A 57671-nucleotide genomic window follows, 5' to 3' on the forward strand; every position below is an offset into this window, starting at 1 on the left:
GTTGCGGGGTGGCCTATGTTGCGCGTTACAATTCCACTTTAAAAAATTATAACAGCGGCGCGATTAAATCATTTGTGCGCAGGACTGGTCAATCCACTCAACCGTTGTATTAACGATGGTTCTGATAGCTATTTACTATCGAATAATGCAATACCCATATTTCAAGCGGGTACAATTCCGAAAGAGAGCACACTTTCATGTCAGAGAAATTGCAGGAGTGTGACAACAACGCTAGATTTAGCGCTCAGATATTTTTGAGTACCGCTTTGCGCCAGTGTGCGCGTTAATTTCGAGGGTTTGGCGTTGTCGGAAATGCTTTCAATTGTGTTGTTTGTCGCAGCCATTGCCGTGTACGCCGTGAAAGCTGGCCGCAACGTCTGGTGGTTTAGCGCCATCCTGCTTATTTTGGGTCTGTATATTGTCCTGAACGTGACGTTTGTCGCCAGTAACTACTTTACCGGCGAAGGCATTAACGATGCTGTGCTTTACACCCTGACCAGCAGCCTTACTGGGGCAGGAATTGGAAAGTACATTCTGCCAGGTATAGGGATTTTTGTTGCACTGGTTGCGGTATTCGGCGGCTTAACCTGGATTTTACGCCGCCGTAAAAACCACCCCCATCATTTTGGTTATAGCCTGTTGGCGCTGGTTTTTGCTGTGGGTTCTGTAGATGCCTCACCGGCATTTCGCCAGGTGACGGAACTGGTCAAATCGCAAACACGTTCCGGTGATTCGGATTTCGACGTTTATTACAAAGTCCCGCAAGGCACTATTAAAGACCCTAAATTAAACCTGGTTTATATTTATGGTGAAAGTCTGGAGCGTACTTATTTACAGCCAGAATACTTTCCTGACTTAGCGCCGGAATTAACCGGGCTTAAAGATGAAGCAATAGATTTCAGCCATACGGTGCAATTACCCGGCACCGATTACACCATTGCCGGAATGGTCGCCTCGCAATGTGGTATTCCTTTATTTGCACCATTTGAGGGGAATTCATCGGCTTCAATGTCGAGTTTCTTCCCAAAAAATATCTGCCTTGGCGATATTCTAAAAGCCTCCGGCTATGAAAACTATTTTATGCAGGGCGCAGATTTACGCTTTGCCGGTAAAGACATCTTTTTACAGTCGCACGGCTTCGAGCATATGTACGGCGCGCAAGAGCTGAAAAGCATGGTTGCTGACCCAGAATACCGTAATAACTGGGGCTTCTACGACGATACCGTGCTGGATGAAGTCTACGAAAAATATATTGAGCTGTCGAAAAAGAACCAACGTTTCTCGCTATTTACGTTGACCGTCGACACGCACCACCCGGATGGTTTTATTTCGAAAACCTGTAAGCGCCGCAGTTATAAATTTGATGGTAAAGAAAACCAGTCATTCAGCGCGGTTGCCTGTAGCCAGGAACATGTCGCCGCACTTATCGAAAAAATAAAAGCCTCGCCGTATTTTAAAAATACCGTCATTGTCGTGAGTTCCGATCATCTGGCGATGAACAACACTGCTTACAAATATCTCAATCAGCACGAGCGAAATAACCTGTTCTTTATTATTCGCGGCGATAAACCGCAGGCGGATTTAGTACCGGTAAAACGCAGTACGCTCGATAACGGGGCAACGGTTTTAGATGTGCTGGGCGGTGATAATTATCTTGGCTTAGGGCGCAGTAGTTTATCCGGGCAGTCGATTGCCTCGGTATTTCTTAACGTCAAAGAAAAGGTGATGGAGTGGAAACCAGACGTTATCGATCTGTGGAACTTCCCGAAAACCATTAGCCAGTATGAAATTGACCAGAAGAAAAATACCTTCAGCTATTCCGGTGCGCATTTCAAAATGCCGTTATTGCTGCGCATTCTGGATAAGAAAATAGAACCATTGCCTGAAAGCGAATATTCCGCACCGCTGCGTTATCAGCTGGCTGACTTTAAAGAAAATGATAAGTTTATTTGGGCCGATCGCTGTTTCAAAATGGCGCGTTTATGGGAGCCAAAACTGGCACTCTCGACCGGGCTATGCGTGGCTCAAGGGCAGGTTGGTGGCCAGCCGACGGTACGTTTAATTGAACAACAGCAAGAGCAACATGCTGTTCAATTTGCCCCGCAGGATATCGACAAAGCGCGTTTTAAAAACAATGTCGCCTTGCTGAAAGTCGATGAAAATGCCATTCGGTACCAGGCCGATAGCTTTATCTTCAACGTCCCGGGTGCGCCGCAAACCGTGAAAGAATTCACCGGCATTTCACGCCCGGAAGAGTGGGGGCGTTGGTCAAATGCGAATCTGGCACCGGAAGTGAAAATTGAATATGCCGAGCCGCTACCGGAGAAATTTGACCTGGTGATCACCGCCAAAGCCTTTGGCCCGAATATTGGCCAACCGGTGCCGGTAAAAGTGGGAAGCCAACAGCAAACATTAACGCTTGGAGAAGAGTTGAGTACCACGACGCTGCATTTCGATAACCCTGAGCGTAGTCATGTGCTGGAAATTATTCCACCACAACCGCAGTTATCTAATGAAGGCAATATTCTTGGCCACGAACCGCGCAAGATTGGGATTGGGATGGAGGATATTAAGGTAGTACCAGCCATATAGTTATTGAATGACGCTGCGCTTATCCGACCTACGCAAAGAAACGTAGGGTGGATAAGTGCAGCGTCATCCACCATTTACATTAAATGCTTACAGAACGCCTTGCCCAAACATGGCATCCGCAACTTTAACGAAACCGGCAATATTGGCACCGCGAACATAATGCGTTTGCTTATCTTCACCACCGTAATTCACACAGGCTTCGTGAATATCCAGCATGATGTGATGCAGGCGAACATCCACTTTTTCAGCCTTCCATCCCATACGAGCGGCGTTTTGTGCCATCTCCAGACCTGAAGTTGCCACACCGCCTGCATTTGCCGCTTTACCTGGAGCGAACAGCACGCCCGCGTCCACGAACAGATTGGTTGCTTCAATGGTGGTTGGCATATTCGCACCTTCAGCAATGGCCTTCACACCATTGGCAATCAGCACACGAGCCGCTTCGGTATCCAGTTCATTCTGTGTTGCGCACGGCAGGGCGATATCCACCGGTACGCTCCACGGTTGCTGGCCTTCGAGATACTTCAGGCCGAACTCTTTCGCGTAATCGGCAACTCGACCATCGCGGCTGGATTTAATTTCAGCCAGACGCGCCAGTTTTTCGGTAGTGAAGCCAGTTTCGTCGACTACGGTGCCGTTGGAGTCAGAAGCCGTAACCACGCGCGCACCCAGCGATAATGCTTTTTCAATGGCGTATTGCGCCACGTTACCTGAACCAGAAACGGCAACGCGCATTCCTTCAAAGCCCAGGCCATGACGCTTGAGCATCGCATCGGTGAAGTAGATAAGACCGTAACCGGTCGCTTCCGGGCGAATCAGGCTTCCACCGAACGACAACCCTTTGCCGGTAAACACGCAGGCCGTATTGTTGGAGAGTTTTTTCATCATCCCTGCCATAAAGCCAACTTCACGCCCACCAACGCCAATATCACCTGCAGGAACATCGGTATCCGGCCCGAGATGGCGATACAGTTCCATCATCAGCGCCTGGCAAAAACGCATGATCTCACCTTCACTTTTGCCTTTCGGGTTAAAGTCGCTACCGCCTTTACCACCGCCCATTGGCAGTGTGGTCAGCGCATTTTTGAAGGTTTGTTCAAAGCCTAAGAATTTCAGAATCGAGAGATTCACCGAGGGGTGGAAACGCATCCCACCTTTAAATGGGCCGATCGCCGAGCTAAATTGCACGCGCCAGGCGCGGTTAACCTGCACCTGATTTTTGTCATCAACCCAGGTGACGCGGAACTGAATCACACGCTCTGGCTCAACCAGTCTCTCCAGTAAGGCTGAACGGCGGTACTGCGGATTTTGCTCCAGGAACGGCCACAGCGTGGTCATGACTTCGCGTACTGCCTGTGCAAATTCAGGTTGGTTTGGATCACGTTGTTGAACAGAGGTCAGGAATGATTCAAGGGAAAGCGAGTTTTCCATAGATTAATAAGTCCTTGTTATAAGCAATGTTATAGATGTGTTGTGTTACTTCGAATATAACATTCACTTATTACCGAGCCGCAAGCGATTTCTTTTTATTACCACCCAAGCCGTATTAGCGTTATTAATTTCTCTGCGTCACCATTCCATATCGCCATGAATGTATTGCCTTTTTTGTATGGTCCGAGCGAATGATTTAGGGTCAGAGTTAATCGCGTTTCATCTATTTTACTTATTGATGCATAAGAAAAATCAAAGTAACGACCCACATGGCGGAACAAGGCTTTGAATAAGCTTTCTTTTGCACAAAAGGCTATCGTTAACGCGTAGTGGAAAGGCCAGCGAGACTGGCGCAACAGCTCTTTTTCAGCGCAATCTATAATCCCACCATGAATTTCTTCGGCGATGTGCGGGGCAATAATTTCTTCATAGTCGATACCGATTCCCTCGCGCATATCCGCAGAATCAGTAATCACGGTCGATAATGCCACATTGCCGCTGTGCGTGACGCTGCCGGTGAATCCCGGTGGCCAGCAGGGTTCACGGTGCAGTCCGATTCCCGGCACATAATCATTTACGCCATGAAAACGCAGCGCTTCACAGGCCGCTATTCTTCCTGCGAGATGTTCGGCTTTGCGTTTAACAACAGAATTGGATAAGCGCTGGTGATGGGGTAGCCATAACAAATCGTTGGGCTGAAAGGTTGTGGCGTCAAAATCCACGCGGTAAACGCGTAAATGGGGGAGAAAGTCGAAATGGGAAAGTTGATATTGCATCGCTATCGCTTAAAAACGGTGGATGTCGCTCACGCTAATCCACCCAGGAACAGCTTTCTCGTAGGGCGGATAAACGCATGCGTCATCCGCCGAAAAGCCAAAACTTAGAAGTGGGTATTCACACTCACATAGTAAGTACGACCGGACTCGTTATAGGTCTCGGCACCTGCCCCGTACATATAACCGACAGCACCACCTGTTGTCTGGGCATTACCCGCGCGCCAGTGGCGTTTATCGAACAGGTTATCAATCCCCGTCGTCAGGCTGACGTTTTTGGTCGCGTCCCAGGTTCCGCTCAGTCCAACAATGCTATACGGGCTAACCTCGTTGGTTTCGGGACCTGTTGCCGGTTCACCTTTATAGTTGTACTTCTTCGGCTGTTGTTTGCCGTACCACGTAAAGGTTGATTGCACAGAGATGTCCTGGCGAACCTGCCAACTCAGAGTGGAGTTTAGCGTATATTCCGGAATAACGGACAGGCGCTCGCCGGTCTCTTTATTCTTGCTTTCCAACATATAAGTGATGTTATTCGTCCAGTTCACCGTGTTGGAAACCGGTACGTTTAACGTGCCTTCCAGCCCTTCTACCAGCGCCTTAGGAATGTTTTCCCACTGGTAAATATCGGTTTTTGTTTTGCCAGAAGAAGTCTGGCCGATTGGCGCGTATCCCGCTTCGATTTTGTCTTTATAATCATTGCGGAACCAGGTGACACCAGCGAGCCAGCCGTCACGTTTGAACTCAAGGCCGATCTCTTTGTTGACGCTGGTTTCAGCTTTAAGGTCTTCGTTACCCATCATGTAGCAGCCCACGCCGGTGCCGCTTGCGTAGCAGCCCTGGCCTTTGCTGTAGAGGATGTAGTTCGGGTTAGTCTGATACAGGCTTGGCGCTTTATAGGCCTGAGCAATACCCATTTTCAGGGTGAAGTCATCACCCAAACCTTGAGACAGGTTCAGAGATGGGCTCCAGTTATTACCCACGATGCTGTGATGATCAAAGCGCAGACCCGGTGTCAACATGGTGCTGTCGGTCAGCTCCATATTGTCTTCAGCAAACAGTGAGAAGATCTCTGCCTGAGAATATGGGCTACGATTGGTGCTGTTCGAACCCGGAATTGGGCCGCCCATAAAGGTTTGACCGTTCGATGACAAATCTTTCATCTTTTGCTGGTTCCATTCGGTACCCAGCGTCAGGTTTTGGTTAAACACGAAATCAATCGGGATATTCACTTCGCTATGCAATAACACATCGCTCAGATCGATATCGCTGAATTTATCGCTGGAGAAAATCCCTTCGGTGCCACCGGCCAGGCCTTCCTGCATACGCGAGTTGCGCGTGTGCTCGTACTGCACGTAGTTGCTGGTGGTCAGGCCGCTGTCCCAACCGCCGTTCCAGGTCAAAGAATAGTTCTGGCGATACAGACGGTTAGTCTCATTGCCGTAGTTATCTTTCACAATCTGGTTGGTATTGGTGTTCTGGGTATCGCCGGAATAGAGGTTGCCCTGGCGGCTGTAACCCGCTTCCAGTTCCAGTGATTGCATTGGCGCAAAGTCCCAACGCACGACGCCGTTAATATCTTTGTTAATTACGCCTTCACGCCCGGCTGGCAGGGTGTCGGCATAAATACCGGTACGTTCAGACTGATGGCCCTGGTTGATGTCCCAGGCATCGGCCTGAGTTTTATCGAGGTTGCCGTACAAACGGAAGCTGAAATCCCCACCCAGTGGGCCGTTCAGGCTGAAGTTGGTGCGCTTAGTGGAACCTTCGTCTTTGTGCTCAGGGGCGTTGAGATAGGTGTTCCAGGTACCGTGCCATTCACCGTTGCCTTTTTTGGTGATGATATTGACTACACCACCTGCCGCACCGTTACCATAACGCGCCGCTGCCGGGCCACGAATCACTTCAATACGTTCGACCATTTCTGGTGGCACCCAGCTTGCATCACCACGTGTATCACGTTCGCCACGCCAGCCAAGTCTTACTGAGTTGCGACTGCTCACCGGTTTGCCATCAATCAGAATCAGGGTGTTTTCCGGGCCCATGCCGCGAATATCAATCTGACGCCCGTTACCGCGCTGGCCACTGGTGGAGTTACCGGTCAGGTTAACGCCGGGCATCGTGCGGACGATTTCGGAAATATCACGCGCTGGTGGGCGTTTTTTCAGCTCTTCAGCGGTGATGGTTGAAACGCCTGGTGCCTGTAAATTTTGTGCGGCGGCGGTGACAACCAGAGTGTCTTCATCAGCGTGATTTTGTGTGTCGTCATTGTTAGCAGCAGCGGTCTGAGCCGGTGCTGGTGCTGCTTGTTCTGCCGCAAAGGCAGGTGAAGCGACACCGTATATTCCCAGATTGATCAGCACAGCGAGGGAATAGTTAATTTTCTTATTCATTATGGCGGCCTGCTTTTCCGCTGGGCCCGGTGTCATTCCATTCCCTAAAGGGATCGGGCGCAGCATGGATGTTACGAAGCGATACCGAAACTGTCTGCAACAGCCCCGAAATGAGGGAATCGTGCGTTCAAGTCCGGCAATTAATTGTTTTTGCACCAGGAAGCTGGTAGCCCAAAGCGCGGAAATACGCTATTGCAAATGCAAATAATTATCAATAGTATTATCAATATATTTCAGGCTTGTTGATCGTTATCAATAATTTCAGAAGGTTATGTTTGAGTGACACATTTGCTGACAGGAAGTGAGAGCTGGTGGCAGGAAAAACAGGCACAAGGGATCCCCGCCGTCACTTTTGAAAGTGACGGTCTGTGCGAGGTGACTTTTCTGTGGCGTGACCCCGAGGGCTGCGAGCAAACCTCTCCGACAAAGCGAGTCTGGATTTACATCACTGGCGTGACCGATCACCACCAGAGCTCACGCCCGCAATCGCTCGAACGTATTGCTGGCACTAACGTCTGGCAATGGCAAACGCAGCTAACTGCTACATGGCGCGGCAGTTATTGCCTCATTCCAACAGACAGCGAAGATGATTTCCCTGCAGAGGCTTTTGACGGCATCGTGCCGGAGCGCATGGCGCTGCGTGAAGGCTGGCGAAAACTGCTGCCACGTGCGATTGCCGACCCGCTAAATCCTGAAAGCTGGCTCGGTGGGCGAGGGCACCCGATGTCAGCACTCCATCTTCCTGATGCACCAAAACAGTCTGGTTGGGATAAACCATTCACACCGTATAACGCACCCCGGCATATTTCCTGGCTGAGTGTCCGCCTGCAAAACCAACGTAATGTATGGATTTTTGCAACCGGTGACGCGCAGCCTGAGCAGCGCCCATTGGCAATATTGCTCGACGGCCAATTCTGGGCTGAAGGGATGCCAGTGTGGTCTGCACTCCAGGCTCAAACTGATGCCGGAGTATTACCTCCCGCCGTTTATATGTTGATTGATGTTATCGACAATGCCACTCGCAGTGGTGAACTGCCCTGTAATGCGCAGTTTTGGCTGGCAGTACAAGAAGAATTACTACCGCATCTGCGCACGGTTACCCGCTGGAATGAAAATCCAGAAACCACGGTGGTCGCCGGGCAAAGCTTTGGTGGGCTTTCCTCGCTTTATGCCGCACTTCACTGGCCTGAACAATTTGGCTGTGTGCTGAGCCAGTCAGGTTCTTACTGGTGGCCACGTCGCGAAAATAACCAGCAAGGCGGGCAGTTGATACGGCAGCTAGAAGACGGGCTTGCGTGTGAAAAACCGCTGCGTATCTATCTTGAGGCAGGGGTCAGAGAGCCTCTCATTCATCAAGTTAATCAACGAATTTACCCCTTACTACAACAAACACAGCGAGCTGTTTTCTACCGTCAGGTTGATGGTGGGCACGATGCGCTTTGCTGGCGAGGCGGTTTAATTGACGGTCTCACCTGGCTTTGGAAAGCGCCTTAAAGATTGGAGTGAACTATGGAATTCAGTAACCCTTTCGACTCGTTGCAGGGCCATTTTTTTATCCTTAAAAATGCGCAGCAACAGTTCAGTTTATGGCCGGAGCATTGTGCTTTACCCGATGGCTGGCAGGTGGTTTGTGAACCCGCATCAAGCGATGAATGTAACCGCTGGCTGCTTGCCAACTGGGGCAGTCTTCAACCCGCTTCCTTTGCAAAAGAAGAGGTGAGTGGTGAGTGAATTAATGATGACTCCAGCACGGGAACAACAGATCAAAACCATGCCGCTTGTGGCAGCACAGCCCGGAATCTGGATGGCGGATCAGCTGTCACAACACTCCAACATGTGGAGCGTGGCACACTATGTTGAGCTAAATGGAGAACTCAACGAAGCGCTATTGTGCCAGGCTATAGTGGCAGGAATGAAAGAGGCCGATACCCTTTGCATGCGCTTTAGCGAAGTGGACGGCGAAGCGCGCCAGTGGGTCGATCCTGATGCCTCGTTTGTTGCGCCTCTTTGTGTTGATCTGCGCAATCAAATCGATCCGATCGCCGCCGCACAAGCGATAATGCGCGACGATCTCGAAGGGGATTTGCGCATTGCCAGCGGCAAGCCGCTTTACCATCATCAAATGCTGCGTATCTCAGATACACGCTGGTTCTGGTATCAACGTTTTCATCATTTAGTGGTCGATGGCTTTAGTTTCACCGCTATTACCCGCCGTATTGCCAATATTTATAGCGACTTGTGCCAAAACCAGGTGCCTGAACCCACGCCCTTTACTCCGTTTAGCGAAGTGGTTGAAGAATACGAGCATTACCGCAAAACGGATGCCTGGCAGCGTGATTCTGCCTTCTGGATAAGCAAAGCTAAACAGTTGCCACCACCCGCCACTTTGTCAACCAAACCGCTTACCGGGCAAGGAGTTACCACAAAACTGATTCGCCAGACGCTACGTTTTGAGTCTGCTGATTTTCACGCACTGGCTGAAAACGCTCGCCTGCAAAACCTGACAGCCGCCGATATGGCGTTAGGGCTGGTGGCGTTGTGGCTCGGGCGTTTAAGTGGTCGCAATGAGTATTCCGCCGGTTTTATCTTTATGCGCCGCATGGGTTCCGCCGCACTTTGTGCCACCGGCCCGGTGCTGAATGTATTGCCGTTTGGTGTGCGTATTGAATCCGACTACACCCTTACCAGCCTTGCGACAAACCTTGCCAAAGAACTGAAAGGTTTACGCCGTTACCAGCGTTACGATGCTGAACAAATCCAGCGCGATTTAGGGCTGATCGCAAATGGCGAACCGCTATATGGCCCAGTAATAAACCTGAAAATGTTCGATTACCGCCTCGATTTCAATGGTATTGAAGGCATCACGCACCAACTGGCTTCCGGCCCGGTGCGCGACCTGGAAATTGCGCTATACATTAGCGAACAAGGTGACTTCTCCCTTGAAATGCTGGCGAATGCCGAGCGTTACAATGCGCAAACTTTGCAGCAGCATATTGCGCGTTTGCCGCTTCTATTGCGCCAGTTTGCGACCAATCCTGCATTACGATGCGTGGATGCCCAATTGCTGCATCAGTCTGAAATTGAACTGCTGGAAAGCGTAAATGCCACGCAAACTCCTGTCACAGTGACAACATTAAGCCAGCTGATTGCGAAGCAAGCGCTGCGCACACCAGATGCTCCGGCACTGGCGGACGAAAACCACCAGTTCAGTTATCGCGAGATGCGTGAACAGGTTCAGGCATTGGCGAGTGAGCTTCTGTTATGCGGCGTAAAACCGGGTGATGTGGTTGCCGTGGCACTTCCTCGTTCGGTGTTTTTATCACTGGCGCTGCAAGCGATTGTTGAAGTGGGCGCAGCCTGGCTGCCGCTGGATACCGGCTATCCCGATGAGCGCCTCCATATGATGCTCGAAGATGCCGCGCCGCGTTTATTGCTCACTTCTCAAGAGCAGTTACCACGTTTTAGTGCTGTTAATGGCCTGAAAACCTTCTGCTATCAAAGCGTATTGGCTGCGGAGAATAAGCCAGAAACCGATAATCTTTCGCGCCCGGAACATACCGCGTATGTGATTTTCACATCCGGTTCCACAGGCCGCCCGAAAGGGGTGATGGTAGGGCAGCAGGCCATCGTTAACCGTCTGTTGTGGATGCAAAACCACTATCCGTTAAGCGGTGACGACGTGGTGTTGCAGAAAACGCCATGCAGTTTTGATGTATCGGTTTGGGAGTTTTTCTGGCCCTATATTGTGGGCGCACAACTGGTGATGGCCCCACCAGAGGCACATCGCGATCCGGAAGCATTACAGAATTTATTTTCCCGTTACCGTGTGACCACTACACACTTTGTTCCGTCGATGCTGGCGGCATTTGTTGCGGCGCTAACTGATGCCGAAGCGGTGACGAAATGCGCGACGTTGAAACGCGTATTCTGTAGCGGCGAAGCATTGCCAACAGAGCTTTGCCGCCAGTGGGAACAGCTTACCCACGCACCGTTGCACAACCTTTATGGTCCAACCGAGGCCGCCGTTGACGTGAGTTGGTATCCGGCATTTGGTGAGGAATTAGCACAGGTTTCCGGCAGTAGCGTGCCGATTGGCTGGCCGGTGTGGAACACCGGGCTGCGGATTCTTGACTCAGCAATGCGCCCGGTTCCTGTCGGGATCGCAGGCGATCTTTACCTTACCGGGATCCAGTTGGCGCAGGGCTATTTATCCCGCCCGGATCTTACTGCCAGCCGCTTTGTTGCCGATCCTTTTGCTACTGGCGAGCGAATGTATCGCACTGGCGACGTGGCGCGTTGGCTCGAAAACGGTGCAGTGGAATATCTTGGACGCAGTGACGATCAGCTAAAAATTCGTGGCCAACGCATTGAATTGGGCGACATTGACCGCGCTTTGCAGGCGCTGCCGGGTGTTGCGCAGGCAGTGACGCACGCCTGCGTGCTCAATAAAGACGCCGCAAGCGGTGGTGATGCCCGTCAGCTGGTGGGCTATCTGGTCTCGGCTTCGGGCGAGGTTTTGCCCGTCGACACGCTACATGAACAATTGAGCGACGTGCTCCCGGCGCACATGGTGCCGGTCGCGCTCATTCAGCTTGATGATTTCCCATTGAGCGCGAACGGCAAGCTGGACAGAAAAGCACTGCCGTTGCCGGAACTGGCGTTACGTGGCACAGGACGCGCACCGGAATCTTCATTAGAAATCACTATTGCTGATGCTTTTGCCCATTTGCTGGGCTGCGAAATTCGCTCGATAGAAGACGATTTCTTTGCTCTCGGTGGCCATTCATTACTGGCGATGCGTCTCGCTGCCCAATTACGCCGCGCGCTTGAAAGGCCTGTTACCGTCGGCCAAATAATGGTGGCGTCGACGGTCGGCCAGCTCGCTGAAACTCTGGCGCAAGAATTCGGTGAAGAAGAAGCGAATCGTGCAGGGTTTGAAGCCGTGCTGCCGCTGCGTAAAAGCACTGGACCAACGCTTTATTGCTTCCACCCGGCGTCTGGCTTTGCCTGGCAATTTAGTGTGTTGCAGCGCTATCTCGACCCACGTTGGTCGATAACCGGCATTCAGTCTCCGCGCCCGAACGGCCCGATGCAGGAGGCTGAAAACCTGGCGCAGGTTAGTGATACGCACCTGCAAACCCTGCGTCAACTTCAACCGCATGGCCCGTATTATCTGATGGGATATTCGTTAGGCGGTACGCTGGCGCAAGGTATTGCGGCGCGTCTTGAAGCCGCAGGTGAAAAGGTAGCGTTCTTAGGGTTGTTAGATACCTGGCCGCCAGAAACGCAAAACTGGGCGCAAAAGGGTGCTAACGAACTCGATCCGGCTGTGCTTGATGAAATCAACCGCGAACGTGCGGCTTTTGTCGCCGCACAGCAGGGGCAAACGTCGGATGCTTTATTCCAGGCTATCGAAGGCAACTACGGCGATGCGGTGCGCCTGCTCACCACGGCGCAAAGCGTGCCATTTGCGGGTAAAGCCACGCTATTTGTTGCCGAGCGAACGTTACCTGCGGGGATGGATCCGCAACAAACCTGGGCTCCGTGGATTGGCGAACTTGAGGTATTCCGCCTGGACTGCGCCCACGTCGATATTATTTCCCCAAATGCTTTTGTGGAAATAGGGCCTGTTTTGCAGCGGGTTTTGGCGTAAGTGTCGGATGGCGCTGCGCTTATCCGACCTACACAGTGCTTTCGTAGGGGGGATAAGCGCAGCGCCATCCACTGTTTCTTTGAGGTTTTACCCTCGCCCGAGCGGCACCACCAGCGGTGTATGCGCCACCGGGTCTTCAATAATCATGCAACGCAGGCCATAAATCGCTTCGATAAGTTCGGAGGTGACAATCTCGGTTGGCGCGCCTTCGGCCACAATCTTCCCATCACGCAAGGCGATTAAATGCGTGGCGTAACGGCAGGCCTGGTTCAAATCGTGCAGCACTGCGGCAAGGGTGAAACCTTGCTTTTGATTGAGATCGCGCAGTAATTCCAGCAAATCAATTTGATGGCTGATATCAAGCCAGGTGGTCGGCTCATCAAGTAGCAAAATTGATGTTTCCTGCGCCAGTACCATTGCAATCCATGCGCGCTGCCGCTGGCCACCAGAAAGCGTATCCACTGGCTGATCGGCTAAATCTTCAATATTTGTCGCTTTTAATGCCCGTTCGACCGCCTGGCTGTCCTCTTCCCGCCAGCGTGAAAACATCGGTTGGTGCGGGTAGCGACCGCGCGCCACCAGTTCCGCCACACTAATATCTCCCGGTGCCGTGGAATTTTGCGCCAGTAAACCCACACGCCGTGCCACTTCTTTGGTCGCAAAACGGTGGATTTCATTGCCATCCAGCCAGACCTGGCCTTGCATCGGTTTCATCAGGCGGCTTAGCGTGCGCAGCAAAGTGGATTTCCCACAGCCGTTGGGGCCGATAATCGCGGTAAATTTCCCGTCAGGAATGGCAACGGTCAGGCCGTCGGCCACCACATGATTACCATATCCAAGCCGTAGCTGTTCGCCGTGCAGGCGCGATGGAGTGGAAATCTGGCTCATTTCTTACGGGACTCCTGAATCAACAACGCAATAAGATAAATACCGCCGAGGCTTACCGTGACCACGCCGACCGGTAATTGATATGGCATAAACAGATGTTGGGCGCACAGGTCTGCTGCGAGCAATAGCGTGGCGCCGCATAATGCAGATTGCAGCAAACCCCAGCGTGAGGTGCCGCTTAAACGGCGAGCGATATGTGGTGCGACGAGTGCGATAAATGAAATCGGCCCGGCTAATGCGGTGGCTGCGGCAGTCAGTATCACGCCGGTTAGCATTAACAACAGGCGCGAGCGTTCAACCGAAACGCCAAGCGCGCAGGCACTGTCATCGCCCATCTCCAGCAACCGCATGCGGCGTACTAACAATGTTCCAGCAACCAGTGCCAGTAACATTAAAGGAGCCGCCGGGAAGATTTTCCCCCAGGTTAAACCGTTCAGGGAACCGGCGTTCCAGAGTCCAGCAGAAATGGCAGTTTCAAGCGAGGCATGTAGCAGCAGCCAGGTATTGAACGCCACCAGCATAGCCCGCACGCCAATGCCGATGATTATTAAGCGGAAAGTTTCGATCCCGTTGCGCCAGGCGAGCAACCAGACCACCAGCGCAGTCAAAATACCGCCAACCATGGCAGAGGTGGCAATCGCGGTTTGATGCTGACCGAACAGCACCATAGCCACCAATACGCCACTCCACGCACCGGTGTTAAAGCCCATCACATCCGGGCTGCCGAGCGGGTTGCGCATCAGCGACTGGAAGATGGCACCACTCACGCCCAAAGCCGCGCCAATCAGTAGTGCCATGACAACGCGTGGCAAGCGCCATTCGACCACCACCAGTGAGATATTACGCGGTGCGGAACCAAGTAGAGCGTCAACCACCTGGCTTACCGAAAGCGGTAATACGCCACTTCCCAGGCTCCATATCCCCAGAGTGATACTGAGTAGCAATAAAATCAGGCTGATGGTGACCAGGCGAGGAGAAAGGCGGTTCATAATCCTGCTCCTTTACGGCTGCGGCGCACTAAGTAGATAAGCATCGGTGCGCCAATAAACGCGCTCACCACTGAAACGCGCAGCTCGCCAGGAACCAGCATGCGGCCAATAATATCTGCAAAAAGCAATAGAGTTGGAGTGGCAATGAGAGTCACAGGGAGCGACCAACGGTGATCGGCTCCCACCAGCCAACGTGCCAGATGCGGCATCATCAACCCAATAAAAGCGATAGGGCCAACGGCGGCTGTAGCACTCCCGCAAAGTAGCGTTATAGCGACCAGACCCAGCAACTGAGTGCGTGCCACTTTACTGCCGAGTGCGGTTGCGGTGTCAGTACCCATGCTCAGACTATTAAGAGAGCGGCTGATAAACAGGGCAATCGCACAGCCTGCAAGCACCGGCAGCACAATCACTTTCAAGGTTGATAGTGTACGTATATCAAGCGTTCCGGCCTGCCAGAAACGCAACTGGTCATAAACCACCGGGTTGAGTAGCGCGATGCCGTTGCTTAGACCCTCGAGCACCGCGCCGAGCGCGACACCCGCAAGTGTTAACCGCACCGGGCTGAGCTGCCCACCGCCCTGGCTTCCGGTAAATGCCACCAGAAGGGCTGCGAACAGTGCGCCTGAAAAGGCAAGCCCAAGGAGTGCCAGAGGAGAGGTAAGACTCCAGAGCGCAGCGCCTAATACAATGGTAAAACTGGCTCCGGCATTAACCCCAAGCAGGCCTGGGTCCGCGAGGGGATTTCGAGTCAGCGTTTGCATCAATGCGCCGGCAAGGCCCAGCGCGCCACCCGCAAGAATACCGGCTAGTGTGCGGGGGAGGCGGGCGTCGAGCACGATAGTGCAATCTGCACTTTGGCATTGACCGCTGAGTGCATTGATAACGACTTCAGCGGGGAGGGATTTGGCACCTAATAACAAACTGAGTATTGCCATTAAAACGAGTAAAAACAATAAACTCAGCAGGATGAACCAGCGTGACATACGTTGTATATCCTTCACTTCGTAGCCCTACAAAAATCGCGTAAAATTAAATGATAGTTATTATCATTATCACTCTTATTTGTTTATGTTAGCATGAGCCGCCTCGCACCCGGAAAGAAAAATTCGCTTTAAGGCCATGTAATGAACCGCAATTCTTTGCTGCTTAATCTCAGTTTACTCAAGACTCATCCCGCTTTTCGTGCCGTCTTCCTCGCCCGTTTTATCTCCATTGTGTCGTTGGGGTTGTTGGGTGTCGCGGTGCCGGTACAAATCCAGATGCTGACAGGCTCCTCCTTGCAAGTGGGGCTCGCAGTGACGCTGACCGGTTCGGCGATGTTTATCGGCCTGATGATGGGTGGCGTGCTGGCAGATCGCCACGAGCGTCGCCGCCTGATTTTGCTGGCTCGTTCTACCTGTGGCGTGGGCTTTATTGGCCTGACGATTAACGCCGCGTTACCCGAACCGTCGCTTGCGGCAATTTATCTGCTTGGCGTGTGGGATGGGTTCTTTGGCGCACTAGGCGTGACTGCACTTTTAGCCGCAACACCTGCGCTGGTGGGGCGTGAAAATCTGATGCAGGCCAGTGCGATTACCATGCTCACCGTGCGCCTGGGTTCGGTGATTTCACCGATGATTGGCGGGCTGTTACTGGCATCAGGCGGCGTGGTCTGGAACTATGCGCTGGCGTCTGTCGGCACCTTTATCACTTTGCTGCCGCTGCTGAGTTTACCGAAACTGGCACCACCTCCTCAGGCGCGTGAAAATCCGTTGTTGTCGCTGTGGAATGGCTTACGTTTTCTGGTCGGTCACCCGGTTATTGGCGGCATTGCGTTAGTTGGCGCGTTGTTGACTATGGCGAGCGCGGTGCGGGTGTTGTATCCGGCGCTGGCGGGTCACTGGCAAATGAGTGCCGCGCAAATCGGCCTGATGTACGCCGCCGTTCCGTTGGGGGCCGCGATTGGTGCGTTGACCAGTGGGCGTATTGCCCATCACGCGAGTCCGGGCATGATCATGCTCATGACGGGGATTGTGTCGTTTATCTCGATTGGCGTTTTCAGCCTGATGCCGGTTTGGGGGCTTGGTCTGGCTTGCCTGGCATTGTTTGGCTATCTCAGTGCGATTAGCTCTTTGTTGCAATACACGCTAATTCAGACGCTTACACCGGACGGCATGTTAGGGCGCATCAATGGTTTATGGACGGCGCAGAACGTGACGGGTGATGCGATAGGTGCTGCGATTTTAGGTGGCATGACGGTGGTGATGACGCCCGTTGCGGCGGCAAGTTCAGGTGGTTTTGCATTGACACTATGCGGCGTTGTGCTGGCGATTGTGTTGGTGCAGCTTCGTCGTTACCAACAAACCGCTCCGGCGTAAATTGCGATAGTGTCGGATGTCGCATGCGCGAATCCGACACTAAATGAATCAATCACTTGCTGGCAAACAACTGACTCATCCGCTCCAGAATCTGCGTGGCACTGTAATAATCCAGACGGAAAGTCTCGGTTCCCAGCGCGTAAACGTGTTTTTCCTGCACGGCTGGCAGATGCGAAAGAAGCGGATTATTTGCCAGTGCAGTGGCGTCTTTGTCATCGCTTGCGAACAGGAAAAGACTCTCGCCATTCAAACCTGTAGCAAGGTTTTCACCGCCAAGCTGCACGATGTCGTGACGTTTACCCATGCTCTGGCTGGTATGAATAGCCGCGGGAATTGGCGATAAGGTAAAACCGAGCTGCACAAGTAATTTTCCCTGTGCCGAATCTAATGTCCAAATATTCGCTGAACGGGATGCTGGCGTGTAAACCATCGCTGTGACCGGTTGCGGCGGCAACTTCATGTGCATTCTGGCTTCACTTAGCTGCTTATCAAAGCTTGAAATTCTTTCGGCAGCTTGTTTTTCGTGACCGGTAATTTCGCCGAGCTGAGTGAGCAATTGCTGCCAACTTTTATCGTCGTAATTGATAACCAGCGTCGGTGCAATTGCCGAGAGCTGCTCATAAAGGGCGAGGGCAGAATCACCACCGGTGGCACTAATCAAAATCAAATCAGGCATTTGTGCGGCGACGGCTTCCGCACTGGCTTCGCCAATATATAAACGCTGAACGTTACGTTCTTTCGCAACATCTCCCCACTGGCGTAGAAAACCTTGCGAGTCAGCCATGCGGTTGCCAGGCGTCGTAGCGCCGCTTGCCACTACCGGGGCATCAATTGCCAATAGTGAACCGGTGAGTGTCACGCTGGTTGAGACAATTCGCTGCGGTGCCTGCTCAAAGGTATGGGGACCGTGGCTGTCGGTGATAGTGCGCGGCCACTCTGAAGCGTGGGCAAAGCTGCTCAGGCATAAAACGATAACTGCGGAGAATCTGATTTTCACTCAATAACTTCCTGTTGAAATTTAACTATTACGGTGGATGGCGCAGGCGCTTATCCACCCTACAAAACGGTTTTGCGTTGGCCGAATAAGCGTTAGCGCCATCCGACTAGACTGAGCAGCTATTGACACTGCTGTCTTTTCTCTTTAGGTTACGACCCCGAAAAGCAAATGATAATCATTATTAATATCTTTTGTCATGTTTTTACGGAGGACGGATGGAAACGTTACTGGTGCCGCAGCCACAAGAAAAACAGCTAACACCTTGTGCGAATAGTTTTTTCTTTATGTCGCCTTATCGCAGTTTTTCGACCAGCGGCTGCTTTACGCGGCTGGACTGCGCGGCGCTTGATGGTGCAAACCCCCACGGGAATCTGCAAAAACAGCTGCGTGAAGCATTTGAAAACGCCAAAAAGCACGGCATCGAGAAACCTGTTGTCGTCGGCGCAATTCCATTCGATCCGAGCCAACCTTCAGCGTTGTTTATCCCGCAAAGCTGGCAGACGTTTTCTCGCGCCGAGCGCCAGACTGATGCCAGCCAAAGCAGAACAGCAAAACCGCTAAACATTGCCGCTCGTAAAGCCATTCCTGAACAAGACAAATTTATGGAGATGGTGGCTCATGCCGCGGTCAGGACGTCGCAGCCGGATATTGACAAAGTGGTACTTTCGCGCCTGATTGATATTAAAACGGACGCGCCCGTCGATCTCGATGTGTTACTCAATCGCCTGATTAGCCAGAATCCAACCAGTTACAACTTCCATGTGCCGTTACCGGATGGCAGCTCGCTGGTGGGTGCCAGCCCGGAATTGCTGCTACGCAAATCGGGCAAGAATTTCAGCTCCTTGCCGCTGGCAGGTTCGGCGCGTCGCGATAAAGAAAATATCCCGCGCGACAGCGAAATTGGTGCGCAACTGCTGCGCTCAAGCAAAGATCGCCATGAACACGGTCTGGTGACCCAGGCAATGCGCGATGTTTTACAGCCGCATAGCCAACATTTAACGCTTTCCGATACGCCGGAATTGATCACCACACCGACCTTATGGCACCTGGCAACACCAATTTATGGTCAGGTTGAAGGCCATCAACACAACGCACTTTCGCTGGCCTGCTTGCTGCACCCAACGCCTGCGCTGAGTGGTTTCCCACACGATGTGGCGCAAAAATTAATTGCCGAACTGGAGCCGTTTGACCGCGAACTGTTTGGCGGCATCGTCGGCTGGTGTGACGCAGACGGTAACGGTGAGTGGGTGGTGACGATTCGCTGTGCCCGGGTAGGCGGCAATCAAGTGCGTCTATTCGCAGGCGCGGGCATTGTCCCTGCTTCCTCTCCTGAATCGGAATGGCGCGAAACCGGCGTCAAACTTTCCACCATGCTCAACGTATTTGGACTGAAATAAATGGCGATTCAATTCACGCGCTGGCCGGATGAACTGGCCGCTCGCTACCGCGAAAAAGGTTACTGGGCGGATCTGCCGCTGACCGACATCCTCACCCGTCAGGCGAAAAATGATGCGATTGCACTGATTGATGGCGAGCGCCATTACAGCTATCGCGAACTGGAAATGGCGGCGACTCGCCTGGCCTGCGCGTTACAGCGCCGTGGCCTGAGCGGTGGTGAAACCGCGTTGGTCCAGCTTGGCAACGTGGCAGAACTCTACATCACGCTGTTTGCGCTACTGAAAATTGGCGTTGCGCCGGTTAATGCGCTGTTCAGCCACCAACGTACTGAAATGGAAGCGTACGCGAAGCAAATCGAACCGGCGGTACTGATTGCCGACCGCAAACATAATTTGTTCGCTCACGACGATTTCCTGGATGCGCTCTGCCAACAGACCCCGTCCCTACGCATGGCGGTTTTGCTCAACGAAAACGATCGCGAGCGTTCGCTGAGCGCGTTCATCAACGAGCCGGAAGAGAACTTTGTCGCCACGCCGAGCGCGCCCGATGAAGTGGCCTTTTTCCAGCTTTCCGGCGGCAGCACCGGCACGCCGAAACTGATCCCACGTACCCATAACGATTACTACTACAGCATTCGTCGCAGCGTAGAAATTTGCCGTTTTGATGCGAATACACGCTTTCTGTGCGCGATCCCGGCGGCGCACAACTACGCGCTGAGTTCACCTGGTTCGCTCGGCGTATTTTACGGCGGCGGGCGCGTGGTACTGGCAAACGACCCGAGTGCTACGCTCTGCTTCCCGCTGATTGAACGCCACCAGATTAACGTCACCGCGCTGGTGCCGCCTGCCGTCAGCCTGTGGTTACAGGCAATTGGTGAGTGGGGCAGCAATAAATCCCTTGAGTCGCTGACGCTGTTGCAGGTGGGCGGCGCACGGTTGAGCGAAGCGCTGGCCGCTCGTATTCCGGCAGAAATTGGCTGCCAGCTACAGCAAGTTTTCGGTATGGCAGAAGGGCTGGTGAACTACACGCGCCTTGACGACGACAACGAACACATCTTCAAAACCCAGGGCAAACCGATGTGCCCGGACGACGAAGTATGGGTGGCTGATGCCAACGGCAACCCATTACTGCACGGTGAAGTGGGCCGTCTGATGACGCGCGGACCTTATACCTTCCGTGGCTATTACCGCAGCCCGGAACACAACGCCAGCGCCTTTGATGCCAACGGTTTTTACTGCTCCGGCGATCTCATTTCGATTACCGAAGACGGTTACATCACCGTTCAAGGACGCGAGAAAGATCAGATCAACCGCGGCGGGGAGAAGATCGCCGCAGAAGAGATCGAAAACCTGCTGCTGCGCCATGAAGAGATCGTTCATGCCGCCTTAGTTTCGATGGAAGACAGTCTGCTGGGCGAGAAAAGCTGCGCGTTTATCGTCGGTCAACGCCCGTTCCGCGCGGTGGAAATTCGCCGTTACTTGCGTGAACTCGGCATTGCCGACTTCAAACTTCCCGATCGCATTGAAATCGTTGAAAACCTGCCGCTGACTGCGGTGGGCAAAGTGGACAAAAAACGTTTGCGCCAGTTGATTGCTGATAAGCAACTGGCTTCCTGATAGACGGAGAATTTATGGCTATTCCAAAACTGAACGCATACACCTTACCGACGGCTGCCGACATCCCGGAAAACAAAGTGAATTGGGCGTTTGAGCCTGAGCGGGCGGCGCTGCTGATTCATGATATGCAGGAATATTTCATTGATTTCTGGGGCGATAATTGCCCGATGATTCAGCAGGTTATTGCGAATATCGCCGCGCTGCGTGATTACTGCAAACGCCACAATATTCCGGTTTATTACACAGCGCAGCCCAACGCCCAGAGCGACGAAGACCGTGCGCTGCTCAACGACATGTGGGGACCGGGATTAAACAAACACCCTGAGCGCCAGAAAGTGGTCGCTGAGTTGGCTCCAGATGAAAACGACACGGTGCTGACTAAATGGCGCTACAGTGCCTTTATCCGCTCGCCGCTGGAACAGTCCCTGAAAGATACGGGCCGTAACCAGCTGATTATCTGCGGTGTGTACGCGCATATTGGCTGCATGACGACGGCAACCGATGCGTTTATGCGTGATATCAAACCGTTTATGGTCGCCGACGCGCTGGCAGATTTCAGCCGTGAAGAGCACATGATGGCGCTGAAATACACCGCCGGGCGTTCCGGGCGTGTGGTGATGACGCGTGATTTGTTGCCGGAAGCTGCGCCGCAAAATAAACAGCAACTGCGTGAAATCGTCCTGCCACTGCTTGATGAATCCGACATTCCTGAAGATGACGAAAACCTGATTGATTACGGCCTGGATTCGGTGCGCATGATGGCGCTTGCGGCGCGCTGGCGCAAAATCCACGCGGATATCGACTTTGTGATGCTGGCGAAAAAACCGACTATTGACGCCTGGTGGGTGCTGCTGTCGCGAGAAGTGCAGGCATGAACATCGACTTTAGCGGCAGGCAAGTTTGGGTGACGGGGGCAGGCAAAGGCATCGGCTATCACACTGCGTGTGCGTTTAGCGAAGCCGGTGCTACGGTTATCGGTTTTGATCTGGCGTTCCCGTTGGATGTTTATCCGTTCGCCACCCAAGTGTTAAACGTGGCGGATGCCGACCAGGTTGGCAGCGTGACTCAACGAATACTCAGCGACGAACGGCATCTTGATGTGCTGGTGAATGCGGCGGGAATTTTGCGCATGGGCGCGACGGATGCCCTGGCGCTGCAAGACTGGCAGGACACCTTTGCGGTCAACGTCGGCGGCGCGTTCAATCTCTTCCGCGCCGTGATGCCGCGCATGCGTGAACAGCGCAGCGGGGCGATAGTGACCGTTGCATCCGATGCTGCGCACACGCCACGCACCGGTATGTCGGCCTATGGCGCGTCAAAAGCGGCACTGAAAAGCCTGGCGTTAACCGTTGGCCTGGAGCTGGCACCATTTGGCGTGCGCTGCAATGTGGTATCGCCGGGTTCGACGGACACCGATATGCAACGCACGTTGTGGAAAACGCCAGACGCTGAACAACAGCGTATTAAGGGGTTCCCGGACCAGTTCAAACTGGGCATTCCGCTGGGCAAAATTGCCCGCCCGCAGGAGATCGCCAGCACGATTTTGTTCCTCGCCTCACAACACGCCAGCCACATCACTTTGCAGGATATTGTGATTGATGGTGGCGCAACGCTTGGAGCCTGAATGAGTATCTGGAAAAGGGAACTTACGCTTGAGGCGCTAAATAAAACCAGCGTCGGGACGATGGTTGAGCATCTCGGTATTGTCTACACGCGCATGGACGACGAAAGCCTGGAAGCGGAAATGCCCGTCGATAACCGTACTCAACAGCCATTTGGTTTGCTGCATGGCGGTGCGTCAGTGGTGCTGGCTGAAACACTGGGGTCGATGGCCGGTTTTTTGACGACGAGTGAAGGGCAGTGCGTGGTTGGGACTGAAATTAACGCCAGCCACCACCGGGCTGTGGCATCGGGAACGGTGCGTGGCGTATGCAAACCGCTGCATTTAGGGCGCTCTTCCCAAGTGTGGGAAATTGCTATTTTTGATGCTCGTGGTAAGCGATGTTGCACTAGTCGTTTGACGACGGCGACGATAGGGTAAAAGTTTATGGCTGATTCAGCCGTATCCTTTGTAAGGATATGGCTAATTCAGTCGTATCCTTTGTAAGGATGGTGATTGTTTCGTTCACCCGTACAGCCGGTTATCTCTGTTAATGATGGCTAACGGTGAACGTGCCAGGGGGATAACGACATCCCCCTGGCGACCCCGTCGCCCGGTCATTAAATTGCCGCTGCGCGGTAAACCCCAGCTTATCCCCAACGTTCAGGGTCGTTCGCGACTCGCTGATTCGTCACATCCCTGTGACGAACCACTTCGTGGCCAACGCAAGCATTGTTCAAAAATGTTCCAGACATTTTTGTCCGGCGATCGCTCTCTTTCACGGCGGACGGCAGCTCAACCCTGACTTATGGGTAACGCCGGGGCAATTTATACCGGGAACAAGGTCAAAACCGGTTTGGCTTTTGACCTTAGCTTTTGACGTTGACCTTTGAGTCCGGCATAAATCGCCTCCGTTTTGACTGTAAGGCCGGGTCGAGCCGTCGGGAACGGCGAGAGGTTGTGATCGCCGGGAGCGCGTCACAACCGACCCTGGGACTGAAAGGAAAAACGGAGGTTTACCGCGCAGCGGCGATTTAAACGCCGGGAGCCGGGATTACCAAGGGTGCTGCGGTAGCACCCTTGGTCCGTTCACCGATGCAGTAAGTACAGGGATCACTAAACGCTCGGTGAACGGAACTATCACCTATCAAGTAATGGCATAACCATCCCCGCATCGTGATCTCCTTAACAAGCTGATGTAAAGACCTGGTCAAACCACTGTATTCCAATGTTTCAATGTTGTTAAATCCACGCGCTTGTTCTAGAACAAAACGGTAATACCGTCTGCCTCTACCTCTGGCTCTACACATGGAAAACAATATGAATAATCCAGGGAAACACCTCATATGGGCTGTGCTTGCACTGATAGGTGCATTCGCGCTCGGCTATATCGCACTCAATCGTGGCGAACAGATAAACGCATTGTGGATTGTGGTTGCTGCAATCTGCGTTTACCTCATCGCTTACCGTTACTACGGCCTGTTTATTGCTAAACGGGTCTTAACTGTTGATGCCACTCGTATGACGCCAGCCGTGCGCCATAACGACGGGCTTGATTACGTACCTACCGACAAGAAAGTGTTGTTCGGTCACCATTTTGCTGCGATTGCCGGTGCGGGGCCGCTTGTCGGCCCGGTGCTTGCCGCGCAAATGGGCTACTTACCTGGTATGCTCTGGCTGCTGGCGGGGGTGGTGTTGGCCGGTGCCGTACAGGATTTTATGGTGCTGTTTGTCTCAACCCGACGTGACGGACGTTCATTGGGCGAACTGGTGAAAGAGGAGATGGGCAATACGGCGGGCGTTATCGCGCTGGTGGCCTGTTTTATGATCATGGTGATCATCCTCGCGGTGCTGGCGATGATTGTGGTGAAAGCGCTGACTCACAGTCCGTGGGGAACCTACACCGTGGCGTTCACCATTCCGCTGGCGCTGTTTATGGGGGTCTATATCCGCTACCTGCGCCCGGGCCGCATTGGTGAGGTGTCGGTCATCGGTCTGGTTATGCTGATATTTGCCATTATTTCAGGTGGCTGGGTCGCCGAAAGCCCAACCTGGGCACCGTACTTTGACTTTACTGGTGTGCAACTGACATGGATGCTGGTGGGTTATGGTTTTGTCGCCGCAGTACTGCCAGTCTGGCTGCTGCTGGCTCCGCGTGATTACCTCTCCACCTTCCTGAAAATAGGCACCATTATTGGGCTGGCAATTGGCATTTTAATTATGCGCCCAACGCTGCAAATGCCTTCGCTGACCAAATTCATTGATGGTACTGGCCCGGTCTGGACCGGCGACCTGTTCCCGTTCTTGTTTATCACCATTGCGTGCGGCGCGGTTTCTGGCTTCCACGCGCTGATTGCTTCTGGCACCACGCCGAAAATGCTGGCTAACGAAAACCAGGCTTGCTTTATCGGTTACGGCGGCATGTTGATGGAATCGTTTGTCGCGATTATGGCGCTGGTTGCGGCCTGTGTTATCGACCCTGGCGTCTACTTCGCAATGAACAGCCCGATGGCGGTTCTGGCTCCGGCTGGCACGACTGATATTGTGGTATCGGCGGCAAGCGTGGTCAGTAGTTGGGGCTTCCATATCACTCCGGAAACCTTAACCAACATTGCAAATGAAGTGGGCGAGCAAAGCATCATTTCCCGTGCTGGTGGCGCACCTACGCTTGCGGTTGGTATGGCGTACATTCTGCACGGTGCGCTGGGTGGCCTGATGGATGTGTCGTTCTGGTATCACTTTGCCATTCTGTTTGAAGCACTGTTCATTTTGACGGCGGTTGATGCCGGTACACGTGCGGCACGCTTTATGTTGCAAGACTTGTTAGGCGTAATTTCCCCGAGCCTCAAGCGTACTGACTCGTTGCCTGCGAACTTACTGGCGACGGCGCTTTGCGTACTGGCGTGGGGTTACTTCCTGCATCAGGGCGTTGTTGATCCACTCGGTGGTATTAACACCTTGTGGCCTCTGTTTGGTATCGCCAACCAGATGCTGGCAGGCATGGCATTGATGCTGTGCGCGGTAGTGCTGTTTAAGATGAAGAAACAGAAATACGCCTGGGTTGCACTGGTGCCAACCGCCTGGCTGTTGATTTGTACCCTGACTGCTGGCTGGCAAAAAGCGTTCAGCGACAACCCGAAAGTGGGTTTCCTGGCTATCGCTAACAAGTTCCAGGCGATGATCGACAGCGGCAATATTCCAGCGCAATACACCCAGTCGCAGCTTTCGCAACTGGTGTTTAATAACCGTCTGGATGCCGGTCTGACTATCTTCTTTATGGTGGTTGTGGTGGTGATTGGTCTGTTCGCGATTAAAACTGCGCGTCAGGCGCTGAGATCGGACACGCCAACGGCGAAGGAAACGCCTTACCAGAAAATGCCTGAAGACGTTGAGCAGATTGTTGCGCAGGCGAAAAGTGCGCACTAAGCCATTCATCCATCTCCCCATAAGGGGAGATGGATTTTACGCCAGGAGCAACTATGTTCGACACTCTCGCTAAAGCCGGGAAATATCTCGGCCAGGCCGCTAAATTGATGGTTGGCGTCCCTGATTACGACAACTATGTACAACACATTCGTCTGACTCACCCAGAGCAGACGCCGATGACTTACGAAGAGTTTTTCCGTGAACGTCAGGATGCGCGCTACGGCGGAAAAGGCGGCGCTCGCTGCTGCTAATCGAAGGAATTTGACATGAATCAAGCGGTATCTGTCACTCTATTAACGGGTTTTCTCGGCTCCGGGAAAACCACGCTTCTTAACTACTTTCTCGCCCAGAACGATAACGCGCCCGTTGCCATTCTTGAAAATGAATTTGGTGCAGTAAACATTGATGGCGCATTGCTTAGAGGCGGTGAAAACGTCAACGTTGTTGAACTCAGTAATGGCTGCGTCTGTTGCAGCGTGCGTGGGGAGTTCACCGCGGCATTAAGAGAAATGCTGGAAAAACGTGCGGCCGGAAAGTTGAAATTTGATCGTCTGATTGTTGAAACCACGGGCCTTGCTGACCCGGCCTCTATCGTCCAGACATTCTTTGTCGATGAACACCTGCGTGACGCGTTACGCCTGGATGCGGTTATCGCGCTTGCCGATGCGGAACATATTTCCCGCCAGCTTGATGAACATGCCGTTGCGGCGTCACAGCTTGGCTTTGCCGATCGTATATTGCTCACCAAAGCGGATCGTGTTGACGATGAAACAAAACAGCAGGCACTGAATCGAATTAATCGGATCAATAGAAAAGCGGATCTGTTTGAGATCGTAAACGGCGAATGCCCGGAAGAGTTATGGCTTGATCTTAACGCTTTTGAACTCACCGATAATATCGATATGGCCGCAGGGTTCCATGTTATTCGTGCTGATGCAAGCCACCCCGATCGTTTCCAGCCGTTCCGTAAAACGCCAGCTAAACGCTCCTGGGATGATGCTATTCAGGCGCATATTTTTGATGCCGGCATGTTGGATGTGAAAAAAATAGGCGCGTTTATGGAAAGTTGCATCGCGCGTTATGGCAATGACATGCTGCGCTATAAAGGCGTGTTGGCGATTGCCGATCACCCGCAACGCCTTATCGTACAAGGCGTGCATAAAGTCGTGGGCTTTGATTATGGCTCGACGTGGCACCCATCTGAATCACGCGTTTCGCGTTTAGTTGTGATTGGCCGTTACTTGCCGATTGACGAGCTGCGTCGGGAATTTGCTGCAACAAGCATTTAAACGCTGAAACAGGAATGTGATCTCTCGCACGATTTTCATCCCTGGCGAATAAAGCTGTTGTGCGAAACGAAGCAGTATGTTTGTATGAAATTCGCTGTTAAAAACACACAACACATTCAGGACCCAAATGACTACATTCACCCGCAATTCAGGCCTACTACTAACCGCGCTACCAGCCGCGGTGGTCGTCGTGCGTGTGGTGGTGGTCGTCGGCAATGCGCCGTAGGGTCTGAATCAACGCATCGATTCCAAAACCCCGCCGGCGCAAACCGGGCGGGGTTTCTTGTTTTAGTCCCCCGGCCAAAAGCGAAACGGCATAAGAAGAAGGACTGGAGCAATGGCAATTTCGGAAAACCCACCTCAAGCAAACCGTATTACGGGCGCACAATTAATTGTGCAAATGCTTGAACATCATGGCATCACCACCGTTAGCGGTATTCCCGGTGGCACCGTACTGCCGCTCTACAACGCGCTGAGTAAAAGCCAAAAGATCCGCCACATTCTGGCGCGCCACGAACAAGGCGCGGGATTTATGGCCCAGGGCATGGCACGCACGCAGGGCAAAGCTGCGGTATGTATCGCCTGTAGCGGGCCTGGCGCGACCAACCTTGTGACTGCGATTGCCGATGCGCGCCTCGATTCCATCCCACTGGTGTGTATCACCGGCCAGGTGCCGAAATCGATGATTGGCACCGACGCATTCCAGGAAGTCGACACCTACGGCATCTCCATTCCCATCACCAAACACAACTATCTGGTACGCGATATTTCAGAACTGCCGCAGGTCATTTGCGACGCGTTCCGCATTGCTGAATCTGGTCGTCCAGGTCCGGTGTGGATTGATATTCCGAAAGATGTACAAACCGCTGAAATCGACATCAGCGAACTGCCAGCCGTTTCTGCACATACCGCCGCGCCACAGTTTGAAGCGCAACAAATTGCTGATGCCGCTGCGATGATTAACCAGGCGCAGCGCCCGGTGCTGTACCTCGGCGGCGGGGTTATCAATGCTCACGCCAACGCTCGTATTTTGGCTGAAAAAGCGAACCTGCCAACCACCATGACGTTAATGGCGCTTGGCACCGTTCCAGCGAAACACCCGTTATCGCTGGGTATGCTTGGGATGCACGGTGCGCGTAGCACTAACTACATTTTGCAAGAAGCGGATCTGTTGATTGTGCTGGGTGCGCGTTTTGATGACCGTGCGATTGGCAAAACCGAAGAGTTTTGCCCGAATGCGAAAATCATTCACGTAGATATCGATCGTGCGGAACTGGGGAAAATCAAACAGGCGCATGTTGCGATTCGCGGTGATGTGGGTGAAGTACTGGAACAATTACTGCCAAAAATTGACGCCCAACCGCGCCAGGCGTGGTTGCAACAAGTGGCCGGTTTGCAGCAAGAGTTCCCGTTCAATATGCCCGGTGCAGACGACCCATTAACGCCGTACGGCCTGATTAGTGCAGCAGCATCATGCGTGGATGATGAAGCAATTATCACCACCGACGTTGGACAGCATCAAATGTGGGTGGCGCAAGCGTATCCGCTAAATCGCCCACGCCAGTGGCTGACATCCGGCGGGCTGGGAACGATGGGCTTTGGCCTGCCAGCGGCAGTCGGTGCGGCATTAGCCGAACCCGCGCGTAAAGTGCTGTGTTTCACTGGCGACGGCAGCATCTTGATGAATATTCAGGAGATGGCGACTGCCGCCGAGCACAATCTGGATGTGAAAATCATCCTGCTGAATAACCAGGCATTGGGGCTGGTACATCAACAACAAACGCTGTTCTACCAACAAAATGTCTTTGCCGCGACCTATTCAGGGCAGACAAACTTCCTGAAAATTGCCGAAGGCTTTGGTCTCGCAACGTGCGATTTGAACGCCGCCGAAAACCCGCAACAGGCGCTGCAAGAGGCGATTTCACAACCAGGCCCATGCCTGATTCATGTGCGAATTGATGCCAGTGAAAAAGTATTCCCGATGGTGCCGCCAGGCGCTGCCAACATTGAGATGATTGGAGAGTAAGTCATGCAACAACTAACCGTTATTCTGGAACTTACGGTGCGTAACCATCCGGGCGTGATGTCTCACATTTGCGGCCTGTTTGCCCGCCGTGCGTTTAACGTTGAAGGCATTCTCTGCCTTCCGCTACCGCAGGGCGATCAGAGCCGAATCTGGCTACAAGTAGCAGACGACCAGCGCCTTGAGCAAATGATTAGCCAGATCGACAAGCTTGAAGATGTGGTGCAAATCAGGCGTGATGCCGATGGCGCAGGTGTATTTGGCAAGCTGACTGCTTTAGTTCAGTAAAAAGATTGCGTAAGGTGGATTAGCGCAAGCGACATCCACCGTTTACGCCGATGGTTTCGGATGTTGCTTCGCTAATCCAACCCAAGGAAAGATTTGTCATCAGCCTCATTATTCACTGCAATATCCCATCGTTTTTTTCATAATCCTGAAAGCTTCTCGCAAAACCATTTATTGATTGAAATAAAGCCAACCTATCTTCACCAATCCAGGATAGATTTGCCGGCACAGAAGTTAAGTGTACAAGAAGTGAGCTTGTTTGATGCGCTCCATTGGCATATGCTATGGCATAGGCCAATTGGTGTCAGGAGATCCTATGGAACGCGTCGCAAAGCTTTTTAAAAACGGCAGAAATCAGGCGGTGAGGTTACCGGTGGAGTTTGAGTTCGATACCGACAGGGTGTATATCCGCAAAGACAAGGAGGGAAACGTGATTCTTTCAAAAAAACCAGCTAAACCAGAAGGATGGGACAACGTTTTTGCTTTATTGAAAAAAGCAAAAGTGCCGAGTAACTTCCTTGATGAGCAAGAGCGTAACCAGGGTACTGCAGACCGAGATCCTTTCGCAGGGATGGACTGACCATGTATATGCTCGACACTAACACGGTGAGCTATCTTTTCCGCCAGCACCCAAAGGTGCTGGAAAATCTGGCCCAAATTCGGCCTTTAGAAATCTGTATATCGAGTATTACGGAAGCTGAGTTGTTGTATGGTGTTGCAAAGCGCAAGAGCAAAGCCTTAACGGTTGCTGTGCAGGGTTTTCTGGAAACTGTCACCGTATACGCCTGGGATAGTGAAGCCGCAAAAAGCTACGGACAGCTCCGCGCGGCAATGGAGCAAAAAGGCAAAGTCATGGGCCACCTTGATCAGTTAATTGCCGCGCATGCCCTTAGCCGAAACGCGACGATTATTACCAGCGATCGTGCGTTTACTATGGTGGCGCGTCTGCGTGTCGAAGACTGGACGATCTAAGCGTGCGCTTTGCAATTTTTGCATGCGGGCAAGCAAAGCTGCTGCATGAACTAAGCACGGATTGTACTTTGTAACCGCTCAGCGACTTGACTGACTTGTTCCTCAGAACCATGCCCAATCACCATAAACTGATGATTCGCACTTGCCCAATAAACAATATTCATGCCGAGCCGTTGTTCGTTCTTTTTTTGCATCCCGCGGCCTGTATTTTTTGTAATACATAACGCCATTGGGCCGTGTACTTCATCAAGCCAGGTAATTTGCGCAATTTGCTGGTCGTCATAAGCCAGTATTCGCGCGTTCTTTAATACAGCACCAGGTAAGGACAGACTCGAAGAGGAAAGAACAAGGCCTAACTGCTCGCCAGCTGTGCGCAGTTGCGCATCCATAGACTGGTTCGATGGCGTTTCCGCCAGCGTCTCCGGCGTATAAAGCGCCATATATTGCGCCACTAATTCGCGCCAGTTATCTTCGGGTTGTGTTAAGTAAATAATCACCCGGTCACCCATTACGCCAAGTGCCAGAAAACTGACGGCGGCAGCAATCAGATGGCGTCGTGATACTGCAGGTGTTTGGTGAGTGTTGGGATAAAGGGTCTGCTGTAAGCGTTCAATTGGGGCCATCTGCAGCAGCGGTTCAAAAGCCTTTTTAAATGGCAGATTGCTACGCTCAAGTAGCGCCAGACGCTGAGCCAGAGCGTCGTCCTCAAGCAGCCTGCTTTCCAGAACGTTGCGCTGTTCTTCACTCAACTCATTATCCAGATACGCCACCAGCATTTCGTCCGAACCGAGGGGAAGTCTCATGATTTCTCTCCTTTGATTTGCGGCGAATTTGGCTGGAGTGCGCTGTCCCTTGCAAGCGTGAGACGCGCCGTGGAAAGGCGGCTCATTACCGTTCCAACAGGCACATTCAGCACTACTGCTGCTTCCTGGTATGACAACTCTTCCACATATACCAAAAAAACGGTATTCCGCTGGGCTTCGGGTAGGCGATTAACGCGTTTCATCACATCGTTTGACCAAATAGGGTCATCACTGTTTTCAGTTCCGGGCAACTCATCCACATCGACAAAACCTTGCCCACGGCGAATCTGCTGGGCCCGAACTTCGTTAATCCAGATCGAATGCAAAATAGAGAACAGCCAGCGGTCCATACGACTGCCAGCAACATATTGCGAAGCGCGTTCCAGTGCCCGCACACAAGTAGCCTGAACGAGATCGTCCGCCACATCCCGTTTATGTGAAAGCACCAGGGCGTAACGCCACAAACGGGAGAGGTAGTGGGCAATTTCGTTGCGTATTGTCTCGCTGCTGATTTTTGCCTCCAGAGGCGAATATCAGGATTCCGGATGACCGTCGATGGCTGCCGCAAGGTCACGATATTCTTCGCAACCGACACCGCACAGCGTTTTGATAGTCGCTAGCTGTTCGCGTGCTAAATCAGGACGATTTTTGATCATGTAGGCTTCGCCCAGATATTCACGAACCTTTGGATATTTGGGATCAAGCGCCACAGATTTTAAATAATAGCTGATGCCTTCATCGGTGCGGCCAAGCTTGCGAGTGGCGTAACCCCGATAGTTCAGCGCTTCGGCAGTGTTGGGATCTTTTAGCGTGTTGAGCATGTCCAGAGCTTCTTGATAACGGCCTGCTTTTGCCAGTGCGTAGGCGTAATCGGTACGCGCTTCATCGCCAATCATCCCGCTTTTATCGACCATACAGGTTTTGGTTTTTGAGTCATAAATTTGCCCTTTCGGGCAGGTTGGCGGAACGGGTTCATCATTGCTGCCACCCATTGCCTGCGCATAGCCTGAAAGTAATAAGAAGCTGCTCGCAACGGCAGGTAACAACCAGGGAGAGAAACGGTTCATGGTAAAGCCCTCGTGGTGTTCGGTATGCAGTGAACAGTTGAGGGTGAGGATTTATTCGATTTATTTTTATGCGTTAAGGATTGCTCTTAGTTACCAGGCAGACCTGCATTCAACTTCTATACTTATGCTTTGCATAAATAAAACAGGAGCACAAAGATGACGATTCATAAGAAAGGGCAAGCTCACTGGGAAGGTGATATTAAACGCGGTAAAGGCACCGTTTCTACAGAGAGCGGGGCATTGAAAGAACAGCCATATGGTTTTAATACCCGCTTTGAAGGGGCCGCCGGGACCAATCCAGAAGAGTTAATTGGTGCTGCGCACGCTGCCTGTTTCTCGATGGCGCTCTCGCTGATGCTTGGTGAAGAGGGCTACACAGCAGAAAGTATTGATACGGTAGCCGATGTTTCACTGGATAAAACCGATGGTGGTTTTGCCATCACCAAAATAGCGTTAACCAGCACGGTAAAAGTGCCGAATGCTGATAGCGCGAAGTTCGACAAAATTATTCAGAAAGCCAAAGCCGGTTGTCCGGTTTCACAATTGATGAAAGCTGAAATTACCCTCGATTACAAACTCAATTAACGTTCTACAAACGCTGTCCCGATGAATTTCGGCGGCAGCGTTGCTCCATTCATTTCCATGCTGGAAGGCATGCCGCAAAGCTGAAACACTTTCCAGAACAACCCTGCCAATTTTCTTTTCTATGCCATAGTCTGCACCCACAAGAGATTATTTTGCTCAAAATAAAGTCATTGACTGATGTGGTATAAAAGCTACAATTGTGGGGTTTCAAGGATGAATATTATTAAGTACTTCAAACTGCAAAACGGTAAGACCCCTTTTAACGAGTGGTTAAGAGCATTAAAGGATGCGCGGGCAAAATTTAAAATTGTGCGGCGCATTGACCAGTTAGCGCTCAATAACCCTGGTGACCATAAGTCTTGCAGGCAAGGTGTATGGGAAATGCGAATTGATGAAGGTCCTGGTTACCGGATTTATTACGCGCATGAAGGCAAGAATACTTACCTATTATTGCTCGGTGGCGATAAACGCAAGCAGCAAGCGGATATCCGCCAGGCAGCAGCGTGGTGGCAAGAACATCTGGAGTTAAAAAATGAAATTTAATGAGTTCGACCAAACTGTTATTGAAATGCTTCAGGATGATCCCGCCTTTGCCGTTGAATATATAAAAGGGGCATTTGCGGGTCTGGATGAAGAAAACGGTGAGGTGTTATTCCTGCTCGCATTACGTCGTCTCGTTGAAGCTCGAGGCGGGTTTAGCAAAATTGCCGCCGAAACCAAACTGAACCGTGAAACGCTCTACAGAACGCTTTCCGAACGCGGTAACCCGACCATCAGCACCACTAAAAAAATAATTAATGCTGCTGGTATCAGTTTTGCGGAGCTGACGAATTAAGTGAAAATGCTCGCCACTTACATCCTGGCGAGCATCAGTTTCTTTAAAACCCAACAGCCATGCCTTGTGGGGAAAGAATATCTTTCAGCCCTTCGCGCACCAGCAATTCAGGGCTGATTTCAGAGATAGATTTAGCACCAGTTAGCGTCATCGCTACACGCATCTCTTTCTCGATTAAGGTCAGCAAGTTGGTGACACCTGCCTGGCCGTGGGTTGCCAGCGCATACAGATAAGCGCGGCCTAACAGGCAAGTATCGGCTCCGAGCGCAATCATGCGCACCACGTCCAGCCCGCTGCGGATACCGCTATCGGCAAGAATCGCGATATCGCCTTTGACAGCATCAGCAATGGCCGGCAGGGCGCGGCACGATGAAAGCACGCCGTCGAGCTGGCGGCCACCGTGGTTTGATACAACAATCCCATCGGCCCCGAAACGTACCGCATCTTTGGCATCCTGCGGGTCGAGAATGCCCTTGATGATCATCGGGCCATCCCAGAACTCACGAATCCACTCCAGGTCACTCCAGGAAATTGAAGGGTCGAAGTTATTTGCAAGCCAGCCAATATAATCTTCAAGCCCGGTCGGTTTGCCCAGATAAGTTGAGATATTGCCCAAATCATGCGGGCGACCGTTCAGGCCTACATCCCACGCCCATTGCGGATGCGTAACGGCCTGCCAGTATCGGCGCAGTGCGGCATGTTGCCCGCTCATACCGGAATGCGCATCGCGATAACGCGCGCCTGGGGTCGGCATATCAACGGTAAACACCAGCGTCGAACAACCTGCGGCTTTGGCGCGCTCCAGCGCATTGCGCATAAAACCACGGTCTTTTAAAACATACAGCTGGAACCACATTGGCCGGTCAATCGCAGGTGCCACCTCTTCAATCGGGCAGACAGAAACGGTGGAAAGTGTAAACGGAATGCCTTTTGCGGCTGCCGCTTTTGCCGCCTGCACTTCACCACGGCGGGCATACATTCCGCACAAACCAACTGGCGCGAGCGCTACCGGCATTGATAGGGTTTCATTAAACAGTTTGGTCTCAAGGCTCAATGCCGACATGTTTTTCAATACGCGCTGCTTTAACGCCACCTGTGCCAGGTCATCAACGTTGCGACGTAGCGTATGTTCGGCATACGCGCCGCCGTCAATATAATGGAACAGGAATGGCGGCAGAATACGTTTTGCCGCGGCGCGGTAGTCTGATGCAGCTGAAATAATCATGGATTTTCGTCCCTTGTTACGTCGGTATCTTCATCGGGCAGGCGGGTGATTCGCGCCTGTCGGGCTTCATCTTCATGCAGGGTTTTAATCGTGGTATGGACAAACCCAAGGTGTGTTTTTGCGGCAAGGCGCGCACGTTCCGGGTCGCCTGCCAGAATGGCCTGCAACAGTTCGTTATGTTGTTCGGTAAGCCCGGCAAAAATTGCCGGTACGGTGTACATGCGCTGGCGGCTATGCATCACAGATGATTGCAGCAGGTCAAAAAAACCGCGCATGGTCTGGAGCAGCACGATATTGTGCGAGGCTTCGGCAATTGCCAGGTGAAAGCGCACGTCGGCCTGGGCTGCCAGATCCGGGTCATCGCTCTCTTTAAATTTCACCGTCGCATCAAAGCAGGCAATGAGCTTCTCTTTGTCGGCAGGGGTGGCACGCTGAGCTGCGTACCACGCAGTGCTGGCTTCTATCGCGTGGCGCGCTTCTAAAATGTCGTAACGGTAATTCGGGTCATCTTCCACCAGAGTTTTTAGTGGTTGTACGATGCGTTGTTCAGACCATGCCTGAACTTCATAGCGCACAAAGGTGCCGCCGCCGCGACGGCTAATCAGAATGCCTTCGCTAATCAGCTTTTGAATCGCCTCGCGAATCGATGAGCGTGATACGCCCATTTCAGCTGCAAGCTGGCGTTCGGCGGGCAACCGCATGCCCGCCTCCAGATTACGTTCGCTAATCAGTGCTTTTACGCGCTCGACCAGATGGTCGGCCAGGCGCAGGTGCGTCGTCATTAAGGGATCATCCAGGTTAAGACATAAGCCTGTAGTGTAGTAATGACGCCAACCATGCAGGTGAAAATCAGGCTGTGTTTAACGGTAAAGCGGAACAGGTCCGACTCTCTCCCCACAAGCCCTACGGCTGCACAGGCGATGGCGATAGACTGTGGTGAAATCATCTTCCCGGTAACGCCACCAGTGGTGTTGGCGGCTACCAGCAGCAAGTCCGACACGCCAATCTGCTGTGCGGTCGTAGCCTGCAACGCGGCGAACAGAGCGTTTGATGAAGTATCTGAACCCGTCAGGAACACACCCAGCCAGCCGAGGAATGGCGAGAAGAAAGTAAATGCGTGGCCGGTGTGAGACAGCGCCAGAGCGAGCGTTGCCGAAAGGCCGGAGTAGTTGGAGATAAACGCGAATGCCAACACCATGCCGATGGAGTAAATCGGCAGCGCCAGCTCCCTGATTGTTTCACCGAAGGTTTCGATGGCCGCTTTCGGTTTCATGCGCAGATAAACAATGGAAATAAGTGCTGCAACCAGAATCGCGGTACCGGTGGCGGAGAACCAGTCAAATTTATACACCGCCGCGTAGGCCATGCTTTGCGCTACAACCGGTGGCATTTTGGCGACCATTTTATCGAGGAATGGCACCGAGACGTTAAATACCCAATCAGCCATGGCGCCACCTGGTGCAAACAGCGCTTTAAACGGTGGAATGCTCCAAAGTGTGACGGTTGCGGTCAGGAAGATAAACGGCATCCAGGCGCGAACCACCTGGCCTGCGGTGTAGTTTTTGCGAGCCAGCGTCTGGTCGGTAACCGATGCGCCAATATCGCCAAAACGGAAGATGCGAACCGGCTTCCAGACGCGCAGAAATGCGGTCAGACACACTAGCGAAACCAGCGATGAGATAATGTCCGGAAGCTCTGGCCCTAAGAAGTTTGAGCTGAGGTACTGCGCGATAGCGAACGAGCCACCAGCCACGATAACTGCAGGCCACGTCTCCTTAATGCCGCGCCAGCCGTCCATAATCGCCATAATCCAGAACAGCACAATCATGGTCAGGAACGGTAACTGGCGGCCTACCATTTGGCCGATTTCAAAGCTATCAAGCCCGGTGACCTGGCCGGCGACAATAATGGGAATCCCCATCGCACCAAACGCTACGGGGGCGGTGTTCACAATCAGGCAAAGACCTGCGGCGTACAGCGGGTTAAAGCCTAGACCAACCAGTAATGCGGCGGTAATCGCCACTGGCGCACCGAAACCCGCAGCCCCTTCTAGAAACGCGCCGAAGGAAAAACCGACGATCAGCATTTGCAGGCGCTGGTCAGGCGTAATGGACAGAATCGACGAACGGATAATGTCGAACTGCCCGGTTTTTACCGAGATTTTATAGACGAAAACGGCGGCGATAATAATCCAGGCAATCGGCCAGAGCCCGTAGAAGAAGCCGTACACCACTGACGACAATGCGCGGTCAACCGGCATACGGTAGAAAAGTAACGCGACTAATAGCGCCAGGACAACGGTAATGGTGGCGGCGGTGTAGCCCTTCATACGCAGCTTAATCAGTGCGAAGAAGAAGAAAATAATCGGAATAGCGGCGATGAGGCTTGATAGCCATATGTTACCTGCGGGGTCATAGACTTGTTGCCAGGCTTGCATGCAGGACTCTCCAGAACGTGATGTGCTTATTATTTTTCGCTTAATTGGTAGAACCAATATGGCGATATGGGGTAGGTAATGTGTAAATGGTTAATTAGTTGTTAACCAATGGCAATGCTGGTGTTGCGCTTTTTTACCGTTATGCACAAAGAGGTCACGTTTTTTCTAGGATTGGTAGGACCAATATTTGAAGGGAAGATCCTGGGGAATACGATTTCCCCCTCATCAGAAAGAGAGGGGGAGGGAATTACGAAGTCTGCAATTTCAACGCGTTTTTGCGCCAGCGGCCAATATCAGCAATGATAAACAGCAACAGGCTGGCACCCATTACCGGCAGGCAGTAGCCAAAAATCAACGCGATAATGACTACACCTGCACGCCATGTACCGGGCAACGCAAGCCACGCTTCACTTAGCGTTTGTGCGGGGTTGCTCGCAGAAGCCGCTGGGCGTTTTAACCACCACATCCGGTAACCGAGAATTACCATCGCGCACAGACCCATGCCAAATGCCGCCAGCAGCAACTGGTTTGCCAGCCCGAAAAGCACCCCCATATGAGCATCAATTCCCCAGCGCGTCAGTTTGGCAACCAGCGGGAAATCAGCAAACCAGGTACGATCAACCACCTTAAAACTTGTTGGATCGACGGCTGCGGCATCGACGTGCGTCGGCCAGGCGCGGTCAATTTCGGTCACGGTCCAGGCTTTATCAGCCGAGCGGGCTGGGCGAATTTCGATTTTACTCGATTCAATTCCAGCGCCACGAGCAGCTACAAGTACCTGATCCCAGACGGTATCGTCTGTTTTCGGCATTACCATGCCCGGCATCATGGCGTGGTGTTCCGCATGAGGGTCGTGTTGCTGATGCCCGGTTTGTGGCACTAACGCAGTGTTTACCTGTGGTGTCATCCAGCCGAGCGAGCTGCGCATTTTGTCGATATTCCCGCCTGCCCACTGCGACCAGGTGAGCCCGGTGGCTGAGAAAAACAGCAGGCCAAGCAGCAATGCAACACCCAGCGTAATGTGCCAGTGCCGCGCTTTTCTTTGCGGGGTTTGCCGCACTTTAAGCTTTCTTTTGGGCCGAGAGGTCAGCCATAACACCACGCCGCCAAGTGCTGCAACCCATAGCCAGGAAGCAGCAAGCTCACTGTAAATTCTTCCGGTATCGCCCAGTAGCAATGCGCGATGAAATTGATCAATCCAGGTACGCAGTGGCAGCACACCGCTCGTGCCATACACCGTCAAATCACCCTGAATGGCAAGTGTTGCAGGCGAGACAAAAATGGCACGAGATTCAGATTCACCCAGCGCCGGATCCACAAATTGCACGCGCGTGGTGTCACCGGGATAAGGGGCAGGTCGCACGGCCGCTATACGAGCATCATCGCCAATATATTGGCGAGCAGCCGCTATTTGCTGTGAAAATGGCAGGTTTTGGCCGGTATCTGGCGTGCGTAAGGCCTCATGATAAAGCGCATTCTCAAGCTGTGGTGTCAGCACATATAGGGTGCCGGTAAGTGCTGCGATGAAAATAAACGGGCCGATGAACAGGCCAATATAGAAATGCAGACGACGCAAAAGCGTCAGCAGCGCACCACGGTGGGCGAGCTGAGATTGATTCACAGACATGGTTATCTCCAGTAAAGCTGTGACGTTAAATGATGTTTGTATTAACGAGACAGTTCGACAGGAGGCGCGCGTGGCAGCGCTTCGGCATCGTCATGCTGGGGCACAAGCGCTGCGATAATCGGAGGAGGTGGCGCACGCGAAATACGCCACGCAAGCCAGATAAATGGGATAAATAGCCAGACGATCAGTGGGATATGCAGCAGAAGTTGGCAGTACCCACAGGCGATATCATCCATCAAGGACGCGCCCGGCATCAAATGGAATGCGGTGGGCATTTCCATGTTGCCCATCTCCATCATCATGCCGCCTGAATGGCTCATTACATGGTGCTCGCCATTGGTCGCCGCACGCCGTTGTTCCAGTGATTTTGAAATCACCGGGGCGATAAAAAGCATCGCCATCGCCAGTAAAGCGAGAGCAAAAGGCCATTTATGGCGTGAAAGGGAGAAGAGTGATGGCAACAGGGCTTTCTACCAAATACAGCGAGTGTTGCGCGATTGTATATGAAATGTGATGTTTGAAGAAACACCCTCTCTTTTTACAGAGAGGGTGTAAGGAGTCAGGCTTTCAGCGTTGCCATATCAATTACGAAACGGTACTTCACATCGCTTTTCAGCATCCGCTCATAGGCTGCGTTTATATCCGGCATATTGATCATTTCAATATCTGAAACAATCCCGTGTTCGCCGCAGAAATCCAGCATTTCCTGGGTTTCTTTGATGCCACCAATACATGAACCGGCGACCGAACGACGGCCCAGAATCATCGGCAAGGTACTGACCGGCGGCTCAATATTGCCCAGTAAACCGACATACACCAGCGTGCCATCTAGTGTCAGCGTTGGCATATACGGGTTGATATCGTGGTCGTAAGGCACGGTGTCGATAATCAGGTCGAACTGATTTCTTACCGATGCCATCTGCTCATCATCGGTGGAGAGCACAATGTGATGTGCCCCCAGACGGCGAGCATCTTCCTCTTTGCTCGCCGAACGGGTGAACAGCGTGACTTCCGCCCCCATCGCATTTGCCAGTTTCAGTGCCATATGGCCTAAGCCACCCAGCCCGATAACAGCCACATTGCTACCTTCGCCTACATTCCAGTGGCGCAATGGCGACCACGTGGTAATACCCGCGCACAGCAATGGGGCCGCGCCTTTGAGATCCATACCCTCAGGCATTTTCAGCACAAAATCTTCTGAGGCGACAATCGCCTGTGAGTAACCACCGTAGGTTGGCAGATGATCGTGGCGATCCACGCCGTTGTAGGTCTGCACGTTGCCTTCTTCACAATACTGCTCAAGGCCCTCTTTACACGGATGGCAGATACGACACGAGTCCACCATACAGCCGATACCTGCATAATCGCCTGGCTTGAACTTTGTCACCTCACTGCCAACGGAGGCCACACGCCCAACGACTTCATGGCCCGGCACCAGCGGATATTGACTGAAACCCCAGTCATTACGCGCCTGGTGAAGGTCTGAGTGGCAAACGCCGCAGTACATCACTTCGATCACGACATCATCAGGACGCGGTGCGCGTCGCATAAATTCGAATGGAGCAAGCGGAACATCAGCGGATTGCGCCGCATAACCGAGCACTTTCATCGTCATGTTTGTTCTCCCAGGCAACTTAAGAATGAAGGGTATTTTTTTTGTACTGATCGTCGCTGACGTGTTCCAGCCACTCGACAGGGCTGCCATTGAGTGACTCGGCAATGGCGATATGGGTCATTGCGTTATCTGGAGTCGCGCCATGCCAATGCTTCACACCTTCAGGTATCCAGACGATATCGCCTTGATTCATTTCGCGGATTTCACCACCCCATTCCTGCAACCAGCCGTGGCCATGGGTGATAATCAGAGTTTGTCCGAGTGGATGCGTATGCCAGGCGGTACGTGCGCCGGGTTCAAAGGTGACGGTGGCACCACCGGTACGAGCAGGGGGCGTGGTCTGGAAAGGTGCATCAATACGGACTCTACCTGTGAAGTAACTTTCCGGACCCGTTTGAGATGGCTGTGATCCAGCCTTAATGATTTTCAGCTTTTCTTCCATTTTTTCCTCTACTTCGGCATTCAATGCCGGGGTTAACAGAGATAACACCAGTCAGAAGTATAGGTAACTGAGCGCGACTGACAGATAAGTTGGCCTTGGTTTGATTCCCCCACGCTTCGTTGCGAGGACCGGGAAAGCTATGTTAGCGCCTGTTATTACTGCTGATTAGCCCGGTAAATACGCAAGGAGCTATGAGTTGAATTCATGAATCGGCGTATACTGTTCACCTGTTAATGCACCGACGGCAGAATTGCATATGTTAAAAGAGAACTTTAACGACCTGATTTCATTCCTGGTGGTAGCCCGTGAACGCAGCTTCACCAAAGCTGCCGCTAAATTAGGCGTATCGCAGTCGGCTTTGAGCCATGCTATTCGCGGCCTGGAAGAGCGCCTCGAATTACGCTTACTGACGCGCACAACACGCAGCGTTGCCCCAACCCAGGCCGGTGAAAAGCTGGTGGAAAGCCTTGGGCCTCTTTTCGCAGAAATTGAAGGTGAGCTGGAAGCGCTGATTGAAATGCGTGAGAACCCGGCAGGCAATATCCGCATCACGGCAGGCGAACACGCGGTGGATTCGGTCCTGTGGCCGGTGCTGAAATCATTTCTCGGAAATTACCCGGATATAAAAGTGGAAATTACCGTTGATAACACCCTGACGGATATTGTTGCCGGGCGGTTTGATGCCGGAATTCGTCTTGGTGAGCAAGTCGCCAAAGATATGATTGCGGTCCGCATTGGCCCGGATATGCGCATGGCGGTGGTGGGCTCACCTGATTACCTCGCAAAGCAAGGCACGCCGCACTCCCCGCAAGAATTACAAAACCATAATTGCATCAATATGCGCCTGCCAACTATGGGTGGCCTGTATGCCTGGGAATTTGAAAAAGAGGGTAGGGAATTACGTGTGCGCGTCGACGGGCAACTGACATTTAACAGCCTGCGCCAGCGAATTGATGCCGCCACAGTCGGGCTGGGCCTGGCCTATGTTCCGGAAGATTCGGTAGCTGCAGCCGTTGAACGCGGCGAGCTGGTAACAGTACTCGAAGAATGGTGCGCCCCATTCCCCGGTTATTACCTGTATTACCCAAGCCGTAAACAACACACCACCGCATTTTCTTTATTTGTTGAGGCGCTAAGGTTTAAGCGTTAATCGATATTTAGCTGTGGTTAATATTCCTTAAAAAGAGATATTACCTAAAATATAAAATAGATATTTTAAGCATTAGTAGTGGCCTGGTTCCAACAGGCCACCAGGCGGTAAATAAATTTACTCAGTTGCCCAGATTTCACAATGTTCTCGCATCAATTCGGTCAGAAGCCCTCCGTCAGCAATAAACTGCCGAATGCGGCGCGTGTCACTGTCGTTATTACGCACATAACCTTCAATGGCCTCTAAAGCAGATAATGCCCGGAGTTGGGCGGCATAAGGCGCAAGAGTATCCAGCAATGGCAAAATATCTTCTGCCATTGTGCGTTGTTCGCCAGTACGCACGTCAGTGAGCACCCCTTCGAGCCCAAAGCGGCAGGCCTGAAAGCGATTGAAACGGTAAAGTAAGTAGTCTTCAGAGCGCGGCACAAAGGGGCGTTCGCTCAGCAACCAGTGGGCCAACGCCTGAATAAATCCGGCGATATGGATTGCCCGCGTAATAGTCAGCGGCGTATCCATTACGCGCACTTCAATGGTGCCAAATTTTGGGCTTGGGCGAATATCCCAGTGCAGGTCTTTCATCGATTGAACGATGCTGCTGGACTCAAGGCGTTGGTACATCCATTTAAACTCGTTCCAGTCGCCGACGAAAGGCGCAGGCCCGTTATCGGGGAATGCCGAGAAGATATTCAAACGTGATGAGGCGTAGGTGGTATCTGCACCCTGAATATACGGCGATGATGCTGATAGCGCGATGACGTGTGGAACAAAGCGCGACAGGCCATGCAGCAAATAAATAGCGTCCTCTTCGTTCTCACAGCCGACATGCACATGCTGGCCAAATACCGTCGCCTGCTTCATTAAATAGCCGTATAGCTCGAGGGTTTTGTTATAGCGTTCGCTCTGGCATACCTCCTGGCGCTGCCATTTTTGAAACGGATGCGTACCGCCACCACAAATTGCCAGATGATGTTTGCTTGCTGATTGCAGAACATGCTGGCGCAAACTTGAAAGTTGGGCCTGAGCCTGCGCGATATCGCCACACACGCCGGTGGCGATTTCCAGCATGCTTTCTGTGATGTCATGTTTGACTTCACCTTCTGTCACAACGTCTTTCAGAGAGTCAATCAGCAGCGATGAGTCCTGGCTGAGATCGTTGGCTGGCGGATTGACGATTTGCAATTCCAGCTCAATACCGAGGGTATAGGGGTCAGAATGATTAAAATCACTTAGTGGCATGCTGGGCTCTCACTGTTCTGACAATTATTGAATTGAGTATAGCCAGCCGCCTGGAAATGATCGGGTGTGGAAACAGTTTTTATATCATTATTCCCAATAAGAATTATCTGCTGCTCATAAATGCAATGATAATATTGTAAAGAATGTTCAGTGAATTAAAATGCTCTCAACGTTGCACTGAGAATCATCTCCCTCCATTATATGCGTTGTTCAGGAAGGAGTTATTATGAAAGATTTGGTTTCATTTCTAAGTGCTTTTGGCATTGTTCTTGACCCAACAACATCGATATTAGTGGTGCTGGGTATAATTTTTGTGTTTGTGTTAATCGTGCATTTTATTCTACACCGGGTTGTCCTGCGTACTTTTGAGAAGCGAGCACAGACCAGTCAGCATTTATGGCTGCAAATTATCACAGAAAACAAGCTATTTCACAGGCTTGCTTCAACACTGCAAGGTGTTATCGTCAATATTCAGGCGGTTCTGTGGCTGCAAAAGGGTAGTGACGTTAGCGAGATATTAATTATCGCCGCACAGCTATGGATTATGCTCTATTCCTTACTGTCGTTATTCTCTTTGCTGGATGTTATTTATAATTTCTCACAGAAATTTACTATTACGTCGGATATTCCATTGAAAGGAATATTCCAGGGCGTGAAGCTTATTAGTTCCCTGATTATTGGCATTATGATGATTTCCCGAATTATCGGCCAATCTCCTGCGATTCTTATCAGCGGCCTCGGTGCAATGGCCGCGGTATTAATGTTGGTATTTAAAGACCCGATTCTTGGGCTGGTGGCCGGTATACAGCTCTCGGCAAACCGTATGTTAAAGCTGGGTGACTGGCTGGAAATGCCTAAGTTTGGTGCTGACGGTGCGGTAACGGATATTGGCTTAACAACTGTGAAAGTGCGTAACTGGGATAATACCATCACCACCATTCCGACCTATGCGCTGGTCTCTGATGCATTTAAAAACTGGAGCGGAATGTCGCAGTCCGGTGGTCGCCGTATTAAACGCAGTATTAATATTGATACCACCAGTATTCATTTTCTTTCTGCCGATGAAATACAGCGCTTAATGAATGCGCGATTATTGAAGCCCTATATCGACTCGCGTAGCAAAGAAATTGAAGAATATAACCGCACGCATAATAGCGATGGCGTTTCGGTATTAAACGCCCGCAGTATGACGAACGTCGGGACGTTTCGTGTGTATCTCACCGAATATCTGCAAAACCATCCACGTATTCGTAAAGATATGACGCTTATGGTGCGCCAGTTAGCGCCAGGGGCTGAAGGATTGCCGATAGAAATTTATGCGTTTACCAATACGGTCGCCTGGCTTGAGTACGAAGCCATTCAGGCAGACATTTTCGAGCATATATTTGCCGTGGTCGATGAGTTTGGGTTGCGTATTCATCAGGCGCCCACCGGCAATGATATTCGTACCCGTCATACTTCAAGCTGCAGGTGCGTTGGCAGCTCTCAGTCACCCGAATCACTTACTTGAGTAAGCTCATCGGGATTCCTTCGTTTGCCGCCTTCCTGCAACTCGAATTATTTAGGGTAGATACTCGTCGTACTTCAAGCTGCAGGTGCGTTGGCAGTTTGTAGTTCGGTTAAGCGCAGCGCCAGGCGGCAGAAATGGTGGATGGCGCTAGCCGCTTATCCACCCTACCAAATCCCGTTCGTAGGTCGGTTAAGCGCAGCGCCAGGTGACCAAAATAGAACGGCATTCCCATCCTAAAACTGAACCTCACGCATCCCGGTCAATCGAAAACCAACGCTTCCAGATAAAACGAATCACAAAGTATTCAATGGCACCCAACGCCAGGAACCACAGACAGAAAATGATGGTGTAAAGCTGGTTCATATCCAGCAGGTGGAACATTTTGATGAGTTTTTGTGCAAGCTCAATGGTCAGCGCAGGGGCGGGGAGTAGCAGACAGGAAAAGAAGGCCAGCAATAAAATACCGCCAGCCGTCATCAGGGTTTCCAAAGGGTGTTTCATGCGGTCGTTATCCCCGGACTCAATCGTTGCGTTAAAAAACATATTGTCCGGGAAAACATCTGCTGATTCAAATCCCTGCTCTCCCGAACGCAATCCGGGAAAGCAGGGCAGGAGAATTACAGCCCTTCGGTACTCTCTTTCTTCGCTTCTTTGGCAACAATGGCACGATACCAGCGCGGATGGTGTTTCTGCGCCCAGCGGCGGCTAACTTTGCCGTCGATCATCCCTTTTATTGACCCTTTTACCCAGAACGCCATATACATATGCACCATAATCGCAAGGAGCAAAATAATGGCTGATGTAGCGTGGATAAGCAGGCCGTAGCGCACGACCTGAATTGGGAAGAACCCAGCAAAGTACGGACGCCAGATGATAACTCCGCTCACCAGCAGCACAGAAATCATGCTCATGATGGTCCAGAACATCATCTTCTGCCCGGCATTGTATTTGCCAACTTTCGCCACTTTATGCTCATTGCCTTTAAGCACTTCAACAATGCCCTTCACCCACGGAATATCGTGTTTGTCAGGAATGTTGTGGTGCACAAAGCGCACAAACATAAACATCAGCATCACAAAGATCGCCACACCGAAGAACGGGTGCAGAATGCGGCCCATTTGTGGCGTACCGAAGGTTTCCGTGAGCCATTGCAGCGTCGGGAAGAACAGCGCGATGCCGGAGAGCGATACCAGGAAGAAGCAAATCACCATCGTCCAGTGACAGGCGCGGTCGATAAACTTCGTCCTGACAATCATCTTGCTCTGCTTAGTCATGATGTTCCTCCTCGTCTTCATCCACCTCTTCGTTCGGCCCGACGCCAATGTAATGGAAAATCAGCCCGGCGAAGGTGGCGATGAAACCGGCCGCCGACAACGGTTTGAGGATCCCTTTCCACAGGCTGACCGAGGTATCAATTTGCGGTGCTTTCGGCAGGTTGTGATACAGCTCCGGCTGGTTAGCGTGGTGAAGAACATACATCACGTGCGTGCCGCCAACGCCTTCAGGGTTGTAGAGTCCCGCGTGCTGATAGCCGCGCTTTTGCAGCGTTGCCACGCGTTGGTCAGCCAACTCCAGCATTGCCTTCTTGGTGCCAAAGTGAATGGCACCGGTCGGGCAAGTTTTCACGCAGGCAGGTTCCTGGCCTACGCTCACACGGTCCACGCACAGCGTGCATTTGTAGACGCGGTTATCGTCTTTATTCAGGCGCGGAACGTTGAACGGGCAACCGGCAATACAGTAGCCGCAGCCAATACAATGTTCCGACTGAAAATCGACGATGCCGTTAGCGTACTGAATGATAGCTCCGGCAGACGGGCATGCTTTCAGGCAGCCCGGATCTTCGCAGTGCATACAGCCGTCTTTACGAATGAGCCACTCCAGCTTGCCGTTCTGAGTGGTTTCGCTAAAGCGCATAACCGTCCAGGATTTGGCACTCAGATCGGTGGGGTTGTCGTACACCCCCACGCAGTGTCCCACCTCATCGCGGATGTCGTTCCACTCGGAACAGGCGACCTGGCAGGCTTTGCAGCCAATACAGCTTGAGACGTCAATCAGCTTTGCGACTTCATCTTTGTAGTCACGAGCCTGCGGCGGTGGCGTAAAGCCGTTAGTAGCCGAACGCTTGATAATATCCTGAGATTGCATGGACATGAGTTCGCTCCTTACGCCTTCTCAATGTTAACCAGAAACGCCTTGAATTCCGGCGTTTGCGAGTTGGCATCGCCTACGCCAGGCGTCAGCGTATTGGCCAGATAGCCTTTCTGCGTCCTCCCTTCAAAGCCCCAGTGCAGCGGAATACCAATGGTTTCCACCTGCTGGCCATTGACGTTTAGCGTCCTGATACGCGGTGTCACTACCGCTTTGGCACGAATAAAGCCGCGCTTGTTACTGACTTTCACGGTATCACCGGTGGTGATGCCTTTCGCTTTTGCCAACCCTTCGCTTATCTCCACAAACTGTTCCGGCTGCGCAATGGCATTAAGCCGTGCGTGTTTGGTCCAGGTATGGAAGTGCTCCGTCAGGCGGTAGGTTGTACCGACATAAGGGAAGTCCTTATGCGTACCCAGGCGCTTCGCGTCGGCTTCAAATATGCGTACCACAGGGTTAGACACCACATTCGGGTGCAGTGGGTTAGTGCCCAGCGGCGTTTCATACGGCTCGTAGTGCTCAGGGAACGGCCCTTCTGCCAACTTATTAAGCGCGAACAGACGCCCCAGCCCTTCCTGCTGCATGATGAACGGCCCTACGTTGGCTTCCGGCGGTGAGTTGTTAAAGTCCGGGATGTCGTAGCCGACCCATTTTTGCCCGTTCCACTCTATAAGCGGACGCTCTGGATCCCACGGTTTACCTTGCGGGTCTGCTGATGCGCGGTTATACAGCACGCGGCGGTTCATCGGCCATGCCCAGCCCCAGCCAAGCGTGGTGCCCAATCCAGACGGGTCCGCGTTATCGCGGTTCGCCATACGGTTGCCATTCTCAGTCCAGCTTCCGGCGTAAATCCAGCAGCCTGAAGAGGTGGTGCCGTCGTCACGCATTTGAGCGAAGGAGTCCAGCAGCTCGCCTTTTTTACGCAGCAAATTGCCTTTGTCGTCGTACAAATCCGCTAGTGCATAGCCGTTGTTTTCTTTCGCGACTTCTTCAGCAGAAGGGTGGAAGAACTGGTCATAGTGCCAGCTCATATTCATCAGCGGCTCGATGCCTTTGCCGCCTTCCTGGCGATAAAGCTCGCGCAAATGATGGAGCAGGCCAGCCAGTATTTGCCCGTCGGTACGCGCTTCGCCCGGCGCATCCGCGCCTTTCCAGTGCCACTGCATCCAGCGGCCTGAGTTGACGATACAACCGTCTTCTTCGGCAAAGCAGGTGGACGGCAGGCGGAAGACCTCGGTCTGAATGCTCGCGGAATCCACGTCGTTCATTTCGCCGTGGTTCTGCCAGAAATTAGAGGTTTCTGTGACCAGCGGATCGATAACGACCATGTATTTCAGCTTGCTGAGCGAGGCAACCAGCTTGTTTTTATCCGGTGTGGAGGCAATCGGGTTAAAGCCCTGGCAGATATAACCATTCACTTTGCCCCGATGCATCATGTCGAAGTATCGCAACACGTCGTAAGGCTGATCCCACTTCGGCAACCAGTCATAACCCCATTGGTTCTCGCGGGTCGCAGCGTCGCCGTAGAGATGCTTCATCAGGCTAACGAAGAACTTAGGATAGTTGCTCCAGTAGTTAACCTGTCCCGGCACCACAGTTTTTGGCGTATTGGCATCCAGATAGCTTTGCAGATCGACATGTTTCTCGTTCGGCAGTGCCAGATATCCCGGAAGCGTGGTAGCCAGCGGGCCGATATCGGTCATGCCCTGCACGTTGGAGTGGCCGCGAAGCGCGTTAACGCCGCCGCCAGGCATGCCCATATTACCGAGCAGCAACTGGATCATCGCCATGGAGCGAATGTTCTGCGCGCCTACGGTGTGGTGAGTCCAGCCCAGCGCGTAGAGGAAGCTTGTGGTGCGATCAACCGCACTGGTGGAGGCCAGCACTTCGCAGACTTTCAGGAAATCTTCCCGCGGTGTGCCGCAGATATTTTCCACCACATCCGGCGTGTAACGGGAAACGTGCTCTTTCAGCAGATTCCAGACGCAGCGCGGGTGCGTGAAGGTGTCATCGCGAAGCGGAACGCCCTCGCTATCAAACTGGTAGTTCCAGCTGGTTTTGTCGTACTGACGCGCCTCGGCGTCAAAGCCACTAAACAGGCCATCGTCAAAGCTGAAATCGTCACGTACCAGCAGGCTGGCATTGGTGTAGTGCTTAACGTATTCGGCGTTAATTTTATTGTTGTTAATCAAATACAGAATCACGCCCAGCAGGAACGTAATATCGGTGCCCGAACGGATTGGGGCATAGACATCTGCAATTGAAGCGGTACGGGTAAAGCGCGGATCGACAACGACAATTTTCGCATCGTTGTTTTTTTGCGCTTCCAGCGCCCAGCGGAAACCAACGGGATGAGCTTCTGCCGCATTACCGCCCATCACGACGATAACGTTGGCATTTTTCATGTCGATCCAGTGGTTCGTCATGGCACCGCGACCAAATGTTGGAGCAAGACTTGCTACCGTTGGTCCGTGTCAGACGCGTGCCTGGTTATCTACGCCAAGAATACCCAGAGACCGAACAAATTTGTTGGTCAGCGCGCCGTTTTCGTTACTGGCGGCCGAGGCGCAGAGCATCCCGGTTGTCAGCCAACGGTTCACCGTCACGTTGTGTTCGTTTTTCTCAACAAAGTTTGCGTCGCGGTCGTCTTTCATCAGGCGGGCGATGCGCGTTAAGGCATCATTCCAGCTGATGCGCTGCCACTTGTCGGAGCCTGGCGCGCGATATTCCGGGTAAGTCAGACGGCTTTCGCTGTGGATATAATCGAGAGAACCTGCGCCTTTCGGGCAAAGGGCACCGCGGCTTACCGGGTGATCCGGGTCACCTTCGATGTGGAAAATACTGGATTTGACATTGCCTGAGCCATCCCCGGCCATGCTGTACATTAATAAACCGCACCCAACGGCACAGTAGGAACAAGTATTACGCGTCTCTTTGGCACGCAGCAATTTATAGTTGCGTGTTTCCGCGAGCGCCATTTTCGGTGCAAAACCAAGAGCGGCTACTGTTGTCCCTGCCATCCCGCCTGCACAGATTTTAAAAAACTTTCTGCGACTGACGTCCATCCTAACCTCATTGTTATGACGTATGAATGACGGCGAAAATAGCAACTAAAAAAGAAGGATTATTGAGTAAAATCAAATCGCTAAACATTGGGTAACAAACCGCTACTTAATGAGTAGAGTTTTGTTTTTTTTAATAACCATAAATAGAGTGTGTGCATTTACTGTGCGGAGTAAGGCCGTTTTGCCTGGTATTTGCCGGATGGAAAGGGATTGACTCCTGACAGCCGCGCGCTAACTTGCTATAAAAATCAGACTAAAACAAAAGCTGTATCGCTAACACTTCAGACACACAATCAGGATTCACTATGTTAAAAATTGCCAACACCCAGGTCATTTACGCTATGAGCCGTGAAAACGCGCCTGTTGCGACGATTTCAACCAATACAGACGTCAGCTTTGCTACCTGCGACTGCTTTTCTGATCAGATTCAGACGGCTGATGCTGTATTTAACCAGCTTGACTGGCAGCGCATTAACCCCGCCACCGGCCCGGTGTTTATTGAAGGCGCACAGCCAGGTGATGTGCTGAAAGTTGAAATTAAAAGCATCGAGCTACGTGGCAATCAGGCGGTGATGGTGACTGCTCCACAACTTGGCGTGATTGGTGATGAACTTACCGAACCGCGCATTTTGGTGGTGCCGATTGATAACGGTGAAGCACAATTGCCTGGTGGGGTGAGCGTGCCGATTAACCCGATGATTGGCGTAATCGGTGTAGCACCTGCGGGTGAGGCGATTTCTTGCGGTACGCCGGATAGCCACGGCGGCAATATGGATTGCAAGATGATCACCGCCGGTAGCACCCTCTATTTGCCGGTTAATGTCGAAGGGGCGTTATTTGCCTTGGGGGATCTGCATGCGGCAATGGGCGATGGGGAAGTGTCGGTGTGTGGCCTGGAAGTGGCTGGTGATGTGGTGGTGAATCTTAGCGTGATTAAAAACCGCCGCTTACCAACGCCAATGCTGGAAAACGGTGACTCCATCTTCACGCTGGCATCAGCATTAACGCTGGACGACGCTGCCGCACTTGCTACGCGCAATATGGCGCACTTTATTGCCGACAACACTGATGTGACATTGCCTGACGCCATCAACCTGCTGAGCATCAGCGGTGATTTGCAGATTTGCCAGGTAGTTGACCCACTGAAAACCTGCCGCTTTGCGCTGCCAAAACGTGTGGCGGAGCAGCTGAAGCTGAAGATTTAATAAGTTTGCAGGGTGGACGAGCGTACGCGACATCCACCTTTGTTTCTCGACGTGTTATTGCTCAATCCCGATGCAACAAATCCTGATAAATCTCCGTCAGCAACCCGCCCGGCGCAAACTGCTTTTTAATCCAGCGGGTTACCTGCCCGGTGGCGGCGTGCTGGGTTGCCAGCAGCATTCGTGAATCCTGGCGTGGGTTGTTTATCTGGCGTGTCACCAACAGGCCGCTATCCTGAGCCTCGCGCACCATATAGCTCGGTAAAAAACCAACGCCTTCTCCCAGAATCTGGCACTGACACTTGGTGTTGAAGTCGGGCACCAGAATCGCTTCTTGCCCATGCAGCAGCCATCCCACCTTTTTATTGAGCGTCAGCGCCGTGTCTTCAACCATGATATTGGGATACAGGCGCAGCTGGCTTTCAGAAATGGGCTCCGGCATAAATGCCAGCGGGTGGGTTGGGGCGATAGCAAATTCCCAGTGAATCGCGCCGATTTCCGTGTAATCAATCCCACCACCGTCGAGCAACGTATCCGGCGCACCAATCGCAATATTTGCCTGGTTATTGATAATTGAGTCCCACACCCCGTTGTACACCTCGGTGGTGATAGTAATCAGGCAGGTAGGGAACTGCTTTTTGAGTATTTGCAGCAGCTTTGCCGTGTGGCGCGGGGTGTAAAGCAGTTGGTTGATGCAGATACGTACCTTCACCTCAATGCCTTGCGAGATGGTATCAACACCGCGTTTTATGGCATGGAAATCGTTAAGCAGTTCGGTCGCTTTGCGATAGAAATAGAAACCGGATTCGGTCAGTTCAATACTGCGGGTATTGCGCACAAACAGCACCACATCAAGGTACGTCTCAATCCGCTTAATGGTGTAGCTGATGGCGGAGGTGGTGACATCCAGTTCGATCGCGGCCTTACTAAAACTTGAAAGCCGCGCCGTGGTGGTGAAAGCCAGCAGGTTCTCTTCGGTAAAAATGGAATTCATGCGCCACTCCCGTCGGTCGGATAAGTGCAGCGTCATCCGACAGCTACCCAATCCTATTGTTGAATGTATTTGTATTCCTTATGATCCGCGACTTTTACTTGAACCATATTTAACACTACCGTTACAACTGATTTGAAGAGCATCACACTTCTTGAATCTCATTTATCCCGCTATCTGCAAGGGCTGAAGGCGTTCCTCATAGTGAGAGATAAAGGGCGCTGAAAGCTCTTCTATCATAGGTAAAAGATTGCTCTATCGCACATTTTGCTCACATTGTTGAAAGTTATTCAACAATGCTGTCATTAACGATGAATGAATTTTAAACGGATGTTAAAGCGGTCATAGTGTTGCTATTCTCAATTCATCAGAAATAGCAAAGTATGGGAGTATGGATATGTCTCAGAAAGAACTTATTGCAGAATTTCTAAGTGCAGCAGAGCAGGGGCATCTGGAAAATCTAAAACAATGTCTCAGTGATGGTGCAGATATTAACGCCACCAATCGCCAGGGGCGTACCGCAATTACACTGGCCAGCCTTCACAAAAAATATGACTGTGTGGAATATTTAATTGGAGCCGGTGCTGATATCAATAAACAAGATCAAACCTGTTTTAATCCCTTCTTGCTGAGTTGTCTTAATAACGACCTGACATTATTACGTTTGGTATTACCAGCAAATCCCGATCTGAATTGTTTATCCCGCTTTGGTGGCGTGGGAATTACTCCTGCCAGCGAAAAAGGTCACGTTGAAATTGTCCGTGAGTTAGTTACACGCACTGAAATTAACGTTAACCACACTAATTTTGTAGGTTGGACGCCATTGCTTGAAGCCATCGTGCTCAATGATGGTGGGGCGAAACAGCAAGAGATCGTCAAACTACTGCTCGATCACGGTGCCAACCCGCACATGACCGATAAATATGGCAAATCGCCACTGTCTCTTGCGCGTGAAAAAGGTTACCACGAGATTGCCGAGCTGCTGGTTAACGCCGGGGCCTGAACAGGAGATGCACTATCGCCGGATATCTTCAGCGGCAGTGCCTTTTTGCACAAACGGCAGATAGCGCTTTTTTCGCCCCGGATTTATACGGTGAAACAAAAGGTTATGTTGAGCAGGTGTTTGACCGGGCGGTGAATATTCAGCTCCCTGCCAGGCAACAAATCTTCACTCTGCTCAGTACCGATTGTGATAACGCACCAAATAGCTGTCGTTTAGCAGTAGAGCATTGTCAGAACCATTTTAAGCCCGGTGAACGGGTTAGTTTTCACAGTAACGGCATTGATATTGGCACAGATAAGCGCATCGATTTCTCGCGCTGTACACGCTGGGAACCTGAAGCGCTTTTTCTAAGCCACACACGAATAAAACAGACCGACTGGCAAAACCTTGCACAAATGACACAGGCCAGTGTCATACAAAGTTCGTCACTATTTTATTTTCATGGCGATAATATTTTTTACCAGGAAACGAGTCGCCTGCTGCAATTACACCGCAAGCAGCTTATATCAGCGCTAAATAAAGGGAATTGCGCTGCGATTGAAAATGAAATAAGTGGGTTGCTGGGTTTAGGTATTGGGCTGACACCATCCGGTGATGATTATCTGGCGGGATTAAGTGCGGTTTTATTTATTGCCGGGCACCCCGCGCGGAAATATCGTGAGGTTTTTATTTCCGTGTTGGAGAGAGAAAAGCATAAAACCACGCAGCTAAGCGCTATTACGCTGCGTGAAGCTATTGATCAACGTTATCGTGAAACTATTTATGGTTTTATTTATCAGGTGGTCAATGGTGATTTAGACAATATTCAGCGGTCTATTAACGAAATTAAAAAAATAGGGTCAAGTTCAGGATGCGACATGCTTTGCGGCATGGCGGATGCCTTCTTTTTGACCCGAAATAACGGAGGAAATTATGTCGACCAGGATTGTGATTAAAAAGAATACCTATTTTGATTCTGTCTCACTGATGTCTATTTCAACCAAAGCCAACCAGCTTGAGGGTGTGGAACAGGCGTTTGTCGCGATGGCGACCGAGATGAACAAAGGGGTACTGAAAAACCTCGGCTTGTTAAACGACGAGCTGGAACAGGCGAAAAACGGCGACCTGATGATTGTGATTAAAGGCGCGAGCGATACGGCGAACGACGCCACGCTTGAAGCCATTGAAGGGCTCTTCACCCGCAAAGACAGCGGTAGCTCACGTCACGAAGCGCGTTACGCAACCCTTGCTAGTGCACATAACAATATCCCGGAAACTAACCTTGCGGTGATTTCCGTCAACGGCGCATTTGCCGCCCGTGAAGCGCGTCAGGCTCTGGAAAATGATCTCAACGTGATGCTGTTTTCCGATAACGTTTCTCTTGATGACGAACTGGCGCTCAAGCAACTCGCTCACAGCAAAGGCTTGCTGATGATGGGGCCGGACTGCGGCACTGCAATTATCAACGGTGCCGCGCTGTGCTTTGGCAACGCTGTGCGCCGTGGTTCGATTGGTATCGTTGGTGCATCCGGTACTGGCAGCCAGGAATTGAGCGTGCGCATTCATGAGTTTGGCGGCGGTATTTCACAACTCATCGGCACCGGCGGGCGCGATTTAAGCGAGAAAATCGGCGGCATCATGATGCTCGATGCAATCCACATGCTGGAAGATGACGCGCAAACTGAAGTGATTGTTCTGGTTTCCAAGCCACCAGCTGAAGCCGTAGCACGTAAAGTGCTGGAGAGGGCCAAAGCTTGCCGCAAACCGGTGGTAGTTTGCTTCCTCGGTACTACAGACGCTCGTGAAGATGAAGCAGGTTTGCAGTTTGCCCGTGCGACGAAAGAAGCCGCGCTGAAAGCCGTTCTGCTGACCGGAATTAAAAAAGAGTCACTGGACTTACACCCGCTCAACTGGCCGTTGATTGAAGAAGTCCGTGCGCGCATGAAACCTGAGCAAAAGTACATTCGTGCGCTGTTCTGTGGCGGCACGCTGTGTGACGAAGCGATGTTTGCGGCACTGGAAAAATACCCGGACGTTTACAGCAATATCCAGCCGAATCCTGAATACCGCCTCAAAGACGTGAATGTCAGCATCGCCCACACCTTCCTCGATTTTGGCGATGACGATTTCACCAACGGCAAACCGCACCCGATGATTGACCCAACCAACCGTATTAGTCGCCTGTTGCAGGAAGCGCGTGACCCGGAAGTTGGCGTGATTGTTATGGACTTCGTCCTGGGCTTTGGCTCCCATGAGGACCCGGTTGGTGTGATGCTTGACGCCATCAAAGAAGCGAAAGCCATTGCTGCCCGTGAAGAGCGCAACCTGGAAATTCTGGGCTACGTGTTGGGCACCGATTTGGATACCCCTTCGCTTGAAAAGCAGTGCCAGATGCTGACGGATGCGGGCGTTATCTGGGCAAGTAGCAGCACCAACACCGGTTTGCTTGCGCGTGAGTTTGTTTGCAAGGAGAAAGCACAATGAGTTTATTCACCCAACCGCTAAACGTGATTAACGTTGGCATTGCAATGTTCAGCGACGATTTGAAAAAGCAGAGCGTTCCCGTTACACAACTGGACTGGACGCCACCGGGGCAGGGTAATTTAGCGGTCGTTAACGCGCTAGACTCCATCGCCGCTCCGGCACTTGCCGAAAAAGTAGCTGCGGCCAACAAACAGGCCGTCGAGCGCATCATCCAGTCACAGCCTGTTCTGGTGGGTTACGACCAGGCGATTAACGTGGTTCCGGGCATGACGCGTAACACCATTCTTCACGCCGGGCCGCCTGTTGCCTGGGAAGATATGTGTGGTGCGATGAAAGGCGCTGTCACCGGAGCGCTGGTGTTTGAAGGCCTGGCGGCGAATATTGATGAGGCCGCGCAGCTGGCAGCATCAGGTGAGATTATCTTCTCGCCTTGCCACGAACACGACTGCGTGGGTTCGATGGCGGGCGTGACTTCTGCCTCGATGTTTATGCATATCGTCGAAAACAAAACTTACGGCAACCGCGCTTATACCAACCTCAGCGAGCAGATGGCGAAGATCTTGCGCATGGGCGCTAACGACCAGAGTGTTATCGACCGCCTTTTCTGGATGCGTGATGTGCTCGGCCCAATGCTGCGAGATGCCATGAAGCTTGCGGGTGAAATCGACCTGCGTTTGATGCTGGCGCAAGCACTGCATATGGGCGACGAGTGCCACAACCGCAATAACGCGGGCACCACATTGCTGATTCAGGCGCTCACGCCGTGGATCATTCAGACCAACTTCACCGTCGCACAACAGAAAGAAGTGTTCGATTTTGTCGCCAGCAGCGACTACTTCTCCGGCCCAACGTGGATGGCGATGTGCAAAGCGGCAATGGATGCGGCGCACGGCATCGAATACAGCACCGTGGTTACTACAATGGCGCGTAACGGCGTGGAGTTTGGGCTGCGTGTTAGTGGCCTGCCGGGGCAGTGGTTTACCGGCCCGGCTCAGCAGGTGATTGGCCCGATGTTTGCGGGTTATAAACCGGCAGATTCTGGCCTGGATATCGGCGATAGCGCGATTACTGAAACCTACGGTATCGGCGGATTTGCGATGGCAACGGCTCCGGCAATTGTGGCGTTGGTTGGGGGCACCGTGGATGAAGCTATCGATTTCTCGCGCCAGATGCGTGAGATAACGCTGGGTGAAAACCCGAACGTCACCATTCCATTGCTGTCGTTTATGGGTATTCCAACCGCCATTGATATTACGCGTGTGGGCAACAGCGGCATTTTGCCAGTTATCAACACGGCCATTGCCCACAAAGATGCGGGCATCGGCATGATTGGCGCCGGGATTGTCCATCCGCCGTTTGAATGTTTTGAGAAGGCTCTGCTCGCCTTTGGTGAGCGTTACTCTTTCTGAGGGATACCCCGATGACAAACGTTAAGCTTGAGTGGAAACGCGGTGACTGGGCGGCATATTTCGGGTTGATGACTAACAACCTGACCAACTTGCTGACCATGATGGGGTTACTCATTTTTGTGGTGGGTATCCCGACAGAAATTGTTTACGGGCGCATTGCGCCAGCCTTCGGGCTG

At 52.1% G+C, this 57671-nt stretch carries 51 protein-coding genes and 1 pseudogene (1 of these 52 running past the window's edge); 29 read left to right on the forward strand and 23 right to left on the reverse strand.

Annotated features, from left to right (window positions below):
- Positions 1 to 312 precede the first annotated feature (312 nt).
- Positions 313 to 2592: a phosphatidylglycerol--membrane-oligosaccharide glycerophosphotransferase gene (gene opgB, locus M979_RS01080; protein ID WP_064553184.1), complete on the forward strand. Its 2280-nt coding sequence runs from the start codon at positions 313 to 315 to the stop codon at positions 2590 to 2592.
- A gap of 87 nt (positions 2593 to 2679) precedes the next feature.
- Here opgB and gdhA read toward each other — a convergent pair whose 3' ends face one another.
- From gdhA to M979_RS01095, 3 genes are all read right to left on the reverse strand, one after another.
- Positions 2680 to 4023, reverse strand: a complete 1344-nt coding sequence (gdhA, locus tag M979_RS01085) for an NADP-specific glutamate dehydrogenase (RefSeq protein WP_034456887.1) — start codon at positions 4021 to 4023, stop codon at positions 2680 to 2682.
- Positions 4024 to 4121: 98 nt separating this feature from the next.
- Positions 4122 to 4799, reverse strand: a complete 678-nt coding sequence (entD, locus tag M979_RS01090) for an enterobactin synthase subunit EntD (RefSeq protein ID WP_064553186.1) — start codon at positions 4797 to 4799, stop codon at positions 4122 to 4124.
- Between the two features lie 104 nt (positions 4800 to 4903).
- Positions 4904 to 7186 (reverse strand): TonB-dependent siderophore receptor, encoded by a 2283-nt coding sequence (locus tag M979_RS01095; protein WP_034457257.1) that lies wholly within the window; start codon positions 7184 to 7186, stop codon positions 4904 to 4906.
- Positions 7187 to 7465: 279 nt separating this feature from the next.
- On the opposite strand from M979_RS01095, the gene fes reads away from it, so the two are divergent.
- Genes fes through M979_RS01110 form a run of 3 tightly spaced genes read left to right on the forward strand, consistent with a single transcriptional unit; the run spans position 7466 to position 12839 of the window.
- The gene (fes, locus tag M979_RS01100; protein ID WP_064553188.1) at positions 7466 to 8680 is read left to right on the forward strand and encodes an enterochelin esterase; all 1215 of its coding nucleotides are present in this window, start codon (positions 7466 to 7468) and stop codon (positions 8678 to 8680) included.
- 15 nt (positions 8681 to 8695) lie between these two features.
- Positions 8696 to 8917, forward strand: coding sequence for an MbtH family protein (locus M979_RS01105; RefSeq protein ID WP_064553191.1), 222 nt, complete (start codon positions 8696 to 8698; stop codon positions 8915 to 8917).
- 40 nt (positions 8918 to 8957) lie between these two features.
- Positions 8958 to 12839, forward strand: coding sequence for an enterobactin synthase subunit F (locus M979_RS01110; RefSeq protein ID WP_425338121.1), 3882 nt, complete (start codon positions 8958 to 8960; stop codon positions 12837 to 12839).
- 87 nt (positions 12840 to 12926) lie between these two features.
- On the opposite strand, the gene fepC is transcribed toward M979_RS01110, so the two are convergent.
- From fepC to fepD, 3 genes are read right to left on the reverse strand one after another with little or no spacing between them, the layout of a single operon-like run.
- On the reverse strand, positions 12927 to 13727 hold the full coding sequence (gene fepC, locus M979_RS01115; protein WP_064553193.1) for an iron-enterobactin ABC transporter ATP-binding protein: 801 nt from the start codon (positions 13725 to 13727) through the stop codon (positions 12927 to 12929).
- Positions 13724 to 14716: an iron-enterobactin ABC transporter permease gene (fepG, locus tag M979_RS01120; RefSeq protein ID WP_034456882.1), complete on the reverse strand. Its 993-nt coding sequence runs from the start codon at positions 14714 to 14716 to the stop codon at positions 13724 to 13726. Before fepG ends, fepC begins: the two co-directional genes overlap by 4 nt.
- The gene (fepD, locus tag M979_RS01125; RefSeq protein WP_064553195.1) at positions 14713 to 15702 is read right to left on the reverse strand and encodes a Fe(3+)-siderophore ABC transporter permease; all 990 of its coding nucleotides are present in this window, start codon (positions 15700 to 15702) and stop codon (positions 14713 to 14715) included. Before fepD ends, fepG begins: the two co-directional genes overlap by 4 nt.
- Positions 15703 to 15843: 141 nt before the next feature.
- Here fepD and entS point away from each other — a divergent pair, with 141 nt between their 5' ends.
- A complete protein-coding gene (gene entS / locus M979_RS01130) occupies positions 15844 to 17076 on the forward strand; it encodes an enterobactin transporter EntS (RefSeq protein ID WP_064553197.1) in 1233 nt (410 codons plus the stop codon).
- A gap of 52 nt (positions 17077 to 17128) precedes the next feature.
- Here the strand turns inward: entS and fepB are convergent, their stop codons facing one another.
- Positions 17129 to 18073, reverse strand: coding sequence for a Fe2+-enterobactin ABC transporter substrate-binding protein (fepB, locus tag M979_RS01135; RefSeq protein WP_034456879.1), 945 nt, complete (start codon positions 18071 to 18073; stop codon positions 17129 to 17131).
- 215 nt (positions 18074 to 18288) lie between these two features.
- Between fepB and entC the strand changes: the two genes are divergently transcribed.
- From entC to M979_RS01195, 13 genes are all read left to right on the forward strand, one after another.
- On the forward strand, positions 18289 to 19470 hold the full coding sequence (gene entC / locus M979_RS01140; RefSeq protein ID WP_064553199.1) for an isochorismate synthase EntC: 1182 nt from the start codon (positions 18289 to 18291) through the stop codon (positions 19468 to 19470).
- Entirely contained in the window at positions 19471 to 21087 is a 1617-nt protein-coding gene (locus tag M979_RS01145; protein WP_064553201.1) for a (2,3-dihydroxybenzoyl)adenylate synthase, read from the forward strand.
- A 14-nt stretch (positions 21088 to 21101) separates the two neighbouring features.
- Entirely contained in the window at positions 21102 to 21962 is an 861-nt protein-coding gene (locus M979_RS01150; RefSeq protein ID WP_064553204.1) for an isochorismatase, read from the forward strand.
- 2 nt (positions 21963 to 21964) lie between these two features.
- Entirely contained in the window at positions 21965 to 22711 is a 747-nt protein-coding gene (dhbA, locus tag M979_RS01155; protein ID WP_425338122.1) for a 2,3-dihydro-2,3-dihydroxybenzoate dehydrogenase, read from the forward strand.
- Positions 22712 to 23128 carry a proofreading thioesterase EntH gene (entH, locus tag M979_RS01160; protein WP_064553207.1) on the forward strand — a complete coding sequence of 139 codons (417 nt, stop codon included), beginning with the start codon at positions 22712 to 22714 and terminating at the stop codon, positions 23126 to 23128.
- 879 nt (positions 23129 to 24007) lie between these two features.
- Positions 24008 to 26113: a pyruvate/proton symporter CstA gene (gene cstA, locus M979_RS01165; protein ID WP_064553209.1), complete on the forward strand. Its 2106-nt coding sequence runs from the start codon at positions 24008 to 24010 to the stop codon at positions 26111 to 26113.
- Between the two features lie 53 nt (positions 26114 to 26166).
- Positions 26167 to 26364 carry a YbdD/YjiX family protein gene (locus M979_RS01170; protein ID WP_034456870.1) on the forward strand — a complete coding sequence of 66 codons (198 nt, stop codon included), beginning with the start codon at positions 26167 to 26169 and terminating at the stop codon, positions 26362 to 26364.
- A 15-nt stretch (positions 26365 to 26379) separates the two neighbouring features.
- On the forward strand, positions 26380 to 27402 hold the full coding sequence (locus M979_RS01175) for a CobW family GTP-binding protein (RefSeq protein WP_064553211.1): 1023 nt from the start codon (positions 26380 to 26382) through the stop codon (positions 27400 to 27402).
- A gap of 127 nt (positions 27403 to 27529) precedes the next feature.
- Positions 27530 to 27628 (forward strand): ilvB operon leader peptide IvbL, encoded by a 99-nt coding sequence (gene ivbL, locus M979_RS23205; protein WP_074388616.1) that lies wholly within the window; start codon positions 27530 to 27532, stop codon positions 27626 to 27628.
- Between the two features lie 111 nt (positions 27629 to 27739).
- Positions 27740 to 29428 carry an acetolactate synthase large subunit gene (ilvB, locus tag M979_RS01180; RefSeq protein WP_064553212.1) on the forward strand — a complete coding sequence of 563 codons (1689 nt, stop codon included), beginning with the start codon at positions 27740 to 27742 and terminating at the stop codon, positions 29426 to 29428.
- A 3-nt stretch (positions 29429 to 29431) separates the two neighbouring features.
- Complete coding sequence (gene ilvN, locus M979_RS01185) at positions 29432 to 29713, forward strand: acetolactate synthase small subunit (RefSeq protein ID WP_034456867.1); 282 nt, start codon at positions 29432 to 29434, stop codon at positions 29711 to 29713.
- 313 nt (positions 29714 to 30026) lie between these two features.
- Entirely contained in the window at positions 30027 to 30290 is a 264-nt protein-coding gene (locus M979_RS01190) for an antitoxin (RefSeq protein ID WP_064553214.1), read from the forward strand.
- A gap of 2 nt (positions 30291 to 30292) precedes the next feature.
- Positions 30293 to 30682: a type II toxin-antitoxin system VapC family toxin gene (locus M979_RS01195; protein ID WP_064553216.1), complete on the forward strand. Its 390-nt coding sequence runs from the start codon at positions 30293 to 30295 to the stop codon at positions 30680 to 30682.
- Between the two features lie 50 nt (positions 30683 to 30732).
- On the opposite strand, the gene M979_RS01200 is transcribed toward M979_RS01195, so the two are convergent.
- The 3 genes from M979_RS01200 to M979_RS01210 all read right to left on the reverse strand — a co-directional run bounded on the left by M979_RS01200 (position 30733) and on the right by M979_RS01210 (position 32552).
- Positions 30733 to 31485 (reverse strand): anti-sigma factor family protein, encoded by a 753-nt coding sequence (locus tag M979_RS01200; protein ID WP_064553218.1) that lies wholly within the window; start codon positions 31483 to 31485, stop codon positions 30733 to 30735.
- Positions 31482 to 31931 (reverse strand): RNA polymerase sigma factor, encoded by a 450-nt coding sequence (locus M979_RS01205; protein ID WP_232864287.1) that lies wholly within the window; start codon positions 31929 to 31931, stop codon positions 31482 to 31484. Before M979_RS01205 ends, M979_RS01200 begins: the two co-directional genes overlap by 4 nt.
- 87 nt (positions 31932 to 32018) lie before the next feature.
- A complete protein-coding gene (locus tag M979_RS01210; RefSeq protein WP_034456865.1) occupies positions 32019 to 32552 on the reverse strand; it encodes a tetratricopeptide repeat protein in 534 nt (177 codons plus the stop codon).
- Positions 32553 to 32708: 156 nt separating this feature from the next.
- On the opposite strand from M979_RS01210, the gene M979_RS01215 reads away from it, so the two are divergent.
- The 3 genes from M979_RS01215 to M979_RS01225 all read left to right on the forward strand — a co-directional run bounded on the left by M979_RS01215 (position 32709) and on the right by M979_RS01225 (position 33972).
- Positions 32709 to 33137: an OsmC family protein gene (locus tag M979_RS01215; protein ID WP_034456864.1), complete on the forward strand. Its 429-nt coding sequence runs from the start codon at positions 32709 to 32711 to the stop codon at positions 33135 to 33137.
- A 213-nt stretch (positions 33138 to 33350) separates the two neighbouring features.
- Positions 33351 to 33680 carry a type II toxin-antitoxin system RelE/ParE family toxin gene (locus M979_RS01220; RefSeq protein WP_034456863.1) on the forward strand — a complete coding sequence of 110 codons (330 nt, stop codon included), beginning with the start codon at positions 33351 to 33353 and terminating at the stop codon, positions 33678 to 33680.
- Positions 33670 to 33972, forward strand: a complete 303-nt coding sequence (locus M979_RS01225; protein ID WP_064553220.1) for a helix-turn-helix domain-containing transcriptional regulator — start codon at positions 33670 to 33672, stop codon at positions 33970 to 33972. Before M979_RS01220 ends, M979_RS01225 begins: the two co-directional genes overlap by 11 nt.
- Positions 33973 to 34015: 43 nt before the next feature.
- Here the strand turns inward: M979_RS01225 and lldD are convergent, their stop codons facing one another.
- The 7 genes and pseudogenes from lldD to M979_RS01260 all read right to left on the reverse strand — a co-directional run bounded on the left by lldD (position 34016) and on the right by M979_RS01260 (position 41318).
- Positions 34016 to 35197, reverse strand: a complete 1182-nt coding sequence (lldD, locus tag M979_RS01230; RefSeq protein ID WP_034456861.1) for an FMN-dependent L-lactate dehydrogenase LldD — start codon at positions 35195 to 35197, stop codon at positions 34016 to 34018.
- Entirely contained in the window at positions 35194 to 35979 is a 786-nt protein-coding gene (gene lldR, locus M979_RS01235; RefSeq protein WP_064516858.1) for a transcriptional regulator LldR, read from the reverse strand. The genes lldD and lldR overlap by 4 nt, the downstream gene beginning before the upstream one ends.
- Positions 35979 to 37634 (reverse strand): L-lactate permease, encoded by a 1656-nt coding sequence (gene lldP / locus M979_RS01240; protein ID WP_034456859.1) that lies wholly within the window; start codon positions 37632 to 37634, stop codon positions 35979 to 35981. Before lldP ends, lldR begins: the two co-directional genes overlap by 1 nt.
- Before the next feature lie 274 nt (positions 37635 to 37908).
- Positions 37909 to 39261: pseudogene (locus M979_RS01245) on the reverse strand (PepSY-associated TM helix domain-containing protein); the annotation flags it as partial.
- A 41-nt stretch (positions 39262 to 39302) separates the two neighbouring features.
- Positions 39303 to 39722 carry a DUF2946 domain-containing protein gene (locus M979_RS01250; RefSeq protein ID WP_157093189.1) on the reverse strand — a complete coding sequence of 140 codons (420 nt, stop codon included), beginning with the start codon at positions 39720 to 39722 and terminating at the stop codon, positions 39303 to 39305.
- A gap of 98 nt (positions 39723 to 39820) precedes the next feature.
- The gene (locus tag M979_RS01255) at positions 39821 to 40876 is read right to left on the reverse strand and encodes an NAD(P)-dependent alcohol dehydrogenase (RefSeq protein WP_034456855.1); all 1056 of its coding nucleotides are present in this window, start codon (positions 40874 to 40876) and stop codon (positions 39821 to 39823) included.
- A 19-nt stretch (positions 40877 to 40895) separates the two neighbouring features.
- The gene (locus tag M979_RS01260) at positions 40896 to 41318 is read right to left on the reverse strand and encodes a (R)-mandelonitrile lyase (protein WP_034456853.1); all 423 of its coding nucleotides are present in this window, start codon (positions 41316 to 41318) and stop codon (positions 40896 to 40898) included.
- A gap of 256 nt (positions 41319 to 41574) precedes the next feature.
- Between M979_RS01260 and M979_RS01265 the strand changes: the two genes are divergently transcribed.
- Positions 41575 to 42468 (forward strand): LysR family transcriptional regulator, encoded by an 894-nt coding sequence (locus M979_RS01265; protein ID WP_064553226.1) that lies wholly within the window; start codon positions 41575 to 41577, stop codon positions 42466 to 42468.
- Positions 42469 to 42585: 117 nt separating this feature from the next.
- Here the strand turns inward: M979_RS01265 and M979_RS01270 are convergent, their stop codons facing one another.
- The gene (locus M979_RS01270) at positions 42586 to 43704 is read right to left on the reverse strand and encodes a YbdK family carboxylate-amine ligase (RefSeq protein WP_064553228.1); all 1119 of its coding nucleotides are present in this window, start codon (positions 43702 to 43704) and stop codon (positions 42586 to 42588) included.
- A gap of 226 nt (positions 43705 to 43930) precedes the next feature.
- On the opposite strand from M979_RS01270, the gene M979_RS01275 reads away from it, so the two are divergent.
- Positions 43931 to 45214, forward strand: coding sequence for a mechanosensitive ion channel family protein (locus tag M979_RS01275; protein WP_064553230.1), 1284 nt, complete (start codon positions 43931 to 43933; stop codon positions 45212 to 45214).
- Positions 45215 to 45460: 246 nt separating this feature from the next.
- Here the strand turns inward: M979_RS01275 and M979_RS01280 are convergent, their stop codons facing one another.
- From M979_RS01280 to fdnG, 4 genes are all read right to left on the reverse strand, one after another.
- Positions 45461 to 45715 (reverse strand): DUF1158 domain-containing protein, encoded by a 255-nt coding sequence (locus tag M979_RS01280; RefSeq protein ID WP_064553269.1) that lies wholly within the window; start codon positions 45713 to 45715, stop codon positions 45461 to 45463.
- A 116-nt stretch (positions 45716 to 45831) separates the two neighbouring features.
- Positions 45832 to 46488: a formate dehydrogenase-N subunit gamma gene (gene fdnI, locus M979_RS01285; protein WP_064553231.1), complete on the reverse strand. Its 657-nt coding sequence runs from the start codon at positions 46486 to 46488 to the stop codon at positions 45832 to 45834.
- The gene (fdxH, locus tag M979_RS01290) at positions 46481 to 47365 is read right to left on the reverse strand and encodes a formate dehydrogenase subunit beta (RefSeq protein WP_064553233.1); all 885 of its coding nucleotides are present in this window, start codon (positions 47363 to 47365) and stop codon (positions 46481 to 46483) included. Before fdxH ends, fdnI begins: the two co-directional genes overlap by 8 nt.
- An 11-nt stretch (positions 47366 to 47376) precedes the next feature.
- A complete protein-coding gene (gene fdnG, locus M979_RS01295; RefSeq protein ID WP_157093190.1) occupies positions 47377 to 50427 on the reverse strand; it encodes a formate dehydrogenase-N subunit alpha in 3051 nt (1016 codons plus the stop codon).
- 305 nt (positions 50428 to 50732) lie between these two features.
- Here fdnG and M979_RS01305 point away from each other — a divergent pair, with 305 nt between their 5' ends.
- Complete coding sequence (locus tag M979_RS01305) at positions 50733 to 51632, forward strand: acetamidase/formamidase family protein (RefSeq protein ID WP_064553237.1); 900 nt, start codon at positions 50733 to 50735, stop codon at positions 51630 to 51632.
- A gap of 61 nt (positions 51633 to 51693) precedes the next feature.
- Here M979_RS01305 and M979_RS01310 read toward each other — a convergent pair whose 3' ends face one another.
- Positions 51694 to 52623, reverse strand: coding sequence for a LysR substrate-binding domain-containing protein (locus M979_RS01310; protein ID WP_064553239.1), 930 nt, complete (start codon positions 52621 to 52623; stop codon positions 51694 to 51696).
- Between the two features lie 394 nt (positions 52624 to 53017).
- Between M979_RS01310 and M979_RS01315 the strand changes: the two genes are divergently transcribed.
- The 5 genes from M979_RS01315 to M979_RS01335 all read left to right on the forward strand — a co-directional run.
- Positions 53018 to 53623 (forward strand): ankyrin repeat domain-containing protein, encoded by a 606-nt coding sequence (locus M979_RS01315; RefSeq protein WP_064553240.1) that lies wholly within the window; start codon positions 53018 to 53020, stop codon positions 53621 to 53623.
- A 131-nt stretch (positions 53624 to 53754) separates the two neighbouring features.
- The gene (locus tag M979_RS01320; RefSeq protein ID WP_064553271.1) at positions 53755 to 54558 is read left to right on the forward strand and encodes an oxamate carbamoyltransferase subunit AllH family protein; all 804 of its coding nucleotides are present in this window, start codon (positions 53755 to 53757) and stop codon (positions 54556 to 54558) included.
- Positions 54536 to 56086, forward strand: coding sequence for an acyl-CoA synthetase FdrA (fdrA, locus tag M979_RS01325; RefSeq protein WP_064553242.1), 1551 nt, complete (start codon positions 54536 to 54538; stop codon positions 56084 to 56086). The genes M979_RS01320 and fdrA overlap by 23 nt, the downstream gene beginning before the upstream one ends.
- A complete protein-coding gene (locus M979_RS01330; protein WP_064553244.1) occupies positions 56083 to 57495 on the forward strand; it encodes a YlbE family protein in 1413 nt (470 codons plus the stop codon). Before fdrA ends, M979_RS01330 begins: the two co-directional genes overlap by 4 nt.
- Positions 57496 to 57506: 11 nt before the next feature.
- Positions 57507 to 57671 carry the 5' end (the start) of a hypothetical protein gene (locus M979_RS01335; protein ID WP_064553246.1) on the forward strand. 1374 nt of this gene lie beyond the right edge of the window, so 165 of the gene's 1539 nt are visible here — the first part of the coding sequence; the start codon lies at positions 57507 to 57509; its stop codon lies beyond the right edge, outside the window.

The sequence above is a fragment of the Buttiauxella noackiae ATCC 51607 genome (assembly GCF_001654865.1).
In the GTDB taxonomy this organism is placed as follows: domain Bacteria; phylum Pseudomonadota; class Gammaproteobacteria; order Enterobacterales; family Enterobacteriaceae; genus Buttiauxella; species Buttiauxella noackiae.

What these genes read in the sequence shown, in the direction of transcription:
- opgB (WP_064553184.1), top strand. Translation starts at nt 313, where the DNA reads ATGCTTTCAATTGTGTTGTTTGTCGCAGCCATTGCCGTGTACGCCGTG.
- gdhA (WP_034456887.1), bottom strand. Translation starts at nt 4,023, where the DNA reads ATGGAAAACTCGCTTTCCCTTGAATCATTCCTGACCTCTGTTCAACAA.
- entD (WP_064553186.1), bottom strand. Translation starts at nt 4,799, where the DNA reads ATGCAATATCAACTTTCCCATTTCGACTTTCTCCCCCATTTACGCGTT.
- M979_RS01095 (WP_034457257.1), bottom strand. Translation starts at nt 7,186, where the DNA reads ATGAATAAGAAAATTAACTATTCCCTCGCTGTGCTGATCAATCTGGGA.
- M979_RS01105 (WP_064553191.1), top strand. Translation starts at nt 8,696, where the DNA reads ATGGAATTCAGTAACCCTTTCGACTCGTTGCAGGGCCATTTTTTTATC.
- M979_RS01110 (WP_425338121.1), top strand. Translation starts at nt 8,958, where the DNA reads ATGCCGCTTGTGGCAGCACAGCCCGGAATCTGGATGGCGGATCAGCTG.
- fepC (WP_064553193.1), bottom strand. Translation starts at nt 13,727, where the DNA reads ATGAGCCAGATTTCCACTCCATCGCGCCTGCACGGCGAACAGCTACGG.
- fepG (WP_034456882.1), bottom strand. Translation starts at nt 14,716, where the DNA reads ATGAACCGCCTTTCTCCTCGCCTGGTCACCATCAGCCTGATTTTATTG.
- fepD (WP_064553195.1), bottom strand. Translation starts at nt 15,702, where the DNA reads ATGTCACGCTGGTTCATCCTGCTGAGTTTATTGTTTTTACTCGTTTTA.
- entS (WP_064553197.1), top strand. Translation starts at nt 15,844, where the DNA reads ATGAACCGCAATTCTTTGCTGCTTAATCTCAGTTTACTCAAGACTCAT.
- entC (WP_064553199.1), top strand. Translation starts at nt 18,289, where the DNA reads ATGGAAACGTTACTGGTGCCGCAGCCACAAGAAAAACAGCTAACACCT.
- M979_RS01145 (WP_064553201.1), top strand. Translation starts at nt 19,471, where the DNA reads ATGGCGATTCAATTCACGCGCTGGCCGGATGAACTGGCCGCTCGCTAC.
- M979_RS01150 (WP_064553204.1), top strand. Translation starts at nt 21,102, where the DNA reads ATGGCTATTCCAAAACTGAACGCATACACCTTACCGACGGCTGCCGAC.
- entH (WP_064553207.1), top strand. Translation starts at nt 22,712, where the DNA reads ATGAGTATCTGGAAAAGGGAACTTACGCTTGAGGCGCTAAATAAAACC.
- cstA (WP_064553209.1), top strand. Translation starts at nt 24,008, where the DNA reads ATGAATAATCCAGGGAAACACCTCATATGGGCTGTGCTTGCACTGATA.
- M979_RS01170 (WP_034456870.1), top strand. Translation starts at nt 26,167, where the DNA reads ATGTTCGACACTCTCGCTAAAGCCGGGAAATATCTCGGCCAGGCCGCT.
- M979_RS01175 (WP_064553211.1), top strand. Translation starts at nt 26,380, where the DNA reads ATGAATCAAGCGGTATCTGTCACTCTATTAACGGGTTTTCTCGGCTCC.
- ivbL (WP_074388616.1), top strand. Translation starts at nt 27,530, where the DNA reads ATGACTACATTCACCCGCAATTCAGGCCTACTACTAACCGCGCTACCA.
- ilvB (WP_064553212.1), top strand. Translation starts at nt 27,740, where the DNA reads ATGGCAATTTCGGAAAACCCACCTCAAGCAAACCGTATTACGGGCGCA.
- ilvN (WP_034456867.1), top strand. Translation starts at nt 29,432, where the DNA reads ATGCAACAACTAACCGTTATTCTGGAACTTACGGTGCGTAACCATCCG.
- M979_RS01190 (WP_064553214.1), top strand. Translation starts at nt 30,027, where the DNA reads ATGGAACGCGTCGCAAAGCTTTTTAAAAACGGCAGAAATCAGGCGGTG.
- M979_RS01195 (WP_064553216.1), top strand. Translation starts at nt 30,293, where the DNA reads ATGTATATGCTCGACACTAACACGGTGAGCTATCTTTTCCGCCAGCAC.
- M979_RS01200 (WP_064553218.1), bottom strand. Translation starts at nt 31,485, where the DNA reads ATGAGACTTCCCCTCGGTTCGGACGAAATGCTGGTGGCGTATCTGGAT.
- M979_RS01210 (WP_034456865.1), bottom strand. Translation starts at nt 32,552, where the DNA reads ATGAACCGTTTCTCTCCCTGGTTGTTACCTGCCGTTGCGAGCAGCTTC.
- M979_RS01215 (WP_034456864.1), top strand. Translation starts at nt 32,709, where the DNA reads ATGACGATTCATAAGAAAGGGCAAGCTCACTGGGAAGGTGATATTAAA.
- M979_RS01220 (WP_034456863.1), top strand. Translation starts at nt 33,351, where the DNA reads ATGAATATTATTAAGTACTTCAAACTGCAAAACGGTAAGACCCCTTTT.
- M979_RS01225 (WP_064553220.1), top strand. Translation starts at nt 33,670, where the DNA reads ATGAAATTTAATGAGTTCGACCAAACTGTTATTGAAATGCTTCAGGAT.
- lldD (WP_034456861.1), bottom strand. Translation starts at nt 35,197, where the DNA reads ATGATTATTTCAGCTGCATCAGACTACCGCGCCGCGGCAAAACGTATT.
- lldR (WP_064516858.1), bottom strand. Translation starts at nt 35,979, where the DNA reads ATGACGACGCACCTGCGCCTGGCCGACCATCTGGTCGAGCGCGTAAAA.
- lldP (WP_034456859.1), bottom strand. Translation starts at nt 37,634, where the DNA reads ATGCAAGCCTGGCAACAAGTCTATGACCCCGCAGGTAACATATGGCTA.
- M979_RS01255 (WP_034456855.1), bottom strand. Translation starts at nt 40,876, where the DNA reads ATGACGATGAAAGTGCTCGGTTATGCGGCGCAATCCGCTGATGTTCCG.
- M979_RS01260 (WP_034456853.1), bottom strand. Translation starts at nt 41,318, where the DNA reads ATGGAAGAAAAGCTGAAAATCATTAAGGCTGGATCACAGCCATCTCAA.
- M979_RS01265 (WP_064553226.1), top strand. Translation starts at nt 41,575, where the DNA reads ATGTTAAAAGAGAACTTTAACGACCTGATTTCATTCCTGGTGGTAGCC.
- M979_RS01270 (WP_064553228.1), bottom strand. Translation starts at nt 43,704, where the DNA reads ATGCCACTAAGTGATTTTAATCATTCTGACCCCTATACCCTCGGTATT.
- M979_RS01275 (WP_064553230.1), top strand. Translation starts at nt 43,931, where the DNA reads ATGAAAGATTTGGTTTCATTTCTAAGTGCTTTTGGCATTGTTCTTGAC.
- M979_RS01280 (WP_064553269.1), bottom strand. Translation starts at nt 45,715, where the DNA reads ATGAAACACCCTTTGGAAACCCTGATGACGGCTGGCGGTATTTTATTG.
- fdnI (WP_064553231.1), bottom strand. Translation starts at nt 46,488, where the DNA reads ATGACTAAGCAGAGCAAGATGATTGTCAGGACGAAGTTTATCGACCGC.
- fdxH (WP_064553233.1), bottom strand. Translation starts at nt 47,365, where the DNA reads ATGTCCATGCAATCTCAGGATATTATCAAGCGTTCGGCTACTAACGGC.
- M979_RS01305 (WP_064553237.1), top strand. Translation starts at nt 50,733, where the DNA reads ATGTTAAAAATTGCCAACACCCAGGTCATTTACGCTATGAGCCGTGAA.
- M979_RS01310 (WP_064553239.1), bottom strand. Translation starts at nt 52,623, where the DNA reads ATGAATTCCATTTTTACCGAAGAGAACCTGCTGGCTTTCACCACCACG.
- M979_RS01315 (WP_064553240.1), top strand. Translation starts at nt 53,018, where the DNA reads ATGTCTCAGAAAGAACTTATTGCAGAATTTCTAAGTGCAGCAGAGCAG.
- fdrA (WP_064553242.1), top strand. Translation starts at nt 54,536, where the DNA reads ATGTCGACCAGGATTGTGATTAAAAAGAATACCTATTTTGATTCTGTC.
- M979_RS01330 (WP_064553244.1), top strand. Translation starts at nt 56,083, where the DNA reads ATGAGTTTATTCACCCAACCGCTAAACGTGATTAACGTTGGCATTGCA.